Raw genomic sequence first — 57,671 nt, forward strand, 5'->3', positions numbered from 1 at the left:
GATTCCGCTGCGAAAAGGGGCCCGTTATGAGGTGATTCGGCGCTTCAGTAAACGTAACTGCCTGGTATCGCTCCCCCTATCTCCGCAGGCCCGGAAACAGTGGCCCGATGCGCCTGAGCAGCTGACCGCGCGGTTGCTCAGCCGTGAGGTGAACGGCCAGCTGCGCCACGTGCTGACCTCAATGATCGACCCGATGCGCTACCCGTCCGACGATATCGTCGACCTTTATGCGCATCGCTGGGAGATTGAGCTGGGCTACCGGGAAATGAAGCAGTACATGCTGGGGAATCGCCTGACGCTGAGAAGCAAAAAGCCAGACATGGTCCGCCAGGAACTGTGGGGAACGCTGCTGGCGTACAACCTGCTGCGCTTCCAAATGGCACGGATGGCGTACAGCCTGAAAGGAGTGCACCCTTGCCAGCTCAGCTTCAATCAGGCGGCGGGGATGATCATCAAGGAGTTGACGATCTTGCCGGCGGTCTCACCGGGTAAAGTGCCATCTGTTATCAAGGCGATGACAGAGATGGCAGCCACTTTCGTGTTGCCGACAAGGCGAGAGCGGCGTTATCCCCGGGCATTAAAGAGCTGCCCATGCCGCTACCCCGTGAGAAAGAAAAATGCCAGTCAGTTGGCTTAACTGACTGGCATTACGCTTCGGCGGGTTTTTTATTGATTCCTCGCGCGTTACCGGGAACGACTCGAACCTTGAATTGCAACCGGACCGGTTGGGGCAAGGGGAAGAGCCGCCCCGTGTGGTGCGCTGCCCAGGCGATTATCCTCATTCAGTGCAACGGCTTCGCCGGTGGTCGGGACAGGTACTGCTGATTCATTGGTGCCCAAGGGGCTATTGAATCCGCGTGGCACATCCCTATCGAGACATATCGTCAATTGCCACTGTAGCTATGAAAGGGTTGATTCGATTGGTCTTAGCGTTGTCCAGCCAGCCAGCCAGCCAGCCAGCCAGCCAGCTAGCCAGCTAGCCAGCCAGCCGCCAGCCGCCACTGGCGCGTGGGCACTTTGCGAGATGACTCATGGTGGAGAGCCGGTTATGTACCGTTGTGGCGTAGCCCGGCTTGGGTGCATTGCCGCCCTATTTCACGTCTTCGGGTCTGGGGCGGCAGCTGTTATGCGTTGGTTACAGTTGCGGAGTAACTCTGTTCCAAATGTTTCACGTGGAACATTTGAAGCCCGCCTTCATGAGGTTTCTCAGGCTGTAAGTGTTTCACGTGAAACACTGCCAGCCGTGGCACTGACGATACTCTCGATTCTTTCGTCGGCAGTTGTGCCCTGCCGGAGTCGGCGTTAGCTGCGTAATCTGCGCCAAGTGTTGTCTGGCACCTCTTGATGCATCAAGTGAGCGGCGTTTCCGATAGGTCGGAAACAGTTGAGGGCGCTTGGGCTGAATAACGAAACCTTAGCGCTGAAGGTGGCCGGAAAGCCGAGGCTTAACCGCCGGCCAGGTGTGACTTTTAACTGGGTTCCGGACTGCCTATCTACCTGATATGGTTGGGCGACAGCTGCCTGGATCGCTTGCCCGCAGATACTTTTTGACTCTCCATTGTGTTGGCCGCTGGCGGTATTGATGTTGTGCGGCCATGTCGGTCTGTCCAGGCTGTAGCGACGCTGCCCAGGCTACAGGTTGGTTGTCTTGTCGACGGTGGCGGGTGTGCTGTACTTTTGGGGCGGGCTCTATGCGCGCGGTCTACTGTGAGGATGCCGGGCGCGATGTAATCGGCCTGTTGTTCAAATTCGCCGACCGTTATCGGGGGATAACACCATCCGTATGTTGGTGCTTCTTGTTGGTGGGATGCCACAGCCGACCTTTGCGTCCCGCCATCTGGCCTACGCCTTGTTCGAGCGCTGGCGGCCTTCGGGTATGTGCGGGCTGCGCTCTCCTCCTTTGTCGCTTGCGCTGAGCTTGAAGCGATCGCATCAGCTGCCATCTCTTTATTGACGGCATGTGTGGCGACCCGGAGTCTTGCTGATAAGCATGCCGGGGGAGCTATCTGTGTTGGGATCTTGAAATAGCTGCGGAGTAAAAAGGTTCATCTCGGATTGGCAGTAAAGACTTGAACCTGTTGATGGAGCTTTAAGCACCAATTTACAGGCGGTACGTAGTCCGCTCCGCGGGCGACACCACTGGACTAAGCCTGCCTGTCGCGGTCAGAGCCCGCTGCTACGGTGGCCGTGCTCAACCTTGTAGGGTGGGCACGTTTTTTATGCCCACGCGGCGCTTGTTCAGCTGATGCAGATGTTTCCCGCTAAAACACGAAGAATCTAAATAAGTGGTCGCTCGCGGAGCGAGTTGCGATAGCTGTAGTCGCCGGCTGCGAGGGGCAGCGTGGAGGGCCCTGCCTTCAGGGCGGGCGGATTGCGCAACCGGTTGCCGATTGTTGCGAACAGAAAACTGGCAGCTGTCGGTTAAAAATGAAAAAGCCCGCCGGAGTGGCGGGCTTTGTCGTTCGGATGGGCCGTTGATCGGGTCGATCAGGCGCCCAGCACCGAGATATCGGCTACACCGAGGAACTGGCTGCGCAGCTGGGCCAGCAGTGCCAGACGGTTGTTGCGCAGTGCCTCGTCGTCGGCCATCACCATCACTTCGTCGAAGAAGCGGTCGACATCGCCGCGCAGGCTGGCCAGGGACTCCAGCGCCTGGCGGTAGTCACCATCGGCAAAGGCTGCGTCCAGGCTGCCCTGCAGGGCATTAAGAGCGCTGTACAGGGCCTTCTCGGCGTCATCCTGCAGGGCCGCTTCAGAAACGGCGGATTCGTCGGAGACGCCCTGCTTGCTGAGGATGTTGGATACCCGCTTGTTAGCAGCGGCCAGGGCCTCCGCTTCGGCCAGGGTGCGGAAGTGGCTGACCGCCTTGACGCGCTGATCGAAGTCCAGCGGACGGGTCGGACGGACTGCCAGTACCGACAGGAACACGTCGGCCGGGATCCCCTCCTCCTCATACCAGGCGCGGAAGCGGTCCAGCATGAAGTCCAGCACGCTGTCTTCCAGGCCATCGCGGGCCGGCAGGTTGGCGTGGCTGTCGGCGGCGACGCTCAGCAGTTCGCGCAGGTCCAGATTCAGGTTGCGCTCGACGATGATGCGCAGCACGCCCAGCGCGGCGCGGCGAAGTGCGAACGGGTCCTTAGAGCCGGTCGGCGGCTGGTTGATGCCGAACAGGCCGGTCAGGGTGTCGAGCCGGTCGGCGATCGCCACGGCGATGCCCGGCGCGGTCTGCGGCAGTTCGTCGCCGGCGAAGCGCGGCATGTACTGTTCGTTCTGAGCCAGTGCCACCTGTTCGTCCTCGCCGTCGTGCAGCGCGTAATGGTAGCCCATCAGCCCCTGCAGATCGGTGAACTCGTAGACCATATCGGTCATCAGGTCGGTCTTGGCCAGCATGGCTGCACGCTTGGCTTTGGCCGGATCCTCGTTCAGGTCAGCAGCGATCCGCTCGGCCAGTGTGGCGATCCGTACCGCCTTGTCGTGCAGGGTGCCGAGCTCCTGCTGGAACACGATGCTCTTCAGCTTCTCGATACGGGATTCGAGAGTCTGCTTCTTGTCGGTTTCGAAGAAGAAGGCGGCGTCCGCCAGGCGCGGCCGAATCACCTTCTCGTTACCCTCGATCACCTGCTGCGGGTCCTTGGACACGATGTTGGCGATGGTGATGAAGTTCGGCATCAGCTGACCGTTGCTGTCGACCACGTGGAAGTACTTCTGGTGCTCCGCCATCGACGAGATCAGCGCCTCGGCCGGTACCTCCAGGAAGCGCTCTTCAAACCGTCCGGTCAGCGCCACCGGCCATTCGTTCAGCGCGGTGACTTCGTCCAGCAGGTCGTCGTCGATCTGGGCAACACCGTCGATCGCCTGCCCTTCGGCGACGACCTGGTTGCGAATCGACTCGCGGCGCTCGGCGAAGTCGGCAACCACCTTGCCGGTCTCGCGCAGGGTCTCGGCGTACTGCTGCGGCGCGATCAGTTCGATCTCGTGGTTGTAGTGGAAGCGGTGGCCGCGGGTCTTGCGGCCGGCCTTCAGGCCGAGGATCTCGCAATCGACCACTTCGTCGCCGAACAGCATCACCAGCCAGTGTACCGGACGGACGAACTCGACCCGCGACGCGCCCCAGCGCATCCGCTTCGGAATCGGCAATTTGGCCAGCGCGTTGCTGACGATCTCCGGCAGCAGCCCAGACAGCGGAGTGGCTTCGGAGACTTTCTCGAAGGCGACCTTGCCGGATACTTCGCTCAGCTGATCGACGGTAGTGCCGTTCTTCTTGGCGAAGCCTTCCAGCGCCTTGGTCGGTTTGCCGTTGGCGTCGTAGCAGATGTTGATCGGCGGGCCCAGCACGGTGGTGCTGGAGGACGGGATCTCATCGGTCAGCTGTTCGATCAGTACCGCCAGCCGACGCGGCGCGGCGTAGCGCTTTACCGTGGCTGTAGCCAGCAGTGTATCGGCGTCTTTACCCAGGGCTTCGCGGATCCCTTTCAGGATCTCGGCTTCGAACGCCTGGGACAGGCTGTTCAGCGCTTTCGGCGGCAGCTCTTCGGTGCCCAGTTCAACCAGAAAATCGCGGGTGCTCATCACTTCTCCTCCTGACAGGCGGCCAGAACTTCATTGCGCAGTGCTTCCGTAGCCAGCGGGAAGCCGAGTGCCTTGCGGGCATCGAAATAGGCGTGGGCGACCTTACGGGCCAGGGTGCGTACACGCAGGATGTAGCGTTGGCGCTCGGTGACCGAGATGGCGTGACGGGCGTCCAGCAGGTTGAAAGTGTGGGACGCCTTCAAAACCTGCTCGTACGCCGGCAGCGGCAGCGGGGTGTCCAGTGCCAGCAGTTTTTCGCATTCGGACTCGTAGTGATCGAAGTTCTTGAACAGCATCGGTACGTCGGCGTGTTCGAAGTTGTAGGTCGACTGCTCCACCTCGTTCTGATGGAACACGTCGCCGTAGGTCACCTCGGTGCCGTCGGGGTGACGGGCCCAGACCAGGTCGTAAACGGAATCGACGCCCTGCAGATACATGGCGATCCGCTCCAGGCCGTAGGTGATCTCGCCGGTCACCGGGTAGCATTCCAGGCCGCCGGCCTGCTGGAAGTAGGTGAACTGGGTCACTTCCATGCCGTTCAGCCAGACTTCCCAGCCCAGCCCCCAGGCGCCGAGAGTCGGCGATTCCCAGTTGTCTTCGACGAAGCGCACATCGTGGACGCCAAGGTCCAGCCCCATCCGCGCCAGCGAGCCCAGGTACAGCTCCTGCAGGTTGTCCGGAGACGGCTTGATGACCACCTGGAACTGATAATAGTGCTGCAGCCGGTTCGGGTTCTCGCCGTAACGGCCGTCAGTCGGTCGACGACTCGGCTGAACGTAGGCGGAGCGCCAGGTCTCCGGGCCGATGGAACGCAGGAAGGTGGCCGGGTGGAAGGTACCGGCGCCGACTTCCATATCCAGCGGTTGAACAACGACACAGCCCTGCTCTGCCCAATACTCCTGCAGCGCAAGGATCAGTCCCTGAAAAGTACTTACGTCTGGGGAAACCTTGTCAGTCACGGAAATCACCATTACTCATCTGATGTGGCCCGAAAATAAGAGCGGAATTATACACGAAAAGATGACAGGACTGAGGCTTTGTCAGTGTCGCGTGGCTGTGGATAAGGTGTGAAACAGTGTTGATAAGGCGTGAAAAGACGGTAACTGATCCACCGGGCAGTCGATGGCGGTGGATCAGTTTGTGCCGGGCTCAGTAGTCCTGGCAGAGGTACTTGAGGGTTTCGATCACCTGCTCGGTGTTCTCGGCAACCGCATGGGCGGCGGCATCGATCTCCTTCAGCGGATGGGTCAACTCGGCCGGGTGCTCGACAATCAGCGACTTGCCCAGTGCGGCGGCCATGCCGGCGTCGAAGGCGGCGTTCCACTGGCGGTACTTCTCGCCGAACCGAACGATCACGATATCGGCCCGCTTGATGGCGGTCAGATGGCGGATGCTGTTCAGCTTGGCGGCCTTGTGGTCTTTCCAGAACGCTTCGCTTTCGGCGCCCAGCAGGCTATCGCCACAGTCGTCGCTTGAGGCGTGGTCGGTATTCGGTGTCAGGATCTCGACCGGCAGCTGGTGTTCGGCGACGGCGGCTTTGATCCGCTCGCGCCAGTCGCTGTGGATCTCGCCGGACAGGTAAACGGTGTAACGCATAGAACTCTCCTCGTCGACCCGGCCCCCTTGCGGAGGGCCGGGTAAGGTCCAAGTGAGAGCCCAGTATAAGCAGATGAGCGGTTGCCCGACAGGCTGCTAGCGACGCCAGAAAGCGGGGGTAAATAGCACCAGCAGGGTGAACACCTCCAGACGGCCCAGCAACATGGCGAAGCAGAGCACCCACTTGGAGGTGTCGTTGAGGTTGCCGTAATGAGCCGAGACCTCGCCCAGGCCCGGTCCCAGGTTGTTCAGTGTGGCGCCGACTGCCGACCAGGCGGTGACCTGGTCCAGGCCGGTGGCCAGCAGGCCGATCAGCATGATCACGAACACGATCAGATAGACCGAGAAGAAGCCCCAGACCGCTTCCAGCACCTTGTCGGAGATCGCCTTGTCACCCAGCTTGACCGGGATCACCGCATTGGGGTGGACCAGCCGGACGATCTCGCGGTAGCCCTGTTTGAGGATCAGCAGGATGCGGATCACCTTCATGCCGCCGCCGGTGGAGCCGGCACAGCCGCCGGCGAAGGCGGCGACGAACAGCAGGAACGGCAGCATCGCCGGCCAGTGGGCGAAGTCGGCGGTGGCGAAGCCGGTGGTGGTGGCGATCGACACCACCATGAAGGCCGATTTGCGCAGTGCCTGCACCGGCTCGTAGGTGGCGGTCATCACCAGCGCGAACAGCGCGATCAGGGTGATCAGAGCGAGGCTGGTCAGGTAGAACTTGAACTCCGGGTCCTGGAAGTAGTGCCACAGCGAGCGCTGCCGCCAGGCGAAGAAGTGCAGGCCGAAATTGACCGCCGAAATGGTCATGAAGAAGATGCAGATCGCCTCGATGGTCGGCGAGTCGAAGTAGCCGATACTGGCGTCGTGGGTCGAGAAGCCACCGATTGCAACGGTGGAGAAGCTGTGGCCGATGGCATCGAACAGGCTCATACCGGCCAGCCAGTAGCCAAGCGCGCAGGCGACGGTCAGCGACAGGTAGATATACCAGAGTGCCTTGGCGGTTTCGGTGATGCGCGGGGTCAGCTTGGAGTCCTTGACCGGACCGGGCGTTTCCGCCCGGTATAGCTGCATACCACCGATGCCGAGCATCGGCAGGATCGCCACCGCCAACACGATGATCCCCATGCCGCCGAGCCACTGTAGCTGCTGGCGGTAGTACAGGATCGACGGTGGCAGGGTGTCGATGCCGGTAATTACCGTGGCGCCGGTGGTGGTCAGTCCGGACAGCGACTCGAATACGGCGTCCACCACCGTCAGGTGCGGGTTGTCCGACAGCATCAGCGGGAAGGCACCGAACAGCCCCAGCACCGCCCAGAACAGCACTGTGATCAGGAAGCCGTCGCGGGTACGCAGGTCCTGGCGTACCCGGTAGACCGGAATCCACAGGATGAAACCGGTGACCAGGGTTATCACGAAGCCGCCGAAGAACGCCAGGTCGGCGCCGTCGTCGAAAAACAGCGAGATGCCGAGCGGTGGCAGCATGGAGATGCTGAACACCATCAGCAGGATGCCGAGAATACGGAGAATCACCTGATAGTGCATGCGCTCCCTGCCCTTGTCAGAAGAATGTCAGGCCGACCTGGAACAGCCGTTCGACGTCGATGATCCGCTTCTTGTCGACCAGGAACAGGATCACATGATCGCCGTTCTCGACCACCACGTCGTCGTGGGCGATCAGCACCTCCTCGTTGCGGACGATGGCACCGATGGTGCAGCCCGGCGGCAGGTCGATCTGCTCGATCGCCTTGCCGACCACCTTGGAGCTGCGGGTGTCACCGTGGGCCACCGCCTCCAACGCTTCGGCGGCGCCGCGGCGCAGCGAGTGCACGGCGGCAACGTCGCCGCGGCGGACATGGGTCAGCAGCGCGCCGATGGTGGTCTGCTGTGGCGAGATGGCGATATCGATCTCGCCGCCCTGCACCAGATCGACATAGGCCGGGTTGTTGATCAGCGTCATCACCGTGCGCACGCCGAGCCGCTTGGCCAGCATCGAGGCCATGATATTGGCCTCGTCATCGTTGGTCAGGGCGCAGAACACATCGGTGTCTTCGATGTTCTCCTCCAGCAGCAGCTCCTTGTCGGAGGCGCTGCCATGCAACACGATGGTGTTGTTGAGTTGGCGCGCCAGCATGTTGCAGCGCTGGATGCTGCGCTCGATGATCTTGACCTGGAAGTCGTTCTCGATGGAGCCGGCCAGCCGGGCGCCGATATTGCCGCCACCGGCGATGATGATCCGCTTGTAGGGGCGGTCGAGGCGGCGCAGCTCGCTCATCACCGCACGGATATCCTTGGTGGCGGCGATGAAGAATACCTCGTCGTCGGCTTCGATCACCGTGTCGCCCTGTGGGATGATCGGGCTGCCGCGCCGGAAGATCGCCGCCACCCGGGTGTCGACCGACGGCATATGGGCGCGCAGATAGGCGATTTCGCGGCCAACCAGTGGCCCGCCGTAGTATGCCCTGACCGCCACCAGCTGGGCCTTGCCGTCGGCGAAATCCAGTACCTGCAGGGCGCCCGGGTGCTGAATCAGCCGCTTGACGTGGCGGGTGACCAGTTCCTCAGGCGAGATCAGCACGTCGATCGGGATCGCCTTGTCGGCGAAGATCATCTGGTTCTGCTTCAGGTAGTCGTGTTCGCGTACCCGGGCGATCTTGGTGGGGGTGTTGAACAGGGTGTGGGCCACCTGGCAGGCGATCATATTGACCTCGTCCAGGTTGGTTACCGCGATCAGCATGTCGGCGTCCGGCGCGCCGGCCTGCATCAGTACCGAGGGGTAGGAGGCCTTGCCCTCCACGGTGCGGATATCGAGCCGGTCCTGCAGTTCGCGCAGCCGGCCGGTATCGGTATCGATAACGGTGATATCGTTGGCCTCACTGGCCAGGTTCTCCGCGAGGGTACCACCGACCTGCCCCGCACCGAGGATGATGATCTTCATGATCGCGTGTTCAGTCCGCCTGCTCTGTCACTGACTTCTTGGCTTTTTCCAGTACTGCGTAGTAGAAACCGTCGTGCCCGTCCCGCTGTGGCAGCAGTTGGCGCCCGGTGTCGCAAGGCAGCCCCCAGTCGGCCTCGATCGGGCAGTGGCAGGCATCGTCCGTCTGCTTCAGGAAGCGCTGCACCAGCCGTTCGTTCTCCTGCGGGAAGATCGAGCAGGTCGCGTAGACCAGCCGGCCGCCCGGTTTCAGCATCCGCCAGCTGTTGCTAAGCACCGCCAGCTGAAGGTCGGCCAGCGCTTTGATGTCCTCGCTTCGCCGCAGGTATTTTATATCCGGGTTTCTCCGAATGACACCGGTGGCGGAACAGGGCGCGTCGACCAGCACCCGGTCGAACGCTGTTCCGTCCCACCAATCGTCGCTGCTGGCATCGCCGATCACCAGCGCCGCCTGCAGATCGAGCCGTTCCAGGTTCTGCTCGATCCGTTCGGCGCGGCCGGCATCCAGCTCGACGGCGACCGTATCGGCCAGGCCGGATTGCAGCTCCAGCGCATGACACAGCTTGCCGCCCGGTGCGGCACAGGCATCCAGCAAGCGCTGGCCCGGTTCCAGTTGCAGCAGTTCGCCGGCCAGCTGGGCGGCTTCGTCCTGCACTGAGACCAGGCCGTCGTCGAAGCCCGGCAGCACCGATACGTCGCAAGGCTCGGCCAGGGTCAGCCCCTGCTTGGCGAACCGGCAGGGGCGGGCTGCGATGCCGGCTTCCTGCAGCTGCTGCAGATAGTCGTCGCGGCTGATCCGGGCGACATTGACCCGCAGCGTCATCGGTCCGTTGTGGTCGTTCTGTTCGAGGATCTGCTGCCAGTGGTCGGGCCAGTTGTGCTGCAATTTGTCGATCAGCCAGCCGGGATGGTTATAACGGAAGCTTGGTTCCGATTGCAGCTGCTCATACAAGGTATTGCGCTCGCGCTGGTAGCGGCGCTGCACCGCGTTGAGCAGCCCTTTGGCCCAGCCCTTGCCGAGTGTTTCGGCGGCGGCGACGGTCTCGCTGATCGCCGCATGGGGCGGCACCCGCAAGTGTTCGAGCTGGTAGAGGCCGACCCACAATAGCGCCCGCACATCCAGGTCGCGGGCCTTGAACGGCCGTTTCAGCAGCAGTTTGGACAGCGCCGCCAGCTGCGGCTGGTAGCGCATCACGCCGTAGCAGATCGCCTGTAGCAGCGCCCGGTCGCGCGGTTCGCATTGCGCCAGCGCGCTGGCCATCTGGCTCTTCAATGAGCCCTGGTGGTGCAGCAGCGGTGCCAGCGTGCTGGCCGCCAGCGCACGGAGGTTGGTATCGGTTTGGGTCATGCCAGTGTCTGTCCGGCGCTGAAGCGCTCACGGCGGGCGTTCAGCACGTCAGCCGCGGCCATCGCTTTCTTGCCCGGCAGCTGCAGTTGGTTGATCTTCAGGGCGCCCTCACCGCAGCCCACCACGATGCTCTTCTTATCCGACGGCAGAATCTCGCCGGCGCCACCCTGCTGATCCAGCGGCTCGCAGGCCAGCAGTTTGACCGGTTCGCCATCCAGCTGGAAGGTGACCGCCACCCGCGGGCTCAGCGCGCGCACTTTCAGATCGATCTGGCGGGCGCTCTGAGTCCAGTCGATCCGCCCTTCCCGCTTGTCCAGCTTGCTGGCGTACGTGGCCTGGGCGTCGTCCTGCACCTCCGGTGTGATGGTGCCCTGCTCCAGGCCCGGCAGGGTTTCCAGCAGTGCCTGGGCGCCCACTGGCGCCAGCCGCTCGAACAGGCTGGCGGCGGTGTCGCTGTCGTCGATCGGGGTAAATACCTTGTGCAGCATGGCGCCGGTGTCCAGCCCCTCGTCCATCTGCATGATGGTGACGCCGGTTTCGCGATCGCCGGCCAGCATGGCGCGCTCGACCGGTGCTGCACCGCGCCAGCGCGGCAGGATGGAGCCGTGTACGTTGATGCAGCCCAGCCGTGGCGTATCCAGCACCGCCTTGGGCAGCAGCATGCCGTAGGCGACCACCACCATCAGATCGGCATTCAGGGCTTTCAGTTGGGCCTGCTCCGCTTCGTCCTTCAGACTGTGCGGCTGGAACACCGGGATGTCGTGGGCCAGGGCGAGGTCTTTCACCGGTCGCGGTGCCAGCTGGTTCTTGCGCTTACCCTGTCGGTCGGGCTGGGTATAGACGGCGACGATCTGGTGATCGGTGGTCAGTAGCGCCGCCAGGCTGGCGGCAGCGAAGTCCGGGGTTCCGGCAAAGATAATGCGCATCGGCAGGCTCCAGAAATAGAACAGGTTTGCCGTGGCAAACCTGTAGAGGGGGACGCAAAGCTAAGATGCGTAGCGATGCAGCGTTAACATTCGGCTCAGCTTCGCCCGCGAATAATTGCGCCGTCCCCTGTCAGCGATCGTACAATCCGTTCGGTCAGGCGTGAGCCGCTTCGAGACGGTGCTTCTTCTCCAGCTTGGTGCGGATACGGTTCCGCTTCAGCGCCGAGATATGGTCGACGAACAGCTTGCCGTTCAGGTGGTCGATCTCGTGCTGGATGCAGACCGCCAGCAGATCGTCGGCGATGAAGTCGAGGGTGTCGCCGTTGCGGTCCAGCGCCTGTACGCGGATCTTCTGCGGCCGAACCACGTCCTCGAAGAAGCCCGGAACCGACAGGCAGCCTTCCTGGTACTTGTGCGGTTCCTCGTCGAGCACCTCGAATTCGGGGTTGATCAGTACCAGCGGCTCGTTGTGCTCGTCCGACAGGTCGATGGTGAGCACCCGCAGGTGGACATCGATCTGGGTTGCGGCCAAGCCGATGCCGGGGGCGTCGTACATGGTCTCGAACATATCGTCGATCAGAGCGCGGATTTGGTCATCGACAACCTCGACCGGCTTTGCGACAGTACGTAGGCGGGGGTCTGGAAATTCCAGAATATCGCGAATGGCCATAATTCAGTCTTGTAGAATCAGTTACTTGTGTGAATGTTGCCGATGGCAAAAAATAATCAGCGCCCTATTATACTGATTACGGCGCTCATTGCATTGCCATAGGCTTTGACCGTCAAGGGCCCCGGCGGTTTCAGAGGCTGTCGCAAAACGACAGCGCTAGGTGATACGGCGTTTAAAAAATCGGTTCACCTTTTTTGCGCGCAACGTATTGTGACTGCCTCTTATAGCGCAACTTGGATATTGAAGGATCTTGCGATGAGAGGATGGCTTTGTGGAGTGCTGGCACTCTGGCTGCTCGGCAGTACCCCGGCGATGGCCGAGGTACGCAAGGACCGCATTCAACTGAAGGACAACCACCCGCAGGAATATGTGGTGGTCAAGGGCGATACCCTGTGGGATATCTCCGCCCGTTTTCTGCAGACGCCCTGGCGCTGGCCGGACGTCTGGAGCTGGAACCCACAGATCGACAACCCCCACCTGATCTACCCCGGTGACCGGATCTACCTGACCTGGGTGGACGGCAAGCCGCAGCTGCGGCTGCAACGCGGCATGCGCAAGCTGAGCCCGAAGGCCCGGGTAACACCGCTGGAGCGGGCGATCCCGACCATCCCGTTGCGGGAGATCGTCAGTTTCCTGAATAACAACCGGGTCGAGACCGACGAAAAGGTCAAGCATGCCCCCTATGTGCTGGCCGGTACCGATCAACGGATCCTGGCCGGTGCGGGTGACCGGGTCTATGTGCGTGGCGAGTTGATCAGCGACGTGCCGCGCCAGGCGCTTTACCGACCGTCCGAGGAGTACCGTGATCCGCTGACGGACGAACTGCTCGGCTACGAACTGCTGAAGGTGGCCGATGGCACCGTCGCGGCGCAACAGGATGACGTGGTCAGCGTCGACCTGACCGGCAGCGAACGCGAGGTTCGGGTGATGGACCGGCTGCTGCCGGTGGAGGAGAGCCGGGTCGAGGCGGTATTCCATCCGGCACCGATGCCGGCACTGGAGAACGGTCGGCTGCTGTCGGTGCTGGGTGGCGTTAACGATGGTGGTCAGTTCGACGTGGTGGCACTGAACAAGGGGCTGCGTGAAGGCCTGGAGCCGGGCCACGTGGCGGCGATTTACCGCAGCGGCGAGCAGATCGTCGATCCGGTGACCAATGACCTGGTACAGCTGCCGTCCGAGCGCTCCGGTCTGCTGATGGTGTTCCGAGTATTCGACAAGGTCAGCTACGGGTTGGTACTGGAAAGTAGCAACGTGGTGTCGGTCGGCGACGAGTTCCGAGTTCCCGATTGAGCCGGCGTTTGTCGGGTTCGGCTAATGAGAGCCAGGGCCGAGCCCCGTGTACGTATCCAGCAAGCTTGAGAATCCGCTTTAAATAAAGCTTAAGAAAAAGCTTAAAAAAGACAGGGACGACAACCATGACGGAAGATCCAACGGATTGGATAGCCGTCGCCGCATTGCCGAAGGTCGGTCCGGCCAGCCTCTGCCAGCTGTGGCAGCAGGACTGGACGCCGGCCCGGCTGCTGGCGGCGAGCGACAGTACTCTCAAGGCGATCGGCCTGCCGGCAACGGCCCGAGCTGCCATTGCCCAGTTCCAGCTCGGCCAGGGGCCGCTGCGTCAGCGGATCGATCAGCTGCAGGCCTGGCTGGCGGCGGGCGACGACCGCCACCTGCTGACCTTTTCCGACCCCGCCTACCCCAGCCTTTTGCAACAGATTCCCGATCCGCCACCGTTGCTGCTATTGCGCGGCGACCCGACCGCCCTGTCGCTGCCGCAGCTGGCGGTGGTCGGCAGTCGTCACGCTACCCGCCAGGGGCTGCGCAGTGCCGCCGCCTTCGCCCGCGAGCTCAGTGCAGCCGGTTTCGTCATCACCAGTGGCATGGCCTTGGGGGTCGATGGCGCCGCCCACCAGGCGGTGGTCGAGCGCGGCGGTCGGACGGTTGCAGTGTTCGGCACCGGACCGGACCTTATCTACCCCGCCAGGCATCGCGGCCTGGCCGAGCGGATTCTGGCTGAAGGTGGTGTGTTGGTGTCCGAGTTCTGGCCCGGTACGCCGCCGAAGGGCGGCCACTTTCCGCGCCGCAACCGGATCATCAGCGGGCTCTGCGCCGGGGTGCTGGTGGTGGAGGCGGCGCCACGCAGCGGCTCGCTGATTACCGCGAGATTGGCACTGGAATACAACCGCGAACTGTTCGCCATTCCCGGCACCATTCACAATCCGCTCAGCCAGGGCTGTCACGGATTGATCCGCGATGGCGCGACGCTGGTGCAGAGCACCGCCGATATCGTCGAGCCGCTGGCGTCGCTGCTGGGTCACTGCGCCGAGGCTGCTGAGGCCTCATCTCGCGCCATTGCTGAGCCAATGTCGCTGAGTAACATCGAGTTGCGGCTGCTGAACTTGATGGAGCATGAACAGCTGAGCCTGGATCAGCTCTGTGCGCTCAGCGGCTTGCCGGTCGCGGAGTTGGGGCCGTTGCTGACGGGGCTGGAGTTGAAAGGGGCGGTGGAGGCTGCGGGTAGCGGCTATCAGCGTGTTGTTGAACTACCCTGATGGAACCCCGCAGACGCTATCACATAGCCTTTGTGTGGTTGCAAGCGGACGGCTGAATGTTTAATGTTCAGCCCATCTTTTTAACTGCAATAAAACCGCAATAGGGTTGCTTAAAATGTCCACGCCTTTTGTCGCTATTCTGATGGGTTCCGATTCCGACCTGCCGGTCATGAAAACCGCTGCTGAGGTCCTGAAATCCCTGAACGTCGAGTTCGAAATGAAGGTCAGCTCCGCTCACCGTACGCCGGTGCAGACCCACGACTACGTCAAGGATGCCGATGCCCGTGGTGCCGTGGCTTTCATCTGCGCCGCCGGTATGGCTGCTCACCTGGCCGGTGCGGTCGCTGCCAACACCACCAAGCCGGTAATCGGTGTGCCGATCAACTCCTCCCTGGACGGTCTGGATGCACTGCTGTCCACCGTACAGATGCCGGGCGGTATTCCGGTTGCCACTGTGGCGATCGGTAAAGCCGGTGCCAAGAACGCCGCTTACCTGGCCGCTCAGATCCTGGCGGTGAAAGACGACGCCCTGGCTCAGCGTCTGAAGGATGAGCGTCAGGCCAACACCGAGGCGGTGATCGCCAAGGATGCCGCTTTGCAGGAACAGCTGAAGAACGGCGAGATCTGATCTACCGATGAACGGATGGCATACAAGGCGCGCAGTCGAAACCCTGCGTCAGGGCGGTGTTATCGCCTACCCCACCGAAGCGGTCTGGGGGCTGGGGTGTGATCCGTTCAACGAGCACGCCGTGGCTCGTATCCTCAAGATGAAGCGCCGGCCGGTCGAAAAGGGTTTGATCCTGGTGGCCGGCGCCCTTTCACAGATTCAGTTTCTGCTCGACCCCTTGACCGAGCAGCAACGCGCCACCCTGCGTGCCAGCTGGCCGGGGCCGGTCACCTTCCTGATTCCCGACCTGCTCGATCAGGTGCCCCACTGGGTTAAGGGCGAACATGACTCAGTGGCCGTACGGGTCAGTCAGCATCCGCTGATCCGGGATGTTAGTAAACACTTCGACGGGCCGATTGTTTCGACCTCCGCTAACCCGGCAGGTAAAGAACCTGCGCGGGATAGATTGAAAGTGAATCTTTACTTCCGGTCCGAAGTGGACACTATCGTGCCGGGTGACCTGGGTGATCAGGCGCAACCGAGCCAGATCCGCGATCTGCGCAGCGGGCGCATTCTGCGCAGTTGAGTTTCAGCGGGTATTGCCAAGCGTCCTGGCAAAGCCGTCGTCCCCTTTTCCCCGTTATCATCCGCTTATGTAGAATAGCGACTCGGCGCTCGTTCGAGCTTGCTGCGGGGTAACTGGCACTCCGGCGGCGCAGGCCTGATATCGGAGAGTGCCCGGGCAAGGCTGCAGCCTTGAATATCTTTTTTTGACTATGGGAGAAACGGCCATGTCGGCACCGGATATTGCAGCGGTTAAAAGCTATCTGCTCGACCTGCAGGATCGCATCTGCGCGGCGTTGGAAGCGATGGACGGCAGTGCCCGCTTCGTCGAGGATGCCTGGCAGCGGGAACAGGGTGGCGGCGGCCGCACCCGGGTGATCAGCGACGGTGCGGTATTTGAGAAAGGTGGCGTCAACTTCTCCCATGTGTTCGGCGATCAGCTGCCGGGCTCGGCCAGTGCCCACCGGCCGGAACTGGCCGGTCGCAGCTTCCAGGCGATGGGCGTATCGCTGGTGATCCACCCGAAAAATCCCTACGTGCCGACCTCCCACGCCAATGTCCGTTTCTTCATCGCCGAAAAAGAGGGTGAGCAACCGGTCTGGTGGTTCGGCGGCGGTTTCGACCTGACACCCTACTACGGCAACGATGAGGATTGCCGTCACTGGCACCAGGTTGCCAAGCAGGCCTGCGATCCGTTTGGCGAAGAGGTTTACCCGCGCCTGAAACAGTGGTGCGACGACTATTTCTACCTGAAGCACCGCGACGAGCCGCGCGGTATCGGCGGTCTGTTCTTCGACGATCTCAATGAGGGCGGCTTCGAGCACAGCTTCGGCCTGATGCGCTCGATCGGCGATGCCTATATCCCGGCCTACCAGCCGATCGTCGAGCGCCGCAAGGATCAGACCTATGGCGAGCGTCAGCGCGACTTCCAGCTGCACCGCCGCGGCCGCTACGTGGAGTTCAACCTGGTCTACGACCGCGGCACCCTGTTCGGTCTGCAGTCCGGTGGCCGTACCGAGTCGATCCTGATGTCGCTGCCGCCGGAGGTGCGCTGGTCCTACGACTGGCGTCCGGATCCGGGCAGCGAAGAGGCGGTATTGTACGACCGTTACCTGAAGCCGCGTGACTGGCTGGAGGTGTGAGATGACCGACCGGTACGCGGTATTCGGTAACCCGATCAAGCACTCCAAGTCGCCGCAGATCCATGCCGCGTTTGCCCGCCAGACCGGGCAGGCACTGGAATATACAGCGGTCTGTGTCGCCGAGGACGGCTTCGAGCCGGCGGTCGAACAGTTTCTGCAGGGTGACGGCAAGGGGCTCAATATCACCATCCCGTTCAAGCAGCAGGCCTGGACATTGGCGGGGCAACGTTCCGAACGCGCCGAGCTGGCCGGTGCGGTGAACACCCTCTATCGTGACCAGGCCGGCCAGCTGTGCGGCGACAATACCGACGGTGTCGGCATGGTGCGCGATATCGTCGATAACCATGGCGGCACTATCGCCGGCAAACGGGTGCTGGTACTGGGCGCCGGCGGTGCGGTGCGTGGTGTACTGCAGCCGTTGCTGGCCCAGCAGCCGGCCAGCCTGGTGATTGCCAACCGCACGCTGGCCCGTGCCGAACAGCTGGTGGAACTGTTCCAGCCGCACACCGATGTTGCCCTGCAAGCGGTCGGCTTCGACCAACTGGCGGGCCTGCACATCGACCTGCTGATCAACGGTACCGCGGCCAGCCTGCAGGGCGAAGTACCGCCGCTGCCGGATGAGCTGCTGGCCGAGGGCGCCTGGTGCTACGACATGATGTACGGCGCCGAGCCGACCGCCTTCTGTCGCTGGGCACAGCAGCATGGTGCGACGGTATGCCTGGATGGCCTGGGCATGCTGGTGGAGCAGGCTGCCGAGTCTTTTACCCTGTGGCGTGGGATTCGCCCGGACACCGCCCCGGTGATTACCGATCTGCGTCGCCAGCTGTCTGATAAATAACCTTAACTGATTGATTTCATACGCATCCCCTGCCGCTATGCGGTTGCGGGTGACCGATGGCGGGGGTATAACAAGAGCTATGAAGTTCGCCCCGCCGGGGCGATCCCGCCCGAGGGGATAGCGTATGGACAAGCACACCCAACTCGATCCGGCTGCGCTCTATTGCATCTGCGAGCCGGAACTTCTGCCCTTCAAGACCACTGCCACGCTGGAGCCCTTCACCGGATTTTTCGGCCAGCAGCGGGCGATCGATGCGATGCAGTTCGGCATCGGCATGCAGCGGCCCGGCTATAACATGTTCGTGATGGGCAATCCCCACACCGGCCGGTTCTCGTTCGCGATGGAGAACCTGAAGTCCTACGCCAAGAAGGCGCGCAAGCCACAGGACTGGCTCTACCTCAACAACCTGGAAGACGATCGCTATCCGATTGCGATCAGTCTGCCGGCGGGACGTGCACTCCATTTCAACCGTGATATCCGCCAGCTGCTGGATGCGATCTTCAGTGAACTGCCGGCGGCGTTCGAAAATCCCGCCTATCAGCGTCGTAAGGCGCAGGTCGAGCGGGTGTTCAACCGCCAGTACGACCAGGCGATCGAGAAGGTTGAACGGCGGGCCCGCGACAAGAGCATCGCGGTTTACCGCGACGCCAGCAGTATCGGCTTCACCCCGGTGGCCGAGGGGCAGGCGATGGATGAGGCGGCCTTTTCCCAGTTGCCGGAGGAGTTGCGCGACACCTTCTCGCGCAACATCGCCGAGCTGGAGGAGTTTCTCAACGACTGCCTGACCGAGATGCCGCAGTGGCGCCGCGAGGCGGCCCAGAAGATGAAACAGCTGAATCGGGAGACCGCCCGCCAGGCGGTGACGCCGGTGATCCAGCCGCTGAAGGATAAGTACGCCAACTTGGCGGGGGTGGTGGATTACCTGCAGAAGCTGGAAAGCTCGGTGGTCAATCGGGCCGAGGAACTGGTCGGCGACGATAAGATGCTGGAGTCGACCACCGATGCCGGCCGCCGCAAGCTGCTGGAAGAGATCTACGGCGCCAACCTGCTGGTCGACAACGCCAAGGTCAAGGGGGCGCCGCTGGTCTACGAGGCCCACCCCAGCTACGAGAACCTGTTCGGCCGGATCGAATACGCCACCGAGATGGGCTCGCTGGTCACCTCGCACAAGCTGATCCGGCCCGGCGCGCTGCACCGGGCCAACGGTGGTTACCTGGTGCTGGAAGCGGAGAAGCTGCTTGAGCAGCCGTTCGTCTACGGCGCCCTGAAACGGGCGCTGAAGTCCCACGAAATCCGCATCGAGAGCCCGGCCAGCGAGTATACCGGGGTCAGCACCATCACCCTGAATCCGCAGCCGATCCAGCTGAAGGTCAAGGTGGTGCTGGTCGGCTCGCGCGATATCTACTACCTGCTGCAGGAGATGGATCACGACTTCGAGAAGATGTTCCGGGTGGTGGTCGACTTCGATGAGGACGTCAAGCGCACGCCGCAGGCGGTGCGCCACTATGCCCGGCTGATGAAAACCCTGGCCGACGAGGAGGGGTTGGCGCCGCTGACTCGGCGGGCGGTGGCCCGACTGGTGGAACACAGCTCGCGGCTGGCGGAGGACCAGGAGCTGATCTCGGCCCATGTCGGCGAGCTGGTCGATCTGCTCTGCGAGGCGGATTACAAGCGCCGCCAGGAGGAGGATCAGCTGATCAACGTCGACCATGTCGAGGAGGCGCTGGCGGCCAAGGAGGCGCGTACCGGCCGGCTGGCCGAGAAAATCCTCGACAATATCCTCAACCAGACGGTGCTGATCGATACCGACGGCGAGGCGGTCGGCAAGTCCAACGGTCTGACCGTGTTACAGGTCGGCGATGTCAACTTCGGTACCCCGGCGCGGATCACCGCCACCGTCCACCCGGGTAACAAGGGGATCGTCGATATCGAGCGCGAGGTCACCCTGGGCCAGCCGATCCATTCCAAGGGGGTGTTGATCCTGTCCGGTTACCTGGGCCACAAATACACCCGCGAGTTCCCGCTGACCCTGTCGGCCAGCATCGCACTGGAGCAGTCCTACGGTTATGTCGATGGCGACAGCGCCTCGCTGGCCGAGGTCTGCACGCTGATCTCGGCACTGACCGGCTTCCCGATTCTGCAGCAATATTCCGTCACCGGCTCGATCAACCAGTACGGCGAGGTGCAGGCGATCGGCGGCGTCAACGAGAAGATCGAGGGCTTCTACCGGCTCTGCGAAGCGCGCGGCCTGACCGGCTCTCAGGGGGTGATCGTACCCAAGGCCAACGTGCGTAACCTGATGCTGAAGCGGGAGGTGGTGGAAGCGGTGGAACAGGGGCTGTTCCAGGTCCACGCGGTGTCGACCGTCGACCAGTGCCTGGAGCTGCTGACCGGCCGCAAGGCCGGCGAACTGCGTGCCGACGGCAGCTTCCCGCAGCGCAGTATCAACCACAAGGCGGTGCTGCGACTGCGCGAGATCGCCAAGGCCAAGGCCTGATTTTTGGTTCTTCGCGCTTTAGCGGGAAGTATCTACGCCGGATGAACAAGCGGTGCGTGGGTACAAAAAACGTGCCCACCCTACATGACTGATTTTTAATTTTGCCAGGTACACCGAGTACTCCCCCATAGCAGCGGCGGCGCTGCTATAGGGGAATACGCTTTGTAGCAGCTCGCTGCCCAGGCCATAACCGCTATTGCGGCCGGAGCCCGCTGCTACAGAAGGGACGCATTGTCGCAGCCCGATGGGTATGCCCCTTGGGTATCATGGGTGACCGAATCCCCCCTATCCTGCCTATATCCTGTTCATCCTGCCTTTATTAACAGCTGCGCGGGCGGAACTATTCTGCCAGAAAGCTGTGGATAGCCTGGGGGATATCGAGGATAAGTGAGCTGTAAGATGATGGGGTGTAGGTGGAATACTGTTTATTTGTGGATAACTCTGTGTGTTATGTGTGTAACTGCTCTGGGTAGGCCTCGTATAACCGGGTATAACTGCTTATCGGCAACCTGCACGGTTATCGAGCGATACCGATAACTGATTGGCCGGTTGGGGACGGGCTCGCTAGAGTGCTTTGACCACCTGTCGGAGAACGTGCTGTGAAGATCGAGGCTGCCCCACCGGAACATCCTGGCAACGCGCCTGTTACGGAGCCCCCTTCCGTCGGTATCCTGATGCTGGAAACCAACTTCCCGCGCATCCCCGGCGATATCGGCCATGCCGCCAGCTGGGATTTTCCGGTGCGCTACCGGATGGTCAGCGGCGCCAGCGCCGAACGGGTGGTGCAGCAGGGTGCCCAGGGGCTGCTGAGCGCCTTTATCGCGGCAGGCAACGTATTGGTGGCCGAGGGGGTGGCCGGTATCGCCACCAGTTGCGGCTTCCTGTCGATCTTTCAGCAACGGATCGCCGCGGAGCTGCCGGTGCCGGTGGCCACTTCGTCGCTGCTGCAGGGGCCGCTGATCCAGGCCCTGCTGCCGATCGGCAAGCGGGTCGGCATCCTGACCTTCTCCGCGCAATGTTTAACCGGGCAACACCTGGCCGCGGCCGGCATCCCGGCGGATGCGCCGGTGGTCGGGCTGGACGATAGCCTGGCATTCTACCCGGCGATCGCCGAGGACCGGGCGGAGCTGGATGTGGCCCAGGCCGAGCGGGATATGCTGGCCGCCGCCAACCAGCTGGTTCGCCGCTATCCGGAGGTCGGTGCGATTCTGCTGGAGTGTACCAATATGGCACCCTATTCGGCTGCCATCGCACGTACAACCGGGCTGCCGGTGTACGATGTGGTCAATTTTATCCACTGGTTTCATAGCGGCTTGCGGCCGCGGCGCTTTCGATAATCGCTGACGGAGTCCGCTGGCCAGCGTGATTTTGAGTACCGGGTGCTTTGGCATTTTCCCGCCAGCCGATTAATCTGCCTGCAACTGATGATGGAGCGTTGCAATGAGATTGATGATGTCACTGCTGGCGGGTCTGCTGATGGCTACCATGGCCTCCGCCGCAGATCACCGGGAGCCGGCCGACCGGGTGCTGCTCGGTGGCCTGATCTATACCGCCGATGGGCGGGACAGCCGTCAGCAGGCGGTGGCGATCCGTGACGGCAAGCTGGTCTATGTCGGCAGTGATGTCGGTGCCGAGGCTTATATCGGTGTGGATACAGCGGTGATCGAGCTGGATGGCCGGATGGTGATGCCGGGCATCCACGACAGCCATGTCCATGCGCTGGAGGGTGGCAGCGAGGTCGGCGGCAACTGCTGGCTCAGGCCGCAAACGCGTATCGAGGATTACCGCGCCGAGCTGCGCCGCTGTGCCAAGCGGCGATTGGGCACCGACTGGGTGCTGGCCTACGGCCATCAGCTGGAAACCCTGCTGGCGGCCGAGGAGGACCCGGTCACCCTGTTGGACCGGATGGTCAGCGACCGGCCGGTGGCTATCATGGAGCAGAGTTCCCACTCCGCCTGGGTCAACAGCAAGGCGTTGGCGCTGGCCGGCATCGACCGGGATACGGCCGATCCGCAGGGCGGCATCATCCTGCGTAACGAGGCCGGACAGCCGAACGGCATTCTGCTGGAGGTCGCCGCCGAGCAGGTGTTCGAACTGGCCCATCGGCCCAATCCGGAGGCGGCCGAGCTGAACTACCGGGGCCTGCTGGAGACCCTGGATCAGGTCGCCGCCAATGGTATCACCGCGTTCTGCGATGCCCGGGTGTATTGGCAGCGCGGCTGGCTGGAGGTCTGGCAACGCGCCGAGCGGGAGCGACAGCTCAATGCGCGGGTCAATCTGGGGCTCTGGGCCTACCCGGACCTGGATGACGGTCTGCAGCTGCGCACCCTGAAGAAACTCTACCGGCGCGATCCGAACAGCCTGCTGCAGGTCAACCAGATCAAGATCTACAGTGACGGCATCATCCACAACACCAGCGCAGCGCTGCTGGCGCCTTATGATAAAAGCCTGCCGCAGCTGCCAGCGCGTGGCTTGAACTACTTCAGCCAGCAACGCTTGCAGCGATATGTCGCGGAGCTGGGCGCGGCGGGGTTCGATTTCCATATCCATGCGATCGGCGATCGCGGTGTGCATGAATCGCTCAATGCCATCGAGCAGGCCCGGTCGCAGGGGCCCCAGCAGGGCCGTCGCCACCGGCTGACCCACGTCGAGCTGATCGACGACGCCGACCTGCCCCGCTTCGCCCAACTGAAGGTAATCGCCGATATGCAGGTGGCCGGCGCTTTCACCCTGCCCGGCAATGCCCACTGGCAGGCCCCCTATATCGGCCAGCGCGCCTATCGCAGCTACCGGCTGAAGGATCTACACGATGCCGGCGCGCATGTGGTGTTGAGCAGCGACTGGACGGTCAGCCCGCTGTCGCCGTTCCTGGGCATCCAGCGCGCCCTGCAGCGGGGCGCGCAGAGCATCAGCCTGAGCCAGGCGTTGCGGGCCTACACCATCAACGCCGCCTACCTGATGCAGCAGGAGCAGGTCACCGGCTCGCTGGAGGTCGGCAAGGCGGCCGACCTGATCGTACTGGATCGCAACCTGTTCGAAACCCCGGTCGAGCGGATCAGCCAGACCCGGGTATTGCTGACGCTGCTGGCCGGCGAAGAAACCTGGCGGGCGGACGGCTTTTGAGTCAGGCCGCCCGGTAGTGGTGCCGTTCGTGCACGGCCGCCAGCGGGCGCGGAACGCACGGCTCTGCTATGCCCTGCGGCGTGCGTGCCGGCTGGCGAGGAACCAAAAAAAACGCCCGCCCGGTACTTGCCGGGCGGGCGTTTCTGCTTGGTCAGGATGACGCGGCGTTGGTCTTGCATAGGGTTCCACCCGCCGGACATGGCGGGCATGGCACGGCCAACCGCGTCGGACTCAGAACCGGTCGATCCGGTACGGGCTGAGGTCGATATCGCTCTGCCCGCTGGTGACCAGGTCGCTGATGATCCGGCCGGTGCGCGGCGCCATGGTCAGCCCCATGTGCTGGTGGCCGAAGGCGTAGTAGACGTTGGCGTGGCGCGGACACTGGCCGATCACCGGCAGGCTGTCGGTGATCGACGGTCGATGGCCCATCCACTTGATAGGGTCCTCGGTGTTGATGCCGGGGAACAGCGTCTTGGCGTGGTGCAGCAGCCGGTCGCAGAAGTCGTAGTTGGGGTCCGCCTTGAGGCCGCCGAACTCCACCAGGCCGGCGAAACGGATACCGTTCTCCATCGGCGTTGCAACCAGCTTGCCGGCGCTGAACATGATCGGCGTGGCCAGCTCGATGCCCGGCTTGGGCAGCTCGATATGGTAGCCGCGCTCCGATTCCAGCGGCACCTCGTGACCCAGCTGGGCCGCCAGCTTGGCGGACCAGGCGCCGCCGGCCAGCACCACCTTGTCGAGCGGATAGATGCCGCGGTCGGTGACCACTTCGCTGGGCTGGTTGTCGCGGAAATTGAACTTCACCACCTCGCCGGTGATGAACTCGCCGCCCTGGCGGACGAAATGATCGGCCAGCGCCTTGACCAGCTTGCCCGGGTTGGGGCTGAAGCCGTGGTGCTTCAGTGCCACCACGTAGTTGAACTCCGGCGAGATCGACGCTTCCCGCTGGCGGATCTCGTCACCGCGCAGGATATCGTACTCGATGCCGAAGTGACGCCGGCGCTGCCAAGCCAGTTTGTCGTTCTGGAACGCCGCCTCGTCCTTGTACAGGTAGAAGTACGGCGAGGCCTTGGCATAGGCGTCGGCGCCGGCCATGCGGGCCTGGGCCAGGTGCAGTTCGGTGGCGTTCTGCAACAGCGGATTCAGCGCGCTGCTGATATGTTCGAACCGCTTCATGCGGGTGTTCAGTGCGAACCGGGTGCCCCAACCGGCCAGCTGCGGCAGGTAGCCGGCTGGCAGCGATAGCGGGCCGTGCGGGTCCAGCAGCAGTTTCGGCACGGTCCACAGGAAGCCCGGTGTGGCGACCGGGATGCAGCCGCAGACCGCGAACACCCCGGCATTGCCGTGCGAAGTGGCGTCGCCCGGCGCGACCCGGTCGATCACCGCCACCTTCAGCCCTTTCGCCTGCAGCTGGACCGCGCAGGAGATGCCGATAATGCCGGCCCCGAGGACGGTGATATCCGGCGCCTGTTGTCTGTCCATCGTGTGTCTCTCCAGAATTTGGCGCGAGTGCGCCCGCAGCGGCTGCCTAGGCAGCCGCGCTAAGGACGTTATAGGTTGTAAGTGCTAACTAATGAGCAGGGGATCAGCCCGGCGTCTGGCGCATGTTTTCCGGCAGGAAGGTGGCCAGCTCCGGGAACAGCACCAGGATGCCGACCATCAACACCATCAGCAGGAACATCGGGAAGGCGGTCTTGGCGATATAGCCGATCGGCTTCTTGGTCATCCCCTGCATCACGAACAGGTTGAAACCGATCGGCGGGGTGATCTGCGCCATCTCGACCACCACCACGATGAAGATACCGAACCACAGCAGGTCGATGCCGGCCTGGCGGACCATCGGTTCGACCACCGCCATGGTCAGCACCACCGAGGAGATGCCGTCCAGGAACATGCCGATGATGATGTAAAAGCACATCAGCGCGAAGATCAGCGTCAGCGGCGACAGCTGCAGGCCGGCGATATATTCGGCCACCGTCGACGGCAGGCCGGTGAAGCCCATCGCCAGCGCCAGGAAGGCGGCGCCGGCCAGGATCAGCGCGATCATGCAGGAGGTGCGGGTGGCGCCCAGCAGGCTCTCTTTCAGCGCTTCCTTGGTCAGCGAGCCCTGGGTGGCGGCCAGCACCAGCGCGCCGATCACGCCGAAGGCGGCCGATTCGGTGGCGGTGGCGATACCGGTGTAGATGGTGCCGATCACCAGCGCAATCAGCAGGATCACCGGGATCAGGAAGCGCGAGTTGTACAGCCGTTGCAGCATGGTCATCTTCGGCTCGGCGGTCGGCACCTCGTGACGGCGCAGGAATGACCAGCCGGCGATATAGGCCATGAACAGGCTGGCCAATACCAGGCCCGGCAGCACGCCGGCCATGAACAGCTTGGAGATCGACTCGTTGATGGTCACGCCGTAGACGATCAGCGTCAGCGACGGCGGGATCATCAGGCCCAGGGTCGAGGAGCCGACCAGGGTGCCGAAGATCATGAACTCCGGGTAGCCGCGCTTCTTCAGCTCGGGGATCGACATCTTGCCGACCGTGGTCAGGGTGGCGGCCGAGGAGCCGGACACCGCCGCGAAGATGGTGCAGCCGACCACGTTGGTGTGCAGCAGACGGCCCGGCAGCGGCGCCATCCAGGGCGCCAGGCCACGGAACATGTCCTCCGACAGCCGGGTGCGGAACAGGATCTCGCCCATCCAGATGAACAGCGGCAGCGCGGTCAGCGACCAGCTGGACGAGGCCGACCAGATGGTGGTGAACATCGCATCGCCGACCGGTCGGCTGGTGAACAGCTCCATACCGACGAAGGCCACACCGAGCAGTGCCAGGCCGATCCAGATGCCGCTGCCAAGCAGGAAAAACAGGGTGCCAAGGAAGATGGCGGTCAACATAAACTCGTCCATCAGAACTCCTCCCCTTCTACATGGTGGGTGTCATCGAAGGTGTGGTCGTGGCCGGCCAGGGTACGTACCAGGTGGTCGACCAGGGCGATGGTGAAGATCACCGAACCGATCGCCAGCGACAGCTGCGGAATCCACAGCGGGGTGGCGTCCTGTCCCTGGGAGATATCGTGGATCAGGTGCGACATCTGGACATTGCGGATCGAGTAGTACGACAGGTAACCGGCCAGCAGCGCGGAAACGCTCAGGCACCAGATATCGGCCAGCCGGCGCTTCAGGCCGGTCATCCGCGACAGGATCAGGCTGACCCGGATATGGGCGTTGTTGTTCAGGGTGTAGGCCAGCGCAAAGAACGAGGAGGCGGCCATACAGTAGCCGGCGTAGTCGGCCGAGCCGGGGAACTGCAGCCCCAACCAGCGGGCGGCCATCTGCGCCACGATGATGCCGAGAATGGCGACCAGAAACAGGGCGCCGATCAGTCCCGACAACGTGTAGAGGGCGTCCAGTCCCCGGCGCAGCTTGGCGAAAACGCCGCTACGCGTCTGATTCTTTGTCATGGTTTGGCTGTTCATGGTGCTTGATCGTTGTTGTTGTGTAGAAGAAAAAAAGGGTGATCCCGTCAACAGATCACCCCGAAGGCTCCTTCAGAGGGCGAACCCTCTTCGCGGCGCCGGCAGGCCGGCGCTCGGGGATATGGAGGTACTCACTTGCGTTTAGTCGTGCGATTACTTGCGGTAAGCGTCCAGGATCGCCTGGCCTTCCTCACCGGCTTGCGCCAGCCACTCTTTGGTCATGGTGTCGCCGATCTTCTTGAAGTCGGCCGCCAGCTGCTCGCCCGCCGGGCCCACGTTCATGCCGTGTGCCGCCAGCTGTTCGATGTACCAGCCCGCCAGCTGCTCGGAACGAGCGGTACCGGCTTTCTCGGCCATCAGCGCCAGGCCCTTGACGATATTCTGGGTGTTTTCGTCCAGCGATTCCCAGGCCTGCTTGTTGACGAACACGTAGTTGCGCGGCAGCCAGACCTTGACGTCGTACCAGTGGGTCAGGTGTTCCCAGACCTTGCGGTCGTAACCGGTGGCACCGGAGGAGATGAAGGATTCCGCCACGCCGGTGGACAACGCCTGGCTCAGCTCGGACGCTTCAACCTGGACCGGTACGGCGCCGGACAGCTCCGCCATGCGGGCGGTGGCGTTGTTGTAGGAGCGGAATTTCACGCCCTGCAGATCGGCGCCGCTGTTCAGCTCTTTCTTGGCGTAGAAGCCGCCCGGAGGCCAGGGTACGGAGTACAGCAGTACCAGGTTGTGCTTATCCAGCAGTTTCTGGAAGGTCGGCTTGGCCGCTGCCATCAACTTGTCGGATTCTTCGAACGAGGTCGCCAGGAACGGCACCGAGTCGAAACCGAACACCGCGCTTTCGTTGGCGTGGGCCGACAGGATACGTTCGCCGATCTGCGCCTGGCCGGTTTGTACCGCGCGCTTGATCTCGCTGCCTTTGAACAGCGAGCCGCCGCCGTGCACTTTAATTTCCAGTTCGCCACCGGTGGCGACCTTTACCGCTTCGGCAAACGCCTTGGCGTTCTGGGTGTGGAAGTTGCTGTCGGTATATGCCATCGGCATATCCCATTTCTGGCCGGCCAGCGAGAAGGTGCTGGCCGCGGCCAGGGAGACGGTAGCGACCGCCTTGGCGATCTTGCGCAGAGTAGAAGACATTTTGTGTTCCTCTAATTGTTTTTATTGAGGCGAAAGCTACTACGCTCGGCCATGCTGCGTTATCAATCGGCTTGGGATGCTCATTTATTGCAATAAACTCCGCTTCCTCGCCGATTGATGTCTTGCCTGGTCTTCGCTCGTAACGCTTTCGTTAAAAAAGAAGATCAGATAGCCGCGATTACGGACATCTCGACCAACAACGACGGACGGGCCATGCGTGCTTCGACGCAGGCGCGGGCCGGTGCGCAGCCCGGTTCTACCCAGGCGTCCCAGACTTCGTTCATCTCGGCGAAGTCTTTCATATCCCGCACGTACACGGTGACGGACAGGATCTTGCTCTTGTCACTACCGACTTCGGCCAGCAGCTTTTCGATCTTTTCCAATGTGGACGCGGTCTGCTCCTTGATACCGACGTTTTCGTCGGCCGGTACCTGGCCGCACAGATAGGCGGTGCCGTTGTGGATGACCGCGCGGCTCATACGGGTGCCGCTATCCAGCCGTTCAATAGACATATCGGGCTCTCTCTCCAAGGGTGACTTCTCAACGGCTTCAATTATTGGTGGAGAGGATTTATAAGTTCCAATACAATTATTTGAACGATCCATACAGAAATGTTATCAACTGGTGCAACTCTATGAATGCCAAGCAGTTATCAGCCTTCCGAGCGGTGATGCTGACCGGCTCGATGAGCGAAGCCTCGCAGATGCTGTACGTCTCCCAGCCGGCGGTGAGCCGGTTGATCAAGGATCTGGAGGAGGCGTTGGACTTCACTCTGTTCGACCGCCGCAACAGTCGGGTCTACCCCACCCAGCAGGCGCACGCGTTCTTCCGCGAGGTGGAGCGGCACTTCATCGGTATGGACAGCCTCGGTCAGGCGGCGGACAAGATCCGGTTGATGAAAAGCGGCAGCTTGCGGATCGCCTGTATGCCGGTGCTGGGATTCAGCGAGATGCCGGCGATGGTCGCCGACTTTCTGCGCGACCGCGAGGGGGTGAGCGCGTCCTTCGTGACCCATACCTCGGTGGAGGTGGTCAATATGGTCGGCGCCCAACAGTATGACCTGGGTATCGTGATGCTACCGGTGGACAGCAGCGAGATCAGTTTTGGCCGCTGCTTCCAGGTCGACTGCCAGTGCATCGCCTGGCCGGGCCACCGCTTTGAGCGGCAAGAACGGGTGCAGGCCGGCGACCTGGATAGCGAGCCCTTTATCGCCATCGGCGCCCAGAATACCGTGACCCGCTTTCGCATCGACTCGGTGTTGCGCGACAGCGGCGCACGGCCCGACGCCCGTATCGAGACGCCGCTGTTCATCACCGCCGAATCCTTCGTCCGCCAGCAGCTGGGGGTGTCTATCGTCGATCCGTTCACTGCCAGCCGCTATGTCGAACAGGGCGGTGTGGCCAAACCGTTCGACCCCTCGGTGCCGCTCTACTTCGGCTTCATCACCCCGCTGAACCATCCGCCAACCGGCTTGATCAAGGAGTTCATCGACAGCTGCATCGATCACCTGGCTGCACGCTGGCCGCTGCAGCCGGTGGAACCGGCCGATGTCGGTGTCGCCGGCAGCGGACTGATGACCCGCCAGCCGTAAGCGCTTCTTTTAGGCTTTCGCGGATTCGCAGGAAACATCCATGTCAGGTGAACAAGTGCCGCGTGGGCACAAAATGTAGGGTCAACAAATCCCGGACAGTAAGTTAAGTTTTTCCTCTGCCTCTGCAGGCGGAAATCCATTTTTGTACTGATGTGGGCGTTTCGATGATTCCTGGCAGGCGGCTATGCAGTGGCGGCCCGGCAACGATGCGGCCCCTATTCGCTTCGCCAGGCGGCGCTGCTATATTTGGCAGGCTTTCCAGATGCAGCGCACGTTGCGCGGTGCTCACTTAAAAAACGGTGACTTCTCTTCCGCGTCTCTCAACATCCTGGCGGAGGAGCCTGCCTTGTTTAACCACTCCCTGTCCGCGCTGTCGAACGGCCAGCGCGGGGTACTGTTCGGCCTGCTGGCCGCAATGATCTGGTCCGGTCACAGCAGCGTGTCCACGCTGGGCCTGGCGGTCGGCCTGCAACCGCTCGACCTGACCGCCCTGCGGGTGGCCGGTGCCGGGCTGCTGTTGCTGCCTTACCTCTGGCGGCGTCGGCTACTGCTGCGTCGACTGGGCTTAGGCCGGGCATTGGCGCTGCTGATCTGTGCCGGGGTGCCCTACAGCCTGTTGCTGACCGCTGCGCTGCAGTTCGCCCCGGTCTCCCACAACGGCGTACTGGCGCTCGGCCTGGTGCCGCTGTTCGCGTTGCTGATCAAGTGGCGCTGGCTGGCGCAGCGCCCCACCGCCGGCTCCCTGCAGGGCGGTCTGTTGATGTTGGCCGGGCTGGCGCTGTTCGGGGCCAGCGCATTCAATGGGCCACTGGGCGACAGCTGGATCGGCGATCTGATGTTCATATCCTGTGGTCTGATGTGGGCGTTGTTCGGCGTATTGACCGCACGCTGGCAGGTGCCGGCCCTGCTGGCGGTAGCGATCTGCAGCGTTGGCTCGCTGCCCTACCTGCTGGCCTACTTCTGGATGCTCGATAGCGTCCGGCTGGCCTCTGTCTCCGTGTCCGATTGGCTGCTGCAACTGATCTACCAGGGACCGCTGGTGGCCGGTGTGGCGATCTATTGTTACAGCCGCGCGGCGGCCTGCCTCGGCGCCGAACGAGCGGCACTGTTCACCGCCCTGTCGCCGGCAGGCACCGCGCTGCTCGGCAGCCTGCTGTTGGCCCAGCCGGTCAACGGCCTGCAGTGGCTCGGTATCTTGGTGCTGTCGTTGGGGATTCTACGGGCGCTGTCGGCGCCAGCCGTTGAGTCTATTGATGAAGCAGACAGGTTGCGCCGCTGACGGGAAATCAGCTGGGCTTGTGGATTGCTTTGGGTAGTTGTCCCCAGTCTACAACAACGGCTAACCAGCGCTTGCTGCCGTTTCTTATGCACACTTTGAACTAACCTTCTGTTTATCAACAAAATTCGTGTGTAAAACTGTGAGCGGTTTATGGGGTAACTGCTGCAGGCCTCGTTAATACTGGGGTTGATGAAAGTGGTCGAAAATCGATCAATAGGGCATTGATGCTGAGTTCAGGATTTTTCCACAGAGCTTGTTAAGATCTTTCCACCAAGTTATGCACAGTCTGGTGTGGTTTTTTATCCGGCTATGCACAGGGGCGTATGGGGTAGAAATCGTCGTCGATGTGGATAAAACGTGGGACTGTTAGAGCCTCGTCGCTGAGGTCATTTTCGTATCCGGACTGGGGGATTGTCGGGCTGGGTCGCGGCTGAAGCCCCTCCTACGCGAATTTCGTGCTTGGTAGCACCCCGCTTGGTATGCCCCTTGGGAGCCGCGGGCGACAGGCTGCGGATTACACAAAAAACCGTGGGTAGCGCCCCTCCTACCTTGATCTCTTGCTTGGTAGCAGCCGGCTCGGAGGGCGACAGGCCACAGATTCCACAAAACCCGGGTCAGCTCGCTTGCTTGAGCCAACCAAATTCAGCTGAAAAGGTTGAATGAAACGGTAGGGCCGCACCTGGGCGGCCTACCGACTCAGGATTTTTTGCGCGGTTTGGTCGCTGACATCAGCGATGGGCGCAGGCCCGGTCGTTGGCTGGCCGGGGCGTTGTTCTTCGGCTGTTGCTGCTTCGCTGGTGGCTGCTGGGATTTCTTCGGCGAATTTTTACCCGGTTTCGACTTGGGCTTTGTTTGGCTTTTGGTTTGCGTTTTGTTGCGGTCCCGTCCCGTCGGTTGCCGGTCCGCTGCCATCGGTTGGGCGACGCCGTTCTCGAAATAAGGTACCGGCTTCACTTTCAGCGGTCGGTCGATCAGCGTTTCGATCGCCTGCAGGTAACGGCGTTCGTCCGGCGCTACCAGGGAGATCGCCTGACCGCTGCTGCCGGCCCGGCCGGTGCGGCCGATCCGGTGCACGTAGGCTTCCGGCTGCTGCGGCAGGTCGTAGTTAACCACCCGGGGCAGTGCGTCGATATCCAGGCCTCGGGCGGCGACATCGGTGGCAACCAGCACCCTTATCTGGCCGGCTTTGAACTGCTCCAATGCCTGCAGCCGCTCGCGCTGGTGCTTGTCGCCGTGGATCGCCGCGGCGCTGATCCCCTCGGCCTGCAGATGTTCGGTGACCAGGTCGGCACGCTTCTTGGTGCGGGTGAATACCATCAGCTGGCGCCAGTTGCCGCCGTCGATCATATAGCTGAGCACGTCCGCCTTGTCGCGGTTGTCGACACCGTAGGCCAACTGCTGCACCGTGTTGGCGGCGCTGTTGCGTTTGCTGGCGCGCAGCCACTGGGGCTGGCGGGTCAGCTGCCGGGCCAGCTGTTCGACATTGCTGGCAAAGGTGGCGGAAAACAGCAGGGTCTGCCGCTCGGCCGGCAACAGGCTGACCAACCGTTCGATCTCGCGGCTGAAGCCGAGGTCCAGCATCCGGTCGGCCTCATCCAGCACCAGGGTTTCCAGTTGAGTCAGGTCGAACACCCGGCGGTCGATCAGATCCAGCAACCGGCCCGGCGTGGCGACCAGCAGGTCGGCGCCGCGCTCCATCTGGCGGATCTGGTTGTCGATCCGTACCCCGCCAAAGATCGCGACGATGCGCAGCCCCTGCTCGGTGCCATAGGCCTTGCAGCTGTCCTTGACCTGCAGTGCCAGCTCACGGGTCGGTGCCATCACCAGTCCGCGCACCGGACGGACTTTTTCGCCGTTGGCGTTGGCCGCCAGCCGCTGCAGCAGCGGCAGCGCGAATGCGGCGGTCTTGCCGGTGCCGGTCTGCGCCTCGGCGATCAGGTCCTGGCCGGCCAGCACCGGCGGGATCGCCTGGCACTGAATCTCGGTCGGCTGACGGTAATCCAGCGTCGACAGGGTGTCGAGCAGGCTGGCCTGAAGGCCGAGATCGGCGAAGCTGGTGGACATGGGTAAACTCTTTCTTTGATACAGCTGGTTAAAAAATGGTCGATTGCGTCGGCGGCCGGCAGAGTATGCCAGTCCATGATGCAGTTAGCGATGGTTGATCTGACTAGATTCCACCGGCTGCAGCGGAATCTGGCGCATCAGCTGGGCTTCGAAGTGGTCGATAAACTGCTCCACCTGCGGGCTGAGGCTGCGGCCCAGTGGGGTGATAAAGCCGAAATAGAACGGTATCGACGGATCGAACGGCTTGTTGACCAACCCCTGCTGCTCGGCGTGCAGAGCGGTGAACGGATCGACCACCGCCACGCCGAGCCCCTCGCCGACCAGCCGGGCGGCGCTTTGGCTCTGGTTGCAGTCCAGCCGCCGCTCCGGCCGCGCCAGCTGGTCCTTCAGCGCCTGTTCCAGTCGATGGCGGCTGATATCGTGCGGCTGGCCGGCACTGATAAAAGGTTCGCGGTCCAGCTCGGCGGCGCTGACTCGCGCTTGCCCGGCGAAATGATGGCCGGGTGGAGCGATCAAGCGGCAGTCGGAACGGAAACAGGCAGCGTACTGCAGATCGTCGCCGAGCAGCGGCAGTGCAACGATACCGAGATCGTACTGCTGACCGGCCACCTGGCCGGCGATCTCGGCCGACGCCAGGCTGGCCAGGCTGACCGACAGATCCGACTGACCGCGCAGATAGCGGTTCAGGATATTGGCCAGCAGGCTGTCGGCCAGCGCCGGGAACGCGGCCAGCCGGAAGGCGTCGCTCTTCATGTTGCGGATCTCCTCCGCAGTGCGGTTCAACCGGTGCAGGCCGATAAAGTGGCGCTGTACCTCTTCGTTGAACCGGTTGGCGCCCGGTGTCGGGAATAGCCGGTTAGCCTGGCGCAGGAAGAGCTTGAACCCCAGGGTGGCCTCCAGGTCCTTGATCAGCCGGCTGACCGCCGGTTGCGAGATCTCCAGTACCCGCGCCGCTTCACTCATCGAGCCGGCGCTCATTACCGCCTGGAAGGCTTCCAGTTGTCTGCTGTTCATGCACTCTCTTGCTGAATAATGTTTTTCTATCGGTATAAATTTCTATATTCGTGATTGTTATGGCTGATTTCACGAAAGCTGCATTGTAGCTGCTCCGGCGGCGGATGAGCAGTGGGATGGGAGCGGTAAGCTTCAAGCAAAAAGCAAAAAGCAAAAAGCAAAAAGCAAAAAGCAAAAAGCAAAAAGCAAAAAGCGGAAAGCGGAAAGCGGAAAGCGGTGAGCCAGACTATGGCGGGAGCGTATCAAGAAAAAACGCGGCCGAGGGGGCGGCCGCGTTTGTCAAAGGCTCAATGAAGGGCGTGCAGCGGTTCGATCCGCTCGCCGCGATAGCTCAGCCGGCCCTGCGGGTCGAGCCAGACCTGGTAGGGGGTGCCGTAGACCTGGTAGTCGCTGAAGATCTTGTTGTCCTTGTCCCAGACCAGCGGGAAGTTCAGCTTGAAGCGCTCGGCGAAGTCGCGCACATAGGCTTCGTCGACATAGAATCCCTTGACCACGCCGATCCATGGATGCTCCGGGTTCGCGGCGGCCAGTTGGTTGGCGCGGGCGATCTTCTGTGCGCACTGCGGGAAATGCGGCATCGGGCAGAGGCTGTCGAGAAACACCAGGCTGACCGGCTGACCGCGATAATCGGCCAGCGACAGCGGGTTGCCATCCAGCCGGCGGGCGTCGATCGATGGCGCCTGGTCGCCCGGCATTGGTTTATCCAGCGCCAGGGCTGCGGAACTGGCCAGCAGCAGGCTGAGGCCGAGAAGAATCGATTTCATTACATTTTCCTCCTGTGTCGGAAGGGTAATCGGGGCGGCCGTTATCAGAAGAGTCGCTTGATAAAGTGCTGCAATTCGTCGCCGTTGCCGCTGAACTGCACTTTGCCGTCCTTCAACAGCACGTGAGCCGGGGTCTGCCAGAGATCGTACTGGCGCATCAGCTGGTACTGATGGTCGATCAGCAGCGGTTTGCTGGCCGGGAACGCCTGCTGATAGTCGCGCAGGTAGGCTTCGGTGACATTCAGGTCGGGTGCCACCCAGATCCGCTGAACCTGCTGGCTGAACGACGCCGGCAGCTGTTCGACCAGCGTCTCCGGGCCCAGGCCAGCGTAGGAGTCCCAGATATTGACGAACACCAGGTGTTGCCAGCCCTGCTGCTCAAGCGACAGTGGCTGGTCGGCCAGGCTGCGGTAATCGGCCATGGCGCTGCTGCTCAGCAGTGCCAGCATCCAGAGTAGTTTTCGCATCGCTCAGCCCTCCTCCGCGACCAGTGCGGCCAGTGTCTCTTCGAGCTGATCGGTCAGCAGGTGTGAGCTGTAGCGCACCACGCCGTTGCGGTCGATCAGCAGATGGGTCGGGGTGCCAATGACCCCGTAGCGGGCGGTGATCTCGCCCTTGCTGTCGAAGATCACCGGGATATCCAGTTGGTTCTTCTGATACAGCTGGCGGATATTGGCTTGCGAGTCGTTGAAGCCGACATTGACGGTCTGTACCGCCAGCCGGTCGCCGTACTTGCGCATGCTGGCCTGCAGGTGGGGCATCTCCTCGACGCAGTAGGAGCACCAGGTAGCCCAGAACTTCAGGTAGACCGGTCGCTTGCCGCGATGCTGGCTGAGGTCGAACGGCTGTCCGTCAATCTGTTCGGCAACGATCTGTGGGGCCTGGTCGTTGACGCCGATGCTGGCGGCCGTCACCGGTCCGGCCAGGGCCAGCGCCAACAGTGCGCCGGTCAGGGGTTTTGCATAACGCATGGTTTTCTCCTGTCAGTTGAAAAATCGATTACAGGCCCCTGCCAGCCTGCATAAGCAAGTACTCGCTTACGCCAACCATCAGCAGGGCCAGTATTGTCTTGGAAAGGTTCATCCAGCGACCTGCCTTGGGCAGACGGTGAATCAGCGGGCTGAAGGTACCGACCAGGATCAGCAACGCACTCATGCCGTAGGCGAACAGCACCAGCAGCAGCGCGCCCCAGAGCGGGTTACCGGCGGCGGCCACGTAGATCAGCAGCATGCCCAGCACCGGTGAGGTGCAAGGGGCGGCAATCAGGCCGGATAGCGCGCCCATGACGAACAGGTAACTGCGCCGGCCCAACCCCCAGCGGCCGGGATCGGCCTGCAGCGCCCAGTTGGGCAGCGATAGCCAGCCGAGCATCCAGCCGGCCAGCAGCAGGCAGAGGTTGGCGATCAGCAGCAGGGTCAGCGGATGGCTGGCGACGGTGCCGAACAGCTGGCCGGTCAAGGCCGCCAGCAGGCCCAGCAGGCCGTAGACCAGCGCCAACCCGGCAACATAGATCAGTACGTGGCCGAAGTTGACCAAGGGACGTTGCTGTTCGCCTTTGCCGGCCACCACGCCGACGGTGATCGGCAGCAGCGGATAGACGCAGGGGGACAGGCTGGTCAGTAGCCCGGCCGCCAGCACCACCGGTAACATCAGCAGTGAGAACTGACCGCTTTGCAGGCTCTGTTGAATGAAGCTTTCCATCGGTTTTAGTCCGTTGCACAAGTGATGACGCCAGTGTCGACCGGCAGGTTCATGGCGCCAATGACAGGCCGGGAAAATCGGCTGAAAACAGGCTGAAAAGCGCCTGAAATGGCAGTGAAATTCTGATGAAATCGGCCTGCAGAGCGCGCCATCCGGGCGCTGTTGTGGTTCAATGACCACTTGCCAAATGAGCCAAGAATATGTGTCGATGAGTTGCTACCAGTTTGCCGATTGCCTGTTTGATACCGAACGTGGCCTGCTGATCCGCAACGATCAGCAGCTGCATGTCCGCCCCAAGGTGGCCCAGTTGATGGCCTACCTGATCGAGCACCGGGACCGGGTGATCAGCAAGGAGGAGCTGCTGACCGAGCTCTGGCAGCATGGCGAGTTCCGGGAAAACTCGTTGACCCAGAGCGTCCGTGAGGCGCGTCGGTTGCTGGGGGATTCGGCACAGCAGCCGAACTTTATCCGTAACTACCCGCAGCGCGGCTACCAATGGATCGCTCAGGTTGAACGGCAGTCGGTGCAGCCGGACAGTGCGGCCGACCCGTTGGTTCCGGAAGCTGATGGGGTTGAGCTACTGCCCGGTGAAGGTCGCACGCCGGGCAGGCCGGCCAGGCAGCGCTGGTTGATGGCGACGCTACTGATGGTGTTGCTGACCCTGGGCGTTGGTGGCTGGTGGCTGCGGCAGGAGCCGCCGGCCTTGCCGGTGCTGGAATCGGCCGACATTACCGAAAGAACGCCACGGTTGATGGTGATGCCGTTTATCAATGATACCGGCGATCCGGCGCTGCAATGGATGGAGCTGGGCCTCAGCGACATGCTTGCCGGCGCGTTGGCCGCTGGCGGTGGGCTGAATGTTATCCCGCCGGCCCAGAGTCACACCCTGCTTGCAGTGGACGGTCTCGACTGGCCGCCCTCCCCCGATACATTGCAGCCGCTGATGAAACAGCACGGCATCGAGCTGCTGCTGCTCAGCCGGGTTACGCTCTATCGCGATCAACAGGTGCTGAATGTGCGGCTGTACCGGGCCGACGGCAGGGTCAGCCAGGGCAGTATCGGCTATCCGCAGCTGGCGGTGGCAACCCATGCGGTGGTGGCCCAGCTGCGTCAGTTGATCGATCCGCAACAGCCACCAGTGGAAGCGCCGGCGTTGGCCACCCATCCCGCTTCGTTGCAGGATTTCGTGCGTGGCCTGCAGGCATTGCAGCAGCAGGGCGCACCATTGGCACAAAACTATTTCGATGCCGCACTGCTGCAGGATGCCGGTAACCAGTGGGCACGCAGCTACGGCGCCATGACCCGGTTGCAGCAGGGACAGTGGCAGCAGGCGGTCACGCGGTTCGAGCAGATCGATGCCGCCGGTGACCCGAACCTGCAGAACTTTATCTGCCGTTGGCGTGCCGAGGTCGATTATCGGCGCGGCGAGCTGGCGACGGCCGAACAACGCCTGCGGCAGTGTATCGAGCGGGCGCGGCACAGCGGCGACCAGCGGATCGAGCATCAGAGCTACCGGCTGCTGGCCCAGATCGCCCATCAGCAGCTGGACTGGCCACAGTTTCGCCAGTGGAGCCGCCGTGCCAGCGCATTGCTGGGCGATAGTGGAGATCTATCGATACAGGCCGAGCAGCTGTTCTATCTCGGCAATCCGGTCGATTCCGGCCTGGAGAAGGACCCGGCCAATGACCTGCTGCAGAACGGTCCGCGGCTGAAACAGGCGCTGGCCTACTTCCAGGCGCTGGCCAACCAGCCGATGATCGCCGCGACCCAGTTCGCTCTGGCGCAGAACTACACCCTGCCGCTGGCGGAGCGGGAGGCGGCGCTGGCGGAAGCGATTATGCTCTGGCGTCAGCTGCAGGCGCCGTTCGAACTGGCCCAGGCGCTGGCCTACCAGGGCTTCTACCGGCTGCAACTGCACCAGGGTGCCGAAGCAGTGGCGCCGCTGGAGGAGGCGATCGAGCTGGCCGACGGGCTGGGGGCGCGTTATCTGGCCCATCTGAGCCGCTTCTATCGCGCCTTCGCCGACCTCGATATGGGGCTGGACCGCGGTCAGGGTCGTGACCCTGAAGCGCTGCAGCGGGCCCTGTCGGGCTTTGATCGACTGTTGCAGCAGCCGGATCTGGCAGCGAAGGAGCGCGCCGACAGCCAGTTCATGCGTGGCTGGGCATTGGCCGGGCTGGACCGCCTCGAAGAGGCGAACCGATCTCTGCAGCGGGCCCGCGACTGGTACCGCCAGCAGGGTTTCGATACCTCGTTCGGCTATGCGATCTACTCGATGATGTGGAATCACCTGCAGCAAGGCGAGCTGAACCGGGTGGTTGAGTTGGGTGAAGCGCCGGTCCATACCCGGTTACAGCTGCGTTATCTGGCCGAGGCCTACCACCGGTTACAGGATTACCCCCGGGCACTGGCGATGCTCGAACGGATTGTCGAGCAGTTCCCCGTCAGCTGGAGCGATGACCGGCAGTGGCTGGAACGCTATCGCACATTGCCGCAGCTGGGCCTGGGCAGTCCGCCGAGCCCCTATCTGGTCTACTGTGAAAGCGACTGGCAGCTCGAGCGGAGCGCAGTCAACCTGCGTCCCGCCGACTAACCGCCCGGTTGGCTATACTGTGGAGCGACGGCTGACCTTTTCGGTCAGCCGGATCTGTGCAGCAGGCCTTGCCGAGTGCCCGGCGACAGGCCCAAGGACTTTAACGACGATGTCGGGAGGCAGCGTTATGAATACTTTTTCCATCGAATCCTGGTGTAAACCGGTTGGCGCCGATAAGTCGGAGCCGATGGGGATCATCCATTTCCATGTCAGCGATGAAGCGCACTTGGCGATGGAGCGGGCCGAGGAGCAGCTGGTCAACTCAGCCAATCAGCGGGAGACTGATATCTCGGCGGATATGGAGACTCTTGAACTGGAACTGCCGGAGGAGTGCGACGCGCTGTCCGACCCTCAGTTCCATGTCTATGTCACCAAGAAAAGCGGCGAGGCACGCGGCCAGTTCTTCCTGATGGGACACCGCGCCAAAGATGGCGCGCTGGTGTATTCCAACTCGGTGATGGTCGACCAGCTCGGCTAAATCGCCTACCGGGGCTTGCGGCCCCGTTGCCTGATAGTGCCCGGCGCGGCCGGGCTGATCGGGGGCTGCCGCCGCCTGGCTAGGCCGGCGACGGGCTGTCGTCAGTGATCAGAGGCTCGGGGAGCTCCACCGGCGCCAGATGCTCCTTCTGGTCGATCTCGGTGCCGAACGCCTCGACGGTGCGCTCCGCCTTGCTGACCGCATCGAAGCGGGCGATATGGAACAGCGCATCACCCTCGTTGACCAGTGGAATGTTGTTCTGGCCGATTACCAGGCCGTCGAAGGCTGCTTTGATCGGTTCCTGATGCGGGGTGAATGGCGAGCCGATCAAAGCCAGCGTATCACCTTTCTTGATCCGCTGGCCGAGTTCCGCCTGATTGATGATCAGCCCGTTCTGTGGTGCCCGCAGCCAGCTGCTGGTGCGTGCCACCACCGGCTCAGGGTGCCGTTTGCCACTGCGCCTTGCCGGCAGCATCTCCAGCCCGCGCATGACGTTCATCAAACCATGCAGACCGCCCCTGATCGCCCGCTCATCCAGCCGCAAGGCTTCGCCCGCTTCGTAGACGATCACCGGAATGCCGAGGCTTTCCGCGCACTCGCGTAGCGAGCCGTCGCGCAATTCCGAATTGAGGATCACCGGCGCGCCGAAGTCCCGCGCCATCTGGGCCGAGGTTGGATTATCCAGGTTGGCGCGGATCTGCGGCAGGTTGCTGCGGTTGATGGCGCCGGTATGCAGGTCCACCATGTGGCTGCAGTGGGCCAGCAGTTCGGTACGGAAGCGGTATGCCAGCCGGCTGGCCAGCGAGCCCTTCTCAGAGCCTGGGAAACAGCGGTTCAGGTCGCGCCGGTCCGGCAGGTAACGCGAGTGCTGGATGAAGCCGAACAGGTTGACCACCGGTACCACGATCAGGGTACCGCGCAGCCGGCTCAGGCGAGTCTGGCACAGCAGCCGGCGACAGACCTCGACGCCGTTCAGTTCGTCGCCGTGGATCGCGGCGCTGACCAGCAGCGTCGGGCCCGGCCGGCGGCCGCGCAGCACATGCACGCTGACCGACAGCGGCTGGGTGGTGAACAGCGGTGTGATCTCCAGCTCCAGCGCGTGCCAGTGGCCGGGGCTGATCCGCTGGCCCAGCAGCTGCCAGTCGGGCTGGCGCTTTATCGCCATCAGCCCTGGCCCCGGGTGCGGGTGCGGTTGGCGCGGGCATTCTTTTCGATGAACTGCACGATTGCGCCGGCCACATCCTTGCCGGTGGCGGTTTCTACCCCTTCCAGGCCCGGGCTGGAGTTGACCTCCATCACCAGCGGGCCGCGTTCGGAGCGCAGCAGGTCGACCCCGGCCACATTCAACCCCATGGTACGGGCCGCCTTGACCGCGGTAGCCCGCTCCGTCGGGGTGATGCGGATCAGTGAGGCGGAACCGCCGCGATGCAGGTTGGAGCGGAACTCGCCCTCCTGCGCCTGGCGCTTCATCGCCGCCACCACCCGGTCACCGATCACGAAGCAACGGATGTCGGCGCCGCCCGCTTCCTTGATGTACTCCTGCACCATGATGTTGGCCTTCAAGCCCATGAAGGCTTCGATTACGCTCTCGGCCGCCTTGCGGGTTTCCGCCAGCACCACGCCGATCCCCTGGGTACCCTCCAGCAGCTTGATCACTGCCGGGGCGCCGCCGACCATCTTCAGCAGGTCGGGGATGTCGCCCGGCTTGTTGGCGAAGCCGGTGATCGGCAGGCCGATGTTCTTGCGCGCCAGCAGCTGCAGCGAGCGCAGCTTGTCGCGCGAACGGGTGATCGCCACCGATTCGTTCAACGGATAAACGCCCATCATCTCGAACTGGCGCAGCACGGCGGTACCGTAAAAGGTCACCGAGGCGCCGATACGCGGAATCACCGCATCGAAGTCCTCCAGCTCCTCGCCGCGGTAGTGCATGCTCTGGTCTTCCGAGTTGATGTTCATATAGCAGCGCAATACATCCAGCACCCGGACTTCATGGCCGCGCGCCTGCGCTGCTTCGACCAACCGGCGGGTGGAGTAGAGCTTCGGGTTACGGGAGAGAATAGCTATCTTCATGGGTCACTCCTGTGACGCTGTCATTTGTTCGCTGTCGCTACCCATCAGGTAAGATTTCTGCGGGTCGACAAGAAAACGCCCCACCATGGCAGTTCGTCCCAGTAACATTCGAAAACGCATGGTATCGCGGTTGGTCAGGGTCATCTCGATTGGGAATCGGTTAATGCCCAGCTGAATGGGGGTTTCGATCACATAGCGGTCTTCGCGATGGCCGCCGGAGTCGGTGACCTGGCGCACATCCTTCACCGCCGCTTCACAGAACCGCTCGACACTGGTGTCGTACTGCAACGGGTGTACCCCGAAGCGTACCCAGAGCTGGTCGCCTCGCTTGAAGGGCTCGATACTGAAAGTGTGCAGCGCCGAGGTCCGGGCGCCGGTATCAATCTTCGCCTTGATCTGTGCCAGGTCCAGATCGGGCAGGCTGACCCATTCGCGCCAACCGATCGGTTGCTTGCTGGTGGCCATCTAAAGTTCCTTGTTAATCGTCATCCGCGTCGGCGTCAGTATCTTCAGCATAGCTTGCCTGCGCTGCAGCGGGCGGTTGATCGGCCAGTGCGAAGAAACGGCGCGGCTTGCCGATTACCGTAAGGTAGCGGTTCCAAGCACGTTCGTGAATACTTGCCGGCGCCTTTTCACCTCGGCAGGAGCGTACGAAGTCCGCCTCCTCCTCGTTTATCGGCTCACGCTGCTGGCTGGCCAGCGCCAGATAAGCCTGACCGTGCTGCAGCAGCAGGTCGGCCTGGGCGCGGGTGAAGTCGCCACTGCGGTGAAAGCCGTATGGAAAATGGGTATCGTCGCTGAATTTGCCGGTCGCCTGAAAGCTACCCGGCAGCTGTTCTGTCTGAGTCATAATCGAATCGCTCATGCAGGTTGTCAGTGGGAAATTCGATCGGCTGGGAGTGCGCGGAGTATGGTCAGGGTGTAGGGTTGAGTACAACGAACATTTTTTTTAACAAAGATAAAAAATTTTGCAGGATTAGCGATGGATACCGAGTTGCTGCGAACCTTCCTTGAGGTGTCCAAGACCCGTCATTTCGGCCACGCAGCGGAAAACCTCTACCTGACCCAATCGGCGGTCAGCTTTCGGGTGCGTCAGCTGGAAGAACTGCTGGGGGTGAAATTGTTTGAACGCCACCGCCATAACAACCGCTTGACCCCGGCCGGCGAGCGGCTGGTGCCCCACGCCACGGCGATCCTGACCGCCTGGCAGCGGGCCCGACAGGAGGTCGGCCTGGGCGAGGGACGCAAACTGCAGCTGGCGCTGGGGGCGACGCCGAACCTCTGGGATGCGCTGCTGCAGCAATCGTTAAGCCGTATCGCCGGCCAGTTGCCGGCGGTGACGTTGCGCACCGAGATGAATGCCGTGCCACAGTTGACCCGGGCACTGCTGGAACGGACGCTGGACCTGGCATTGATGCTGGATCCGCCAAAGGCGGAGGAGCTGGAGTTACACCAGGTCGGCAGCCTGGTATTGGAGCTGGTGGCCAGTGAAGCCGAGCTGACGGTGGACCAGTTGGCCAAGCCGGGTTACGTCAGCGTCGACTGGGGCACCCAGTTCAGCGTCCAACAGGCTCGTTTGCTGGACCTGTCCGGTGGCCCGGTGCTGCACACCGGGCAGAGCCGGATTGCATTGGAGTTCCTGCTGGAGGCCGGCGGCGCCGCCTTCCTGCCGCAATCGATGGTGCAGCCCTACCGGCGGGCCGGCCGGCTGTTCGCGGTGCGGGACGCGCCGTTGGTCGAACGCCAGATCCATCTGGTGCACCGGCGCGATTGCGAGCACCGGCCGGCGATAGAGTCGGTGTTGGCATTGCTGCAGCAAGCGCCACAGCCGGCTCCAGTCGCAACCGTTAAAGGAGGCTGCCAGGGAGGCAATAGCTGAGGATATGCCAGCTTCTGTCGCTCGCGGAACCCAAAAGGGGGATACCAAGCGGGTGGCTACACCGGAAACCTGTAGCAGCGGGCTTGGCATGCCCTGTAGGTACTGACCGCGATAGCTGCCAGGGAGTAGGTCGCCCTCAGAGCGGGCTGCTACGAATCAATCCGCATCGCGTCGGGCTTTCCGGCTCGATGCACTGCTAATCGCTTACTGCTTGCTGCTTTAAGCTTCCTTTTGTCCAACCCGATCAGACCGGTACCAGCCGGTCCAGCCCCAGCTCGGTCAGTGTCTGTTCGGCCAGCGCACGCACCTCGGTCGCATTACGCAGCTGCAGGCAGCGTTCGAGCAGATCGGCGGCCTGGGCCTGGCTGACGGTGCGGATCAACCACTTGATCTTCGGAATCTGCTGCGCCGCCAGACTGAGTTGGCGGAAACCCATGCCCAGCAACAGCAGCGCGGCGGCCGGGTCGGACGCCATCTCGCCGCACAGCGACAGCTTCAGCCCTAATGGGCGGCATTGCTGGACGATCTGCTGCAATGCCCGCAGCACCGCCGGGTCCAGGTTATCGAACAATGACGCGACCCGCGGGTTGTTGCGATCCACCGCCAGCAGGTACTGGGTCAGGTCGTTCGAGCCGATCGACACGAAATCCAGCAGCGGCGCCAGCTGTGGCAGGATAAACAGTGTCGAGGGAACCTCGATCATGATACCGATCTGCAGTTCGGCGATCTGATAACCCTCCTGCAGCAGGTCGTTGCGCACCCGTTCGGCGATCTGCCGGAAGCTCTCCAGCTCGTCCAGCCGGCCCACCATCGGTGCCAACAGCAGCAGGTTGTCGTTACCCTCGGAGGCACGCATCATCGCCCGCAGCTGGGTGACCAGCAGCGAGGTGTTGTCCAGCATGAAGCGGATGCCGCGCCAGCCCAGGTACGGATTCTCCTCGTTGATCTCGAAGTACGGCAGTTGCTTGTCGCCGCCGATATCGAGAATCCGCATCGTCACCGGGCGGGGGGCGTAGGCCTCCAGCACCTGGCGGTAGACTTGGTACTGATCCTCCTCGGTGGGAAAGTTGTGCAGCTGCATGAACGGGATCTCGGAGCGGTACAAGCCGATCCCTTCGGCGCCGCAGGCCAGCCCCGGCGACACGTCCGCCAACAGGCCGGTGTTGGCCATCAAGCGTACCTGGAAGCCGTCGCTGGTGAGCGCAGGCAACTCTTTCAGGTCCTGCAGTTCGGTGTTGAGCTGTTGCTCGGCAGCCTGCAGCCGGCGGTACTCGGCCAGCAGCGAACGGTTTGGGCGACTGATGCACTCGCCGCGATAACCGTCGACGATTACCGGCTGGCCGGCCATCGCTTCCAGGTCCAGACCCTCCACCCCCATCACCGCGGCGATCCCCAGCGCCTTGGCGACGATTGCGGTATGCGACAGCGCCGAACCCTGGCTGCAGATCAGGCCGCGTACCCGATCGGTCGGCAGGCTGGCCAGGTCGGTGATGCTGATCAGTTCGCCGGCCAGGATCAGCTCGTCGTCGCCGGCCAGATCGAGCGGGTTTTCTCGCCGGCACAGGTGCTGCAGCAACCGGTTGCCGATATTACGGATATCCTCCTGGCGCGCCTTCAGGTAGGGGTCGTTGGCCGCCTGGAAGAAACCGGCCAGCTGCTCGACGGTGTTACGCAGTGCCCAGCTGGCGCTCTGCCCCTGCTGGATACCCTGCTGCACGCCCTGTTGCAGCTCCGGGCTGGCCAGCATCATCTGGTAGATGCCGAGCAGCGAACCCAGTTCGCTGTCGCCTTCCAGGCTCAACCGGTCGTTGGCCTCCTGCAACTCATCATTCAATGCCTGGCTGGCATCGGCAAAGCTGGCCCGTTCCAGATCGATGCCCTGGCCCGGCTCTTCGCTGATCTGTTGCAGGCTGCGCTGCAGTCCCAGCGGCAACAGCCGGCCGACGCCGATACCGCTGGCGGCCTTGATCCCCTTGTGGCGCTGGTAACGCTTGCCACCGTTGCCGGTGGCCCGCTTCCAGCGGCCACTCTGCTGCAGCGGATAGAGGGTGGCGGCCAGTTGGGCCGCGACTGTCACCAGCAGCGCTTCGGCATCCTTGCCGAACAGCTCCTGTTCGGTGCCCTGCACCACCAATACGCCGACCAACTGGCGCAAGTAGATCATCGGTGCGCCGAGGAACTGGTGGTACGGCTCCTCGTGAGTTTCCGGGATGTAGATAAAACGGTCGTGACGCGGCGCGTCGGCCAGGTTCAACGGCCGCATTGATGAGGCGATCAGGCCGACCACCCCCTCCTCCATCGAGATGGCCACCCGGCCGACCGCATCGGCGGCCAGGCCGTCACTGGCCACCAGTTCCAGCTGGTTACTGTCGGGATTACGTAGGTATAGGCTGCAGACCGGTACCTGGAACAGCGCTTTCAGGCGGCTGACCACGGTGCCCATCGCTTCATGCGCATTACCGGCTTCGGCCAAGGCGTGGGTCAGGCTGGCGACGGCGGATAGCGAATGGGGCATCGGGACTCTCTCCTTTGATCTGTTCCAGGGACCTGTCCACCCTACTCTACAGCATCCGTGGCGTGGCGCATCTGGAAAGTCGCATTGCCCATAGCCCGTCCGCGATCGGCTCTGCAGCGGTCTTTGCAACGCCCAGGTTGAACGATTCCTGCGAGGAAGCCGGAAGCCTGTAACTGCTGCCAGGGTAAGATTTATCGGGCCTGAGCCATCACTGGTTAATATTGTCAGTTATATTGGGTCTTAATGTTATTGCCGGCTGGCGGCCGATTGGCGAAGCTGCTACAGCAATCAATAAACCCCGTTTGCCGAGCGCTGAGCGGGGTATCAAAAAATAGCCCAGAACAATAACAATTGGGGCGTTTATGCGAATCAGAACGATTACCCTGCTGCTGGCCTGGCTGGCAGCGCCACTGGTCTCGGCCCAGGCCGACCGGCTGGAGACCCCTGCACAGCCCAGCAGCCGGGCTGCCCAGGCGGTGCTAACGGATATCGCCCGGCTACCGCAACGGCTGGTGGCGGTCGGCGAACAGGGCACCGTGCTGCTGTCCGACAGCCAGGGGGACGACTGGCGCCAGGCCCAGGTGCCGGTCAGCGTGTTGCTGACGGCGGTCAGTTTTGTCGACGACCAGTACGGCTGGGCGGTCGGCCACGACGGCGTGGTGCTGCACAGCAGCGACGGTGGTACCAGCTGGCAGCGCCAGTTGACTGGAGACCGGATCAACCAATTGCGGGTCGAGCAGCTGCAGCAGGCGCTGGCCGAACTGGAAAACGCCGACAGCCCCGATGAGGAGCAGCTGGAGCGGCTGCAGTATGCGCTGGACGATGCTGAACTGGCCCGGGAAGACGGCCCGTCGGTGCCACTGCTGGATGTCTGGTTCCAGGACCGCAATACCGGCTTCGTAATCGGCGGCTACGGCCTGATCCTGAAGACCACCGATAGCGGCCAGAGCTGGCAGAGCCTCGATCATCGGCTGCCCAACCCCGACCGTTTCCACCTGAACAGCCTGCTGGCCGACAGCCGGGGCCGGTTGTGGATCGCCGGCGAGGCCGGCCTGCTGCTGCGCTCCGACGACCTGGGTGAGCGCTGGCAGGCAGTGGACAGCCCCTATGAGGGTTCCTGGTTCGCGATGGCCGAACAGCAGGGACTCTACCTGCTGGGTCTGCGCGGCCACCTGTTCCATTCTGAAGATGGCGAGGACTGGCAACCGGTCGAGCTAGCGCAGCGGGCTACCCTGAACGGTGCTATCCGGCAGGATGGCGGGCTCTGGCTGGTCGGCCAGGGTGGTCTGCTGCTGGAACGCACGGCGGACGGCTTTGTTAGCCGCAAGGCGCCGGTACGGCGCAGTTTCAGCGCTGGCGTGGCCAGTGGCGAGCAGTTGATCCTGGTGGGTGAAGGGGGTGTCAGTCGCGTGGCGATGGCAGCACGGGAGGGTGCGAAATGAGTGGTATCGGTTCCAATCTGCTGGCGCCGATCAGGGCCAGCGAGCAGTTGATCGAGCGGTTGCTGTTCAACAGTCGCGGCCTGGTGCTGGCGCTGTTTACGCTGCTGACCGTCTGGCTGTTGGTGCAGGCCAGCCAGATCCGGCCGGACGCCAGCTTCGTCAAGATGATCCCGACCCAGCACCCCTACGTGGCCAACTTCCTGGATTACCGCGATGACCTGTCCGGGCTCGGCAACAGCATCCGGGTGGTGGTGGCCGCGACCGATGGCGATATCTTCGATGCCGACTACCAGCAGACCCTGAAGCAGGTCACCGACGAGCTGTTCTTCATCCCCGGCGTCGACCGCTCGGCGCTGAAGTCGATCTGGACCCCGAACGTACGCTGGACCGAGGTCACCGAAGAGGGTTTCGTCGGCGGACCGGTGATTCCGGCCGAGTACGACGGCTCCGCGGAGAGCCTGGAACAGGTGCGGATCAATATCCTGCGCTCCGGTCAGGTCGGCCGGTTGGTGGCCAACGACTTCCGTTCTGCGATGATCCAGGTGCCGCTGTTCGACAAGCACCCGGAGACCGGCGAAAAGCTGAACTACCAGCAGTTCTCGGCCCAGGTGGAGAAGCTGGTGCGCGACAAGTACCAGCGCGACGGTATCCGCATCCATATCACCGGTTTTGCCAAGATCGTCGGTGACCTGATCGACGGCGCGGTGCAGGTGGCGATCTTCTTCGCCATCGCGCTGGGCGTCACCCTGGTGTTGCTGTTTCTCTACTCCGGCAGTGTGACCGGCACGCTGATCCCGCTGGCCTGTTCGCTGGTGGCGGTAATCTGGCAGCTGGGTCTGCTGAAAACCCTCGGCTACGGGCTGGACCCCTACTCCATGCTGGTGCCGTTCCTGGTATTTGCGATCGGCGTCAGCCACGGCGTGCAGATCGTCAACACCATCTCGCTGGAGGCCGGCCAGGGAGCGGATAAACTGACCGCCGCCCAGCGCGCCTTCCGGGCGATCTATATTCCCGGCCTGACCGCCCTGCTCTCCGACGGCATCGGCTTCGTCACCCTGATGGTGATCCAGATCCAGGTGATCCAGGACCTGGCGGTGGCGGCGGCGCTCGGCGTGGCGGTAATCATCCTGACCAACCTGCTACTGCTGCCGTTGCTGATGTCCTATGCCGGCGTCGGCCGGCGGGCTATTGAGCGCGCCCGGCGCAGCGCCAGCCAGCCGCACAGCCGCTGGCAGCTGCTGACCGTCTTCGCCCGTCCGGCCGGTGCTTGGAGCGCGGTGGCGGTGGCCGGGCTGTTCGTGCTGATCGGCCTTTATGCCAGCCAGGACCTGAAGATCGGCGATCTGGATGCCGGCGCGCCGGAACTGCGTGCCGACTCCCGCTACAACCAGGACAACGCCTTCATCACCGCCAACTACTCCACCTCCAGCGACGTGTTCGTGGTGATGGTGGCCACCGGCAAGGAGCAGTGCAGCCGCTTCGAAACCCTGACATTGGTGGACCGTTTCCAGCAGTACCTGACCAATGTATCCGGTGTGCAGAGCAGCCTGTCACTGGCCGACGTGTCTGAGCGGGTCACCGCCGGCCTCAACGAGGGCAACCTGAAGTGGCGCTCGATCAGCCGCAACCAGTACGTGATCAACGCCTCGCTGAGCTACGTACCGGCCGGGCTAATGAACAGCAGTTGCTCGCTGCTGCCGGTGATCCTGTTCCTCGACGACCACAAGGCGGAAACCCTGCAGAGGGTCACCGAGGCGGTTGGCAGTTTTGCCGACCGGCATAACAGCGACAACATCCAGTTCCTGATGGCGGCCGGTAACGCCGGCTTCGAGGCCGCCACCAACGAGGTGATCGGCACCGCCCAGTACGAGATGCTGCTGTGGGTGTACGGCGTGGTTAGCCTGCTCTGCCTGGCGACCTTCCGCTCGTTGCGCACGGTGATCTGCATCATCGTGCCGCTGGCGCTGACCTCGCTGCTCTGCCAGGCGCTGATGGCTCGGCTGGGCATCGGCGTCAAGGTCGCCACCCTGCCAGTGATCGCGCTGGGGGTCGGTATCGGTGTCGACTACGGCATCTACATCTACTCCAAGCTCAGTACCTACCTGGTACAGGGCTATGCGCTGCCGCGTGCCTACCTGGAGACGCTGCGTACCACCGGCAAGTCGGTCGCCTTCACCGGTATGACGCTGGCGATCGGCGTGGTGCTGTGGATCTTCTCGCCGATCGCCTTCCAGGCCGATATGGGCATTCTGCTGACCTTCATGTTCCTGTGGAACATGCTCGGTGCGCTGATCCTGCTGCCGGCGCTGGCCTGCCTGCTGCTGCCCAAGGAGGTACGCGTGTCCTCAAAGGAGGTTTCTGATGCTGTTCAGTAAACGGATTCTGGTGGCGCTGGATGACAGCGCCCATGGCTTGCGGGCGCTGACCCGCGCCCGGCTGATCGCCGAGCGGATGGGCGCCGAACTGGAGCTGGTCTGGATCGGCGCCGGCGAGCCCTGGCACGGCTACCAGGAGGCGCTGGAGGAGCTGGCCGACAGCGGCCTGCGTTGGCAGCGCGGCGAGACGGTCGACTCGCTGGAGCGGATGATTCGTCAGCGCTGGCAGCAGGACCATTTCGCACTGCTGGTAAAAGGCTGCGACCAGCGCCACGATCAGCCCTCGCTGCTGGCGCCGCGCGACTGGCAACTACTGCGCGATACCCCCTGCCCGGTGTTGCTGGTCAAGAACCCGGCACGCTGGGCCGGCGGCCGCATTCTGGCGGCAATCGACCCGCTCAACGAACGGGAGTCGGCCGACCGCCATAACCAGTCGGTGCTGCTGATGGCGGCCTGCATCGCCCAGCAGGCCGGTGCCGAACTGCATACCGTTTGCGCTACCCTGGCGCCAATGTGGGGCGCCGAGCCGAAGCATCAGGCACCGGCCCTGATCGAGCAGAACGCCCGCCAGGCGGTCGAGGCATTGCTGGACCGGCTGCGCCTCCAGCCGTACGCCAACCATATCGGCGAGGGCCCGCCCCACTTCTGGATTCCCAAGGTGGCCAAACAGCTCGACGCTTCGCTGGTAGTAATCGGCACCCACGCCCGCGGCGGCCTGAAGGGCGTGCTGCTGGGCAACACCGCCGAGCAGGTGCTCGACAAGCTGGAGACCGACATCATGGTGCTGCGCCCCGGCCTGGCCGATGAACTGAAGACGCTGTTGGTCGGCGACTGAAACGCTTTCTCCTGATCCGTTAGACCTTGCTAACCATCTTCGCCCGGCATCGCCGGGCGTTTTTTATCTTTTTAATTATCTCCAGGGCTGCCGCGCTTCGTAGCAGTCCGCTCAGAAGGCGACACCCGGCGACCATGTCAGCCCCGTCGCGGTCAGAACCTGTTGCTACAGCGTCTGAGCGCCGTAGCAGCCCGCTCCGCAGGCGACACCCGCGGACCGTGCCAACCCCGTCGCGGTCGGAGCCCGCTGCTACAGGGCCCTGCCTCGCAGCAGCCCGTTCAGAGGGCGACACTCCAGGACTGACGGACACTGCCCGGAGCTGTGTCGAACCTTGCTGAATTCCATTATCATGCGGCGCACCGACTATCTCGATTCCTTGGAGACTGCTGTTGTGAATACCGACCTGCTCGAAGCCCTGGCCGCCATCAGACAATCCGTGCTGGCTGACTGGGAGCAGCAATGGGCGTCTCCCCAGCGACACCAGTACGAATACCTGCGCAACGCTGCCGACCAGGTCGAGCGCATTCTCGGCGAGACGCTGACCAAACTCTATGACCTATATGGCCCGAAATACGTGGTGCTGCAGGCCTTCATGCAGCTGGACGGCCTGCTGTCGATGGAGATGGCCGACATCCTGCCGGCCCGGGGCGAATTCGATCACCTCTGCATGAACGAGCTGCTGCATATCCTGCTGCTGAACTACGTTTTGGATGATCTGGAGGCGATCGGCGAAGATCGTGGTTACTTCAGTCCTCAAGGCGGCTTTGGCGATAATCAAGGCGCCAAGCCCGGCCCGCGGCATCATTGATCCGGCGGGCCCGATCGGGGTCTGTATCCCGGCTCTCAAAAGCCGCCTAGGCTATTCAGTTCCGCAAATCTAAGCGCGAGTTTACTAGGGAAGCACCAAGGATGGATTTTTCTATATTGCCAGTATTCCTGATAGCGGTATTTTTTCTGGCAATCTCCCCTGGCCCAGACCTGTTACTGATCTCCTCCTACGCCTCGTCCAAAGGGTTTAAAGCAGGTTTTATGATATCCGCGGGTATCTTTGTGGCCGGTCTGCTGCAAACGCTGCTAGTAGCTTTTGGTTTGGGGCAACTTTTGCAGGCAATGCCTCCGCTGGTGTGGGCTATAAAAATTGTCGGGGTGCTGTATCTGTCATGGCTTGGGTTAAATCTGTTGCGGGTATGGTTCAAAAGTGGCTCGGCATCGACATGCACATCTGAAACCAAGTCGCTTGGTTCAACACGGCTGATGTATCAAGGCCTGCTAAATAACCTAATGAACCCCAAGGCACTGCTGTTTTTCAGTATGTTTTTGCCACAATTTACCAATGTACAGTTCAACCTGACTGCTCAGATTCTGGTATTGGGAGTGGTACTGAGTTGTATTGCGTTGTTGGTAAATATCTTCTTTTCACTGTCGTTTAGTAAGCTTGGTGCCGTTGTAGGCAACAAGTTTAAATTAGGGCGTCATATCGATGGCATCTTAGGTGTCATCTTCTTGGGCCTTGCTGCACGCCTGGCTACAAGCAAGTAGCAAGTAGCAGTGTACTCCAGGCGGATTTTTTCGTTTGTGCACTCATCGGTACAGATAGTCGTTGCTTTCGCTTTGTTCAATACAAGTCAGCAAGCATGTCTCGCTGTTCTTCCAGTATCGTTCGATTGGCCTTCAGCCATGCCGGGCCCGTCAGGCCACCTGGCCCCGGTTATATGGGGCAGGGAGGCGGTCAATGTCATCCTATTCGAACAGCCACTGCCGGGTTCGAATTGTCACTCTTGCTGACCGAATTTGACAGTCGGCTCTCTTTTCTTCTCTCATCCACAGCCCATATCAGCCATCGCTTGCCAGGTTTTGTCATAAAAACTGGTGCGTTTTGTTATTGGCCGGCGGCGGCCTTTGAACCATTCTGTTGATCATTGAAGGGCGGCTGTGCGGCCGCTTGCCAGAATGCGATTAGGCACGGACAGAACAACAAGAGGTAATCCACCATGCCGGAATACAAAGCGCCTCAGCGCGACATGCAGTTCGTTTTGAACGAAGTGCTGGATGTTGAAAATCACTACCAGAACCTGCCCGGTTGTGACGAGGCTACCCCCGATATGGTGGCGGCCATCATGGAGGAGGGCGCCAAGTTTGCCGAGCGCGTGCTGTCGCCGCTGAACCAGGTGGGCGATCAGCAGGGCTGTCAGTTCAACGATGGCCAGGTGACTACCCCGGACGGTTTCAAGGAAGCCTATCAGCAGTTCGTCGAGGGCGGCTGGCCGTCACTGGCACACGATCCGCAGTGGGGCGGCCAGGGGCTGCCGGAGTCGCTGGGCATCCTGATCAACGAGATGGTCGGCACCGCCAACTGGTCCTGGAGCATGTACCCGGGCCTCAGCCACGGTGCGATGAACACCCTGGAAGCGCACGGCACCGACCAGCAGAAGCAGACCTACCTGACCAAGTTGGTCAGCGGCGAGTGGACCGGTACCATGTGCCTGACCGAGCCGCACTGCGGTACCGACCTGGGCATGCTGCGCACCAAGGCGGAGCCGCAGGCGGATGGCAGCTACAAGGTCAGCGGCACCAAGATCTTCATCTCCGCCGGCGAGCATGACATGGCCGACAACATCGTCCATATCGTGCTGGCGCGGCTGCCGGATGCGCCCGAAGGCACCAAGGGGATCTCGCTGTTCATCGTGCCGAAGTTCCTGCCGACCGCCGATGGCGGGGTGGGCGAGCGCAACGGCGTCAGCTGTGGTTCCATCGAGCACAAGATGGGCATCCACGGCAACTCCACCTGCGTGATGAACTTCGACGGCGCCACCGGCTTCCTGATCGGCCCGCCGAACAAGGGCCTGAACTGCATGTTCACCTTCATGAACACCGCCCGTCTGGGTACTGCGCTGCAGGGTCTGGCGCATGCCGAGTGGGGTTTCCAGAACTCGCTGACCTACGCCAAAGAGCGCCTGCAGATGCGCTCGCTGACCGGCCCGAAGGCGCCGGACAGGGCGGCCGACCCGATCATCGTGCACCCGGAAGTGCGCAAGCTGCTGCTGACCCAGAAGGCGATCGCCGAGGGCGGCCGGGCATTGATCTACCTGTCGGCATTGCAGGTGGACAAGGCGCATATGGCGGAAGATCCGGCCGAGCGTGCCGAAGCCGACGGCCTGCTGGCGTTCCTGACGCCGATCGCCAAGGCGTTCCTGACCGAGCTGGGCTTCGAAAGCGCCAACCACGGCCTGCAGGTCTACGGTGGCCACGGTTACATCAGCGAGTGGGGCATGGAGCAGAACGTGCGCGACAGCCGTATCTCGATGCTGTACGAAGGCACCACCCAGATCCAGGCGCTCGACCTGCTGGGCCGCAAGGTGCTGATGACCCAGGGCGAGGCGCTGAAAGGCTTCACCAAGATCGTCCACAAGTTCTGCCAGGCCCATTCCGACGAGCAGCCGATGCAGGAGTTCCTTGAGCCGTTGAACAAGCTCAACAAGGAGTGGGGCGAACTGACCATGAAGATCGGCATGAAGGCGATGCAGAACCGCGATGAAGTGGGCGCCGCCTCGGTCGATTACCTGATGTACTCCGGTTACGTCACACTGGCCTACCTGTGGGCCCGTATGGCCCAGGTGGCCCAGCAGAAGCTGGCCGCCGGCGAGGGCGATACCGCCTTCTACCAGGCCAAGCTGACCACCGCCCGGTTCTACTTCCAGCGCCTGCTGCCGCGTACCCGGTCGCTGGTGGAAACCATGTTGTCCGGTGCCGATAATCTGATGGCGCTGGATGAAGACCACTTCCAGTTCTAAGGCTGGCCCAACCATGGCCCGCCTGATGCACTGGCTGAACAATCCGGCAGGCCGCGCCCTGGTGCGCGGCCTGCTCAGGCTGAACGCGCTGCGATACCGCCCCAAAAATAATAGCGAGGTGACTGACATGTCCGATCTGAAAACCATCTTTGGCGAAATGGAATCACGTTTCAACGCGGCGGCCGCCGCCGGCGTCGACACCGTCTTCCAGTACCTGATCAACGACAGCGAATACTGGTATGTGGCGGTCAATGACGGCAGCTGCACCATCGCCGAAGGCGAGCACGACGAGCCGACCGTAACCCTGGCGATGGATGCCGACACCCTGCAGGAGGTGATGTCCGGCGAGACCGACGGTATGCAGGCGTTCATGTCCGGCCGTATCCGCGCCGACGGCAACATCATGGAGGCCACCAAGCTGGCTACCCTGTTCCCGGTCGCCTGAGAACTTTTCCGGTCTCTGAACGACCTGCAAGACCCGGACGGCGGCCGATGCCGTCCGTCACCACCCGGATGCCAAGACAATAACAACAACCTGGGGGCTTAGATGGATTCTTTCCAGCACAACGGCCAGGAGATTCCGGCCGATCTGAACCCGCAAGGGTTCGAAACCATACCCGATTTGCTGGCGCATGCCTGCCGTACTCATGCGCAGAAACCGGCCTTTACCAGCTTCGGGCGCACCCTCAGCTACGCCGAGCTGGACCGGCTGTCGGCGGCCTTCGCGGTCTACCTGCAGCGCCACACCGATCTGCAGCCGGGCGATCGTATCGCCATCCAGCTGCCCAACCTGATTCAGTACCCGGTGGTGCTGTATGGCGCGTTGCGTGCCGGCCTGGTGGTGGTCAACACCAACCCGCTGTACACCGCCGCCGAGATGGAGCATCAGTTCCGCGACTCCGGCGCCAAGGCGTTGGTGATCCACAAGAGCATGGCGCACAACGCCGACAAGATCATCGGCAACACCGGCGTGAAGCATGTCTTCGTCACCCAGGTGGGCGACCTGCACGGCTTCGTCAAGCGCACCCTGCTGAACGCGGCGGTCAAGTACGTCAAGAAGATGGAGCCGAAGTTCCATCTGCCGGGAGCCATCCCGCTACGCAAGGCACTGCTGCAGCACCTCGGCGAAACGCCGACCCATGTGGTGCGCAAGCGCGGCGACATGGCGGTGCTGCAGTACACCGGCGGCACCACCGGGGTCTCCAAGGGGGCGATGCTGAGCCATGCCAACCTGCTGTCCAATATGCTGCAGGGCTGCGAGCGGATCGGTGGCGCCGGCCCGGACTGGGCCCAGACGGTGATCTCGCCGCTGCCGCTGTACCATATCTACGCCTTCACCATCGCCCAGATCGTACTGGCTTGCGGTGGTCACAGCGTACTGATCCCCAATCCGCGCGACATCCCCGGCTTCGTCAAGGAGCTGCGCAACTGGCGGCCCAGTGCGTTTCTCGGCCTCAACACCCTGTTCGTCGCGCTCTGCAACCAGGCCTCCTTCCGGGCACTGGATTTCAGCAGCCTGAAAGTCACCGTGTCCGGTGGTATGGCGCTGACCAAGGCGGCCGCCGAGCAGTGGCAGCAGGTTACCGGTTGCGACGTGATGGAGGGCTACGGCCTGACGGAAACCTCGCCGGCGGTGTCGATCAACCCGGCCGGCGGCGTGCAGGTCGGTTCGATTGGCCTGCCGCTGGTGCATACCGACGTGCGGATCACCGGTCCGGACGGCAGCGAGCAGCCACCGGAAACGCCGGGCGATCTCTGCGTCAAGGGCCCGCAGGTGATGATGGGTTACTGGCAGCGGCAGCGGGAGACCCGCGCCTGCTTCACCGACGACGGCTACCTGATCACCGGTGATATCGCGGTGCGCCAGCTGGACGGATACCTGCGCATCGTCGATCGCGCCAAGGACCTGATCATCGTGTCCGGCTTCAACGTCTACCCCAACGAGGTGGAGGACGCGGTGACCTCGCACCCGGATGTGTTGGAGTGCGCGGCGATCGGCGTGCCGGACGAGGTGGCCGGTGAAGCGGTCAAACTGGTGGTGGTGGCCAACCGCAAGGACCTGACCCGCGAGGAGATTCGCGACTGGTGCCGCGAGCGGTTGACCCGTTACAAGGTGCCGAAGATCGTCGAGTTCGTCGACGAGCTGCCCAAGTCCAATGTCGGCAAGGTATTGCGCCGCATGCTGAAGGACGACAACAACGCCAGCGCCGCCTGAGCGAGAACCCGGAGTAGAGCCATGCCGTTATCGAAACCGGTCCGCCGCGAACTGCACCACACCCGCACGGTGGTCTGCCAGGGCTTCCAGCGCGAAGACGGGCTCTGGGACATCGAAGGGCATATGACCGACGTTAAAACCCGCAGCCTGGATAACCCGGAGCGGGACGGTTACGTGCCGGCCGGCGAGCCGTTCCACGATATGTGGCTGCGGCTGACGCTGGACCCGGGCTTGAAGATCCACCGGGTGGAGGCGGCGATCGACGCTTCGCCGTTCAAGATCTGCCCCGGCATCGCCGGCGCCTTCCGCAAGCTGGAGAGCACCCGCATCGGGCCGGGCTGGCAGCGCCAGGTCAAGGAGCTGCTCGGTGGGGTGCAGGGCTGTACCCATCTCAGCGAGATGCTGATTCCGCTGGCCACCACCGCGGTGCAGACGCTCTGGCCCAGCGCCCGCGAGGATGTGATGAAACTGGGCGCCCAGGTAATGCTGAACAGCTGTCACGGCTGGGCGCAGAATGGCAGCGTGATCAAGCAGTACCTGCCGGACCTTTATACAGAGCAGCTGCCGGCCTCGGCGGCTGGTAAGAAAACAACCGACACTGGCGATGTGCAGCCGATCGAGGTGGCGCCGGGTAGCGCACCTGCACGACAAAATGACTGACTGGCTGGCCATAAAAGAAATAGAACAGACAAGGAGATACCCATGGCGATTCCCGCGAGTTTTGACGGTCGACTGAAACTGCCGCTGGTGGCGGCGCCGATGTTTCTGGTGTCCGGCCCTGAGCTGGTGATCGAAACCTGCAAGGCCGGCGTGGTCGGCACCTTCCCGGCGCTGAACCAGCGCAGTAGCGAAGGGTTCGAGCAGTGGCTGGAGCAGATCAACACCGCCCTGGCCGAGGCTGATAATCCGGCACCGTACGGCGTCAACCTGATCGTCCATAACACCAACCCGCGGGTGCAGGCCGACCTGGAACTCTGCGTGAAGCACAAGGTGCCGCTGGTGATCACCTCGCTGGGCGCGGTCAAGGAGGTGGTCGACGCGGTGCACAGCTACGGCGGCCTGGTGTTCCACGACGTCACCAACATCCGCCACGCTAAAA

The 57,671-nt window shown here is 62.6% G+C and carries 49 protein-coding genes (1 of these 49 running past the window's edge); 25 read left to right on the plus strand and 24 right to left on the minus strand.

Annotated features, from left to right (window positions below; translation table 11 throughout):
• A partial coding sequence (locus K6T12_RS14030; protein WP_222223501.1) for a transposase occupies positions 1-637 on the plus strand: 637 nt, incomplete at its 5' end.
• A gap of 1,850 nt (positions 638-2,487) precedes the next feature.
• Here K6T12_RS14030 and glyS read toward each other — a convergent pair.
• The 8 genes from glyS to def all read right to left on the minus strand — a co-directional run bounded on the left by glyS (position 2,488) and on the right by def (position 12,044).
• A complete protein-coding gene (gene glyS, locus K6T12_RS14035) occupies positions 2,488-4,569 on the minus strand; it encodes a glycine--tRNA ligase subunit beta (protein WP_222223502.1) in 2,082 nt (693 codons plus the stop codon).
• Complete coding sequence (gene glyQ / locus K6T12_RS14040; protein WP_222223503.1) at positions 4,569-5,540, minus strand: glycine--tRNA ligase subunit alpha; 972 nt, start codon at positions 5,538-5,540, stop codon at positions 4,569-4,571. The genes glyS and glyQ overlap by 1 nt, the downstream gene beginning before the upstream one ends.
• 178 nt (positions 5,541-5,718) lie before the next feature.
• The gene (locus K6T12_RS14045) at positions 5,719-6,165 is read right to left on the minus strand and encodes a YtoQ family protein (RefSeq protein WP_222223504.1); all 447 of its coding nucleotides are present in this window, start codon (positions 6,163-6,165) and stop codon (positions 5,719-5,721) included.
• A gap of 96 nt (positions 6,166-6,261) precedes the next feature.
• Complete coding sequence (locus K6T12_RS14050) at positions 6,262-7,710, minus strand: TrkH family potassium uptake protein (RefSeq protein ID WP_222223505.1); 1,449 nt, start codon at positions 7,708-7,710, stop codon at positions 6,262-6,264.
• 16 nt (positions 7,711-7,726) lie between these two features.
• A complete protein-coding gene (gene trkA / locus K6T12_RS14055; RefSeq protein WP_222223506.1) occupies positions 7,727-9,103 on the minus strand; it encodes a Trk system potassium transporter TrkA in 1,377 nt (458 codons plus the stop codon).
• A 10-nt stretch (positions 9,104-9,113) separates the two neighbouring features.
• On the minus strand, positions 9,114-10,448 hold the full coding sequence (gene rsmB / locus K6T12_RS14060; protein ID WP_222223507.1) for a 16S rRNA (cytosine(967)-C(5))-methyltransferase RsmB: 1,335 nt from the start codon (positions 10,446-10,448) through the stop codon (positions 9,114-9,116).
• On the minus strand, positions 10,445-11,374 hold the full coding sequence (fmt, locus tag K6T12_RS14065) for a methionyl-tRNA formyltransferase (protein WP_222223508.1): 930 nt from the start codon (positions 11,372-11,374) through the stop codon (positions 10,445-10,447). The genes rsmB and fmt overlap by 4 nt, the downstream gene beginning before the upstream one ends.
• Positions 11,375-11,528: 154 nt before the next feature.
• The gene (gene def / locus K6T12_RS14070) at positions 11,529-12,044 is read right to left on the minus strand and encodes a peptide deformylase (protein WP_222223509.1); all 516 of its coding nucleotides are present in this window, start codon (positions 12,042-12,044) and stop codon (positions 11,529-11,531) included.
• Positions 12,045-12,299: 255 nt separating this feature from the next.
• Between def and K6T12_RS14075 the strand changes: the two genes are divergently transcribed.
• From K6T12_RS14075 to K6T12_RS14115, 9 genes are all read left to right on the plus strand, one after another.
• The gene (locus K6T12_RS14075) at positions 12,300-13,334 is read left to right on the plus strand and encodes a LysM peptidoglycan-binding domain-containing protein (RefSeq protein WP_222223510.1); all 1,035 of its coding nucleotides are present in this window, start codon (positions 12,300-12,302) and stop codon (positions 13,332-13,334) included.
• 125 nt (positions 13,335-13,459) lie between these two features.
• On the plus strand, positions 13,460-14,593 hold the full coding sequence (gene dprA, locus K6T12_RS14080; protein WP_222223511.1) for a DNA-processing protein DprA: 1,134 nt from the start codon (positions 13,460-13,462) through the stop codon (positions 14,591-14,593).
• A gap of 115 nt (positions 14,594-14,708) precedes the next feature.
• The gene (gene purE, locus K6T12_RS14085) at positions 14,709-15,221 is read left to right on the plus strand and encodes a 5-(carboxyamino)imidazole ribonucleotide mutase (protein WP_222223512.1); all 513 of its coding nucleotides are present in this window, start codon (positions 14,709-14,711) and stop codon (positions 15,219-15,221) included.
• 7 nt (positions 15,222-15,228) lie between these two features.
• Positions 15,229-15,786, plus strand: a complete 558-nt coding sequence (locus tag K6T12_RS14090) for an L-threonylcarbamoyladenylate synthase (RefSeq protein WP_222223513.1) — start codon at positions 15,229-15,231, stop codon at positions 15,784-15,786.
• Positions 15,787-15,991: 205 nt separating this feature from the next.
• Entirely contained in the window at positions 15,992-16,906 is a 915-nt protein-coding gene (gene hemF / locus K6T12_RS14095) for an oxygen-dependent coproporphyrinogen oxidase (protein WP_222223514.1), read from the plus strand.
• A gap of 1 nt (position 16,907) precedes the next feature.
• A complete protein-coding gene (gene aroE / locus K6T12_RS14100; protein ID WP_222223515.1) occupies positions 16,908-17,744 on the plus strand; it encodes a shikimate dehydrogenase in 837 nt (278 codons plus the stop codon).
• A 124-nt stretch (positions 17,745-17,868) separates the two neighbouring features.
• Positions 17,869-20,241, plus strand: a complete 2,373-nt coding sequence (locus K6T12_RS14105; protein ID WP_222223516.1) for a Lon protease family protein — start codon at positions 17,869-17,871, stop codon at positions 20,239-20,241.
• 599 nt (positions 20,242-20,840) lie between these two features.
• Positions 20,841-21,578 (plus strand): aspartate/glutamate racemase family protein, encoded by a 738-nt coding sequence (locus K6T12_RS14110; protein ID WP_315853608.1) that lies wholly within the window; start codon positions 20,841-20,843, stop codon positions 21,576-21,578.
• Between the two features lie 103 nt (positions 21,579-21,681).
• Entirely contained in the window at positions 21,682-23,364 is a 1,683-nt protein-coding gene (locus K6T12_RS14115; RefSeq protein ID WP_222223518.1) for an amidohydrolase, read from the plus strand.
• 231 nt (positions 23,365-23,595) lie between these two features.
• Here the strand turns inward: K6T12_RS14115 and K6T12_RS14120 are convergent, their stop codons facing one another.
• The 5 genes from K6T12_RS14120 to K6T12_RS14140 all read right to left on the minus strand — a co-directional run bounded on the left by K6T12_RS14120 (position 23,596) and on the right by K6T12_RS14140 (position 28,478).
• Positions 23,596-24,846 carry an NAD(P)/FAD-dependent oxidoreductase gene (locus tag K6T12_RS14120; RefSeq protein WP_222223519.1) on the minus strand — a complete coding sequence of 417 codons (1,251 nt, stop codon included), beginning with the start codon at positions 24,844-24,846 and terminating at the stop codon, positions 23,596-23,598.
• A gap of 103 nt (positions 24,847-24,949) precedes the next feature.
• On the minus strand, positions 24,950-26,260 hold the full coding sequence (locus tag K6T12_RS14125) for a TRAP transporter large permease (RefSeq protein ID WP_222223520.1): 1,311 nt from the start codon (positions 26,258-26,260) through the stop codon (positions 24,950-24,952).
• Complete coding sequence (locus K6T12_RS14130; RefSeq protein WP_222223521.1) at positions 26,260-26,814, minus strand: TRAP transporter small permease; 555 nt, start codon at positions 26,812-26,814, stop codon at positions 26,260-26,262. Before K6T12_RS14130 ends, K6T12_RS14125 begins: the two co-directional genes overlap by 1 nt.
• 168 nt (positions 26,815-26,982) lie before the next feature.
• Positions 26,983-27,966 carry a TRAP transporter substrate-binding protein gene (locus K6T12_RS14135; protein ID WP_222223522.1) on the minus strand — a complete coding sequence of 328 codons (984 nt, stop codon included), beginning with the start codon at positions 27,964-27,966 and terminating at the stop codon, positions 26,983-26,985.
• A gap of 164 nt (positions 27,967-28,130) precedes the next feature.
• On the minus strand, positions 28,131-28,478 hold the full coding sequence (locus tag K6T12_RS14140) for a RidA family protein (RefSeq protein ID WP_222223523.1): 348 nt from the start codon (positions 28,476-28,478) through the stop codon (positions 28,131-28,133).
• 122 nt (positions 28,479-28,600) lie between these two features.
• On the opposite strand from K6T12_RS14140, the gene K6T12_RS14145 reads away from it, so the two are divergent.
• Both K6T12_RS14145 and K6T12_RS14150 read left to right on the plus strand, forming a co-directional pair.
• Complete coding sequence (locus K6T12_RS14145; RefSeq protein WP_222223524.1) at positions 28,601-29,557, plus strand: LysR substrate-binding domain-containing protein; 957 nt, start codon at positions 28,601-28,603, stop codon at positions 29,555-29,557.
• Positions 29,558-29,903: 346 nt separating this feature from the next.
• Positions 29,904-30,836, plus strand: coding sequence for a DMT family transporter (locus K6T12_RS14150; RefSeq protein ID WP_222223525.1), 933 nt, complete (start codon positions 29,904-29,906; stop codon positions 30,834-30,836).
• 696 nt (positions 30,837-31,532) lie between these two features.
• On the opposite strand, the gene K6T12_RS14155 is transcribed toward K6T12_RS14150, so the two are convergent.
• The 6 genes from K6T12_RS14155 to K6T12_RS14180 form a co-directional block, all read right to left on the minus strand.
• Positions 31,533-32,900 (minus strand): DEAD/DEAH box helicase, encoded by a 1,368-nt coding sequence (locus K6T12_RS14155; RefSeq protein WP_222223526.1) that lies wholly within the window; start codon positions 32,898-32,900, stop codon positions 31,533-31,535.
• 84 nt (positions 32,901-32,984) lie between these two features.
• A complete protein-coding gene (locus K6T12_RS14160; protein ID WP_222223527.1) occupies positions 32,985-33,914 on the minus strand; it encodes a LysR substrate-binding domain-containing protein in 930 nt (309 codons plus the stop codon).
• A 287-nt stretch (positions 33,915-34,201) separates the two neighbouring features.
• Complete coding sequence (locus tag K6T12_RS14165) at positions 34,202-34,678, minus strand: peroxiredoxin family protein (protein WP_222223528.1); 477 nt, start codon at positions 34,676-34,678, stop codon at positions 34,202-34,204.
• Between the two features lie 44 nt (positions 34,679-34,722).
• Entirely contained in the window at positions 34,723-35,145 is a 423-nt protein-coding gene (locus K6T12_RS14170) for a hypothetical protein (protein WP_222223529.1), read from the minus strand.
• A 3-nt stretch (positions 35,146-35,148) separates the two neighbouring features.
• On the minus strand, positions 35,149-35,649 hold the full coding sequence (locus K6T12_RS14175; protein ID WP_222223530.1) for a TlpA family protein disulfide reductase: 501 nt from the start codon (positions 35,647-35,649) through the stop codon (positions 35,149-35,151).
• 28 nt (positions 35,650-35,677) lie between these two features.
• A complete protein-coding gene (locus K6T12_RS14180) occupies positions 35,678-36,379 on the minus strand; it encodes a cytochrome c biogenesis protein CcdA (protein WP_222223531.1) in 702 nt (233 codons plus the stop codon).
• A gap of 187 nt (positions 36,380-36,566) precedes the next feature.
• Here K6T12_RS14180 and K6T12_RS14185 point away from each other — a divergent pair, with 187 nt between their 5' ends.
• Both K6T12_RS14185 and K6T12_RS14190 read left to right on the plus strand, forming a co-directional pair.
• Complete coding sequence (locus tag K6T12_RS14185) at positions 36,567-38,972, plus strand: winged helix-turn-helix domain-containing protein (RefSeq protein WP_222223532.1); 2,406 nt, start codon at positions 36,567-36,569, stop codon at positions 38,970-38,972.
• A gap of 127 nt (positions 38,973-39,099) precedes the next feature.
• Entirely contained in the window at positions 39,100-39,450 is a 351-nt protein-coding gene (locus K6T12_RS14190; protein WP_222223533.1) for a hypothetical protein, read from the plus strand.
• Between the two features lie 79 nt (positions 39,451-39,529).
• Here the strand turns inward: K6T12_RS14190 and K6T12_RS14195 are convergent, their stop codons facing one another.
• The 4 genes from K6T12_RS14195 to maoP are packed head-to-tail and all read right to left on the minus strand — an operon-like array spanning position 39,530 to position 42,370.
• Positions 39,530-40,615: a succinylglutamate desuccinylase/aspartoacylase family protein gene (locus tag K6T12_RS14195; RefSeq protein WP_222223534.1), complete on the minus strand. Its 1,086-nt coding sequence runs from the start codon at positions 40,613-40,615 to the stop codon at positions 39,530-39,532.
• Positions 40,615-41,520 (minus strand): 30S ribosomal protein S6--L-glutamate ligase, encoded by a 906-nt coding sequence (gene rimK, locus K6T12_RS14200; RefSeq protein WP_222223535.1) that lies wholly within the window; start codon positions 41,518-41,520, stop codon positions 40,615-40,617. Before rimK ends, K6T12_RS14195 begins: the two co-directional genes overlap by 1 nt.
• A gap of 3 nt (positions 41,521-41,523) precedes the next feature.
• A complete protein-coding gene (locus K6T12_RS14205) occupies positions 41,524-41,985 on the minus strand; it encodes an ATP-dependent zinc protease family protein (RefSeq protein ID WP_222223536.1) in 462 nt (153 codons plus the stop codon).
• A gap of 13 nt (positions 41,986-41,998) precedes the next feature.
• Entirely contained in the window at positions 41,999-42,370 is a 372-nt protein-coding gene (maoP, locus tag K6T12_RS14210) for a DUF413 domain-containing protein (protein ID WP_222223537.1), read from the minus strand.
• Positions 42,371-42,502: 132 nt separating this feature from the next.
• Between maoP and hdfR the strand changes: the two genes are divergently transcribed.
• Positions 42,503-43,399, plus strand: a complete 897-nt coding sequence (hdfR, locus tag K6T12_RS14215; RefSeq protein WP_222223538.1) for an HTH-type transcriptional regulator HdfR — start codon at positions 42,503-42,505, stop codon at positions 43,397-43,399.
• 244 nt (positions 43,400-43,643) lie between these two features.
• Here hdfR and ptsP read toward each other — a convergent pair whose 3' ends face one another.
• Positions 43,644-45,914 carry a phosphoenolpyruvate--protein phosphotransferase gene (gene ptsP, locus K6T12_RS14220; RefSeq protein ID WP_222223539.1) on the minus strand — a complete coding sequence of 757 codons (2,271 nt, stop codon included), beginning with the start codon at positions 45,912-45,914 and terminating at the stop codon, positions 43,644-43,646.
• Between the two features lie 362 nt (positions 45,915-46,276).
• Here ptsP and K6T12_RS14225 point away from each other — a divergent pair, with 362 nt between their 5' ends.
• The 10 genes from K6T12_RS14225 to K6T12_RS14270 form a co-directional block, all read left to right on the plus strand.
• Complete coding sequence (locus K6T12_RS14225) at positions 46,277-47,356, plus strand: WD40/YVTN/BNR-like repeat-containing protein (RefSeq protein WP_222223540.1); 1,080 nt, start codon at positions 46,277-46,279, stop codon at positions 47,354-47,356.
• Positions 47,353-49,731 carry an efflux RND transporter permease subunit gene (locus tag K6T12_RS14230; RefSeq protein WP_222223541.1) on the plus strand — a complete coding sequence of 793 codons (2,379 nt, stop codon included), beginning with the start codon at positions 47,353-47,355 and terminating at the stop codon, positions 49,729-49,731. Before K6T12_RS14225 ends, K6T12_RS14230 begins: the two co-directional genes overlap by 4 nt.
• Positions 49,718-50,566 carry a universal stress protein gene (locus K6T12_RS14235; RefSeq protein ID WP_222223542.1) on the plus strand — a complete coding sequence of 283 codons (849 nt, stop codon included), beginning with the start codon at positions 49,718-49,720 and terminating at the stop codon, positions 50,564-50,566. Before K6T12_RS14230 ends, K6T12_RS14235 begins: the two co-directional genes overlap by 14 nt.
• Positions 50,567-50,957: 391 nt before the next feature.
• Complete coding sequence (locus K6T12_RS14240) at positions 50,958-51,374, plus strand: hypothetical protein (RefSeq protein ID WP_222223543.1); 417 nt, start codon at positions 50,958-50,960, stop codon at positions 51,372-51,374.
• 101 nt (positions 51,375-51,475) lie between these two features.
• Entirely contained in the window at positions 51,476-52,105 is a 630-nt protein-coding gene (locus tag K6T12_RS14245; RefSeq protein WP_222223544.1) for a LysE family translocator, read from the plus strand.
• Positions 52,106-52,557: 452 nt separating this feature from the next.
• Complete coding sequence (locus K6T12_RS14250; RefSeq protein WP_222223545.1) at positions 52,558-54,357, plus strand: acyl-CoA dehydrogenase C-terminal domain-containing protein; 1,800 nt, start codon at positions 52,558-52,560, stop codon at positions 54,355-54,357.
• Positions 54,358-54,370: 13 nt separating this feature from the next.
• Positions 54,371-54,802: an SCP2 sterol-binding domain-containing protein gene (locus tag K6T12_RS14255; protein ID WP_315853609.1), complete on the plus strand. Its 432-nt coding sequence runs from the start codon at positions 54,371-54,373 to the stop codon at positions 54,800-54,802.
• A 102-nt stretch (positions 54,803-54,904) separates the two neighbouring features.
• Positions 54,905-56,572: an AMP-binding protein gene (locus K6T12_RS14260; protein WP_222223546.1), complete on the plus strand. Its 1,668-nt coding sequence runs from the start codon at positions 54,905-54,907 to the stop codon at positions 56,570-56,572.
• 21 nt (positions 56,573-56,593) lie between these two features.
• Positions 56,594-57,232: a DUF2889 domain-containing protein gene (locus tag K6T12_RS14265; protein WP_222223547.1), complete on the plus strand. Its 639-nt coding sequence runs from the start codon at positions 56,594-56,596 to the stop codon at positions 57,230-57,232.
• Between the two features lie 42 nt (positions 57,233-57,274).
• Positions 57,275-57,671 carry the start of an NAD(P)H-dependent flavin oxidoreductase gene (locus tag K6T12_RS14270; protein ID WP_222223548.1) on the plus strand. It continues 572 nt past the right edge of the window, so the window shows 397 of its 969 coding nt (coding positions 1-397); it begins with the start codon at positions 57,275-57,277; the stop codon falls past the right edge of the window.

Source organism: Marinobacterium arenosum (genome assembly GCF_019795155.1).
GTDB classification, from domain to species: Bacteria; Pseudomonadota; Gammaproteobacteria; order Pseudomonadales; family Balneatricaceae; genus Marinobacterium_C; species Marinobacterium_C arenosum.

What these genes read in the sequence shown, in the direction of transcription:
- K6T12_RS14250 (WP_222223545.1), top strand. Translation starts at nt 52,558, where the DNA reads ATGCCGGAATACAAAGCGCCTCAGCGCGACATGCAGTTCGTTTTGAAC.
- K6T12_RS14140 (WP_222223523.1), bottom strand. Translation starts at nt 28,478, where the DNA reads ATGTCTATTGAACGGCTGGATAGCGGCACCCGTATGAGCCGCGCGGTC.
- purE (WP_222223512.1), top strand. Translation starts at nt 14,709, where the DNA reads ATGTCCACGCCTTTTGTCGCTATTCTGATGGGTTCCGATTCCGACCTG.
- def (WP_222223509.1), bottom strand. Translation starts at nt 12,044, where the DNA reads ATGGCCATTCGCGATATTCTGGAATTTCCAGACCCCCGCCTACGTACT.
- K6T12_RS14175 (WP_222223530.1), bottom strand. Translation starts at nt 35,649, where the DNA reads ATGCGTTATGCAAAACCCCTGACCGGCGCACTGTTGGCGCTGGCCCTG.
- rsmB (WP_222223507.1), bottom strand. Translation starts at nt 10,448, where the DNA reads ATGACCCAAACCGATACCAACCTCCGTGCGCTGGCGGCCAGCACGCTG.
- K6T12_RS14170 (WP_222223529.1), bottom strand. Translation starts at nt 35,145, where the DNA reads ATGCGAAAACTACTCTGGATGCTGGCACTGCTGAGCAGCAGCGCCATG.
- K6T12_RS14185 (WP_222223532.1), top strand. Translation starts at nt 36,567, where the DNA reads ATGAGCCAAGAATATGTGTCGATGAGTTGCTACCAGTTTGCCGATTGC.
- glyS (WP_222223502.1), bottom strand. Translation starts at nt 4,569, where the DNA reads ATGAGCACCCGCGATTTTCTGGTTGAACTGGGCACCGAAGAGCTGCCG.
- K6T12_RS14050 (WP_222223505.1), bottom strand. Translation starts at nt 7,710, where the DNA reads ATGCACTATCAGGTGATTCTCCGTATTCTCGGCATCCTGCTGATGGTG.
- K6T12_RS14255 (WP_315853609.1), top strand. Translation starts at nt 54,371, where the DNA reads ATGGCCCGCCTGATGCACTGGCTGAACAATCCGGCAGGCCGCGCCCTG.
- maoP (WP_222223537.1), bottom strand. Translation starts at nt 42,370, where the DNA reads ATGACTCAGACAGAACAGCTGCCGGGTAGCTTTCAGGCGACCGGCAAA.
- fmt (WP_222223508.1), bottom strand. Translation starts at nt 11,374, where the DNA reads ATGCGCATTATCTTTGCCGGAACCCCGGACTTCGCTGCCGCCAGCCTG.
- K6T12_RS14190 (WP_222223533.1), top strand. Translation starts at nt 39,100, where the DNA reads ATGAATACTTTTTCCATCGAATCCTGGTGTAAACCGGTTGGCGCCGAT.
- K6T12_RS14090 (WP_222223513.1), top strand. Translation starts at nt 15,229, where the DNA reads ATGAACGGATGGCATACAAGGCGCGCAGTCGAAACCCTGCGTCAGGGC.
- K6T12_RS14145 (WP_222223524.1), top strand. Translation starts at nt 28,601, where the DNA reads ATGAATGCCAAGCAGTTATCAGCCTTCCGAGCGGTGATGCTGACCGGC.
- trkA (WP_222223506.1), bottom strand. Translation starts at nt 9,103, where the DNA reads ATGAAGATCATCATCCTCGGTGCGGGGCAGGTCGGTGGTACCCTCGCG.
- K6T12_RS14260 (WP_222223546.1), top strand. Translation starts at nt 54,905, where the DNA reads ATGGATTCTTTCCAGCACAACGGCCAGGAGATTCCGGCCGATCTGAAC.
- K6T12_RS14125 (WP_222223520.1), bottom strand. Translation starts at nt 26,260, where the DNA reads ATGGACGAGTTTATGTTGACCGCCATCTTCCTTGGCACCCTGTTTTTC.
- glyQ (WP_222223503.1), bottom strand. Translation starts at nt 5,540, where the DNA reads ATGGTGATTTCCGTGACTGACAAGGTTTCCCCAGACGTAAGTACTTTT.
- K6T12_RS14115 (WP_222223518.1), top strand. Translation starts at nt 21,682, where the DNA reads ATGAGATTGATGATGTCACTGCTGGCGGGTCTGCTGATGGCTACCATG.
- K6T12_RS14195 (WP_222223534.1), bottom strand. Translation starts at nt 40,615, where the DNA reads ATGGCGATAAAGCGCCAGCCCGACTGGCAGCTGCTGGGCCAGCGGATC.
- K6T12_RS14160 (WP_222223527.1), bottom strand. Translation starts at nt 33,914, where the DNA reads ATGAACAGCAGACAACTGGAAGCCTTCCAGGCGGTAATGAGCGCCGGC.
- K6T12_RS14265 (WP_222223547.1), top strand. Translation starts at nt 56,594, where the DNA reads ATGCCGTTATCGAAACCGGTCCGCCGCGAACTGCACCACACCCGCACG.
- K6T12_RS14075 (WP_222223510.1), top strand. Translation starts at nt 12,300, where the DNA reads ATGAGAGGATGGCTTTGTGGAGTGCTGGCACTCTGGCTGCTCGGCAGT.
- K6T12_RS14045 (WP_222223504.1), bottom strand. Translation starts at nt 6,165, where the DNA reads ATGCGTTACACCGTTTACCTGTCCGGCGAGATCCACAGCGACTGGCGC.
- K6T12_RS14155 (WP_222223526.1), bottom strand. Translation starts at nt 32,900, where the DNA reads ATGTCCACCAGCTTCGCCGATCTCGGCCTTCAGGCCAGCCTGCTCGAC.
- K6T12_RS14235 (WP_222223542.1), top strand. Translation starts at nt 49,718, where the DNA reads ATGCTGTTCAGTAAACGGATTCTGGTGGCGCTGGATGACAGCGCCCAT.
- K6T12_RS14180 (WP_222223531.1), bottom strand. Translation starts at nt 36,379, where the DNA reads ATGGAAAGCTTCATTCAACAGAGCCTGCAAAGCGGTCAGTTCTCACTG.
- K6T12_RS14105 (WP_222223516.1), top strand. Translation starts at nt 17,869, where the DNA reads ATGGACAAGCACACCCAACTCGATCCGGCTGCGCTCTATTGCATCTGC.
- K6T12_RS14130 (WP_222223521.1), bottom strand. Translation starts at nt 26,814, where the DNA reads ATGACAAAGAATCAGACGCGTAGCGGCGTTTTCGCCAAGCTGCGCCGG.
- hdfR (WP_222223538.1), top strand. Translation starts at nt 42,503, where the DNA reads ATGGATACCGAGTTGCTGCGAACCTTCCTTGAGGTGTCCAAGACCCGT.
- K6T12_RS14135 (WP_222223522.1), bottom strand. Translation starts at nt 27,966, where the DNA reads ATGTCTTCTACTCTGCGCAAGATCGCCAAGGCGGTCGCTACCGTCTCC.
- K6T12_RS14225 (WP_222223540.1), top strand. Translation starts at nt 46,277, where the DNA reads ATGCGAATCAGAACGATTACCCTGCTGCTGGCCTGGCTGGCAGCGCCA.
- K6T12_RS14205 (WP_222223536.1), bottom strand. Translation starts at nt 41,985, where the DNA reads ATGGCCACCAGCAAGCAACCGATCGGTTGGCGCGAATGGGTCAGCCTG.
- K6T12_RS14245 (WP_222223544.1), top strand. Translation starts at nt 51,476, where the DNA reads ATGGATTTTTCTATATTGCCAGTATTCCTGATAGCGGTATTTTTTCTG.
- hemF (WP_222223514.1), top strand. Translation starts at nt 15,992, where the DNA reads ATGTCGGCACCGGATATTGCAGCGGTTAAAAGCTATCTGCTCGACCTG.
- K6T12_RS14230 (WP_222223541.1), top strand. Translation starts at nt 47,353, where the DNA reads ATGAGTGGTATCGGTTCCAATCTGCTGGCGCCGATCAGGGCCAGCGAG.
- dprA (WP_222223511.1), top strand. Translation starts at nt 13,460, where the DNA reads ATGACGGAAGATCCAACGGATTGGATAGCCGTCGCCGCATTGCCGAAG.
- aroE (WP_222223515.1), top strand. Translation starts at nt 16,908, where the DNA reads ATGACCGACCGGTACGCGGTATTCGGTAACCCGATCAAGCACTCCAAG.
- K6T12_RS14120 (WP_222223519.1), bottom strand. Translation starts at nt 24,846, where the DNA reads ATGGACAGACAACAGGCGCCGGATATCACCGTCCTCGGGGCCGGCATT.
- K6T12_RS14165 (WP_222223528.1), bottom strand. Translation starts at nt 34,678, where the DNA reads ATGAAATCGATTCTTCTCGGCCTCAGCCTGCTGCTGGCCAGTTCCGCA.
- rimK (WP_222223535.1), bottom strand. Translation starts at nt 41,520, where the DNA reads ATGAAGATAGCTATTCTCTCCCGTAACCCGAAGCTCTACTCCACCCGC.
- ptsP (WP_222223539.1), bottom strand. Translation starts at nt 45,914, where the DNA reads ATGCCCCATTCGCTATCCGCCGTCGCCAGCCTGACCCACGCCTTGGCC.